This is a genomic window from Sphingobium sp. TomTYG72 (genome assembly GCF_055394715.1).
Genome location: NZ_AP027336.1, coordinates 2,615,914 through 2,673,584, shown reverse-complemented (window position 1 = coordinate 2,673,584; position 57,671 = coordinate 2,615,914). Strand labels below are relative to the sequence as shown.

The 57,671-nt window shown below is 61.7% G+C and carries 48 protein-coding genes (1 of these 48 running past the window's edge); 30 read left to right on the top strand and 18 right to left on the bottom strand.

Features of this window, described 5'->3' with window-relative positions:
• Positions 1–686, top strand: partial view of an O-antigen ligase family protein gene (locus ACZ5U1_RS13200; protein WP_464778794.1) — the 3' portion only. 655 nt of this gene lie to the left of the window's left edge; 686 of the gene's 1,341 nt are visible here — the last part of the coding sequence; its start codon lies beyond the left edge, outside the window; its stop codon occupies positions 684–686.
• A gap of 444 nt (positions 687–1,130) precedes the next feature.
• Here the strand turns inward: ACZ5U1_RS13200 and ACZ5U1_RS13195 are convergent, their stop codons facing one another.
• Positions 1,131–3,431 carry a GumC family protein gene (locus ACZ5U1_RS13195; protein WP_464778793.1) on the bottom strand — a complete coding sequence of 767 codons (2,301 nt, stop codon included), beginning with the start codon at positions 3,429–3,431 and terminating at the stop codon, positions 1,131–1,133.
• A gap of 324 nt (positions 3,432–3,755) precedes the next feature.
• Between ACZ5U1_RS13195 and ACZ5U1_RS13190 the strand changes: the two genes are divergently transcribed.
• The 6 genes from ACZ5U1_RS13190 to ACZ5U1_RS13165 are packed head-to-tail and all read left to right on the top strand — an operon-like array spanning position 3,756 to position 8,681.
• Positions 3,756–4,625 carry a cytochrome c oxidase subunit II gene (locus ACZ5U1_RS13190; RefSeq protein WP_464778792.1) on the top strand — a complete coding sequence of 290 codons (870 nt, stop codon included), beginning with the start codon at positions 3,756–3,758 and terminating at the stop codon, positions 4,623–4,625.
• A complete protein-coding gene (locus tag ACZ5U1_RS13185; RefSeq protein WP_464778791.1) occupies positions 4,625–6,343 on the top strand; it encodes a cytochrome c oxidase subunit I in 1,719 nt (572 codons plus the stop codon). The genes ACZ5U1_RS13190 and ACZ5U1_RS13185 overlap by 1 nt, the downstream gene beginning before the upstream one ends.
• Positions 6,340–6,939, top strand: a complete 600-nt coding sequence (locus ACZ5U1_RS13180; protein ID WP_464778790.1) for a cytochrome c oxidase subunit 3 — start codon at positions 6,340–6,342, stop codon at positions 6,937–6,939. Before ACZ5U1_RS13185 ends, ACZ5U1_RS13180 begins: the two co-directional genes overlap by 4 nt.
• Before the next feature lie 11 nt (positions 6,940–6,950).
• On the top strand, positions 6,951–7,643 hold the full coding sequence (locus ACZ5U1_RS13175) for a heme-copper oxidase subunit III family protein (protein WP_464778789.1): 693 nt from the start codon (positions 6,951–6,953) through the stop codon (positions 7,641–7,643).
• A gap of 5 nt (positions 7,644–7,648) precedes the next feature.
• Complete coding sequence (locus ACZ5U1_RS13170) at positions 7,649–8,002, top strand: cytochrome C oxidase subunit IV family protein (RefSeq protein WP_464778788.1); 354 nt, start codon at positions 7,649–7,651, stop codon at positions 8,000–8,002.
• Between the two features lie 4 nt (positions 8,003–8,006).
• A complete protein-coding gene (locus tag ACZ5U1_RS13165; protein WP_464778787.1) occupies positions 8,007–8,681 on the top strand; it encodes a c-type cytochrome in 675 nt (224 codons plus the stop codon).
• A 53-nt stretch (positions 8,682–8,734) separates the two neighbouring features.
• Here the strand turns inward: ACZ5U1_RS13165 and ACZ5U1_RS13160 are convergent, their stop codons facing one another.
• Entirely contained in the window at positions 8,735–9,535 is an 801-nt protein-coding gene (locus ACZ5U1_RS13160; protein WP_464778786.1) for a DUF2189 domain-containing protein, read from the bottom strand.
• 312 nt (positions 9,536–9,847) lie between these two features.
• Here ACZ5U1_RS13160 and katG point away from each other — a divergent pair, with 312 nt between their 5' ends.
• Complete coding sequence (gene katG / locus ACZ5U1_RS13155) at positions 9,848–12,094, top strand: catalase/peroxidase HPI (protein WP_464778785.1); 2,247 nt, start codon at positions 9,848–9,850, stop codon at positions 12,092–12,094.
• Between the two features lie 57 nt (positions 12,095–12,151).
• Here katG and ACZ5U1_RS13150 read toward each other — a convergent pair whose 3' ends face one another.
• Positions 12,152–12,769: a hypothetical protein gene (locus ACZ5U1_RS13150; RefSeq protein WP_464778784.1), complete on the bottom strand. Its 618-nt coding sequence runs from the start codon at positions 12,767–12,769 to the stop codon at positions 12,152–12,154.
• 169 nt (positions 12,770–12,938) lie between these two features.
• On the opposite strand from ACZ5U1_RS13150, the gene ACZ5U1_RS13145 reads away from it, so the two are divergent.
• From ACZ5U1_RS13145 to ACZ5U1_RS13125, 5 genes are all read left to right on the top strand, one after another.
• Complete coding sequence (locus tag ACZ5U1_RS13145; protein ID WP_464778783.1) at positions 12,939–13,757, top strand: alpha/beta fold hydrolase; 819 nt, start codon at positions 12,939–12,941, stop codon at positions 13,755–13,757.
• Positions 13,758–13,864: 107 nt separating this feature from the next.
• The gene (locus tag ACZ5U1_RS13140; protein WP_464778782.1) at positions 13,865–14,062 is read left to right on the top strand and encodes a hypothetical protein; all 198 of its coding nucleotides are present in this window, start codon (positions 13,865–13,867) and stop codon (positions 14,060–14,062) included.
• Positions 14,063–14,239: 177 nt separating this feature from the next.
• Entirely contained in the window at positions 14,240–15,136 is an 897-nt protein-coding gene (locus tag ACZ5U1_RS13135; RefSeq protein WP_464778781.1) for an iron-containing redox enzyme family protein, read from the top strand.
• Positions 15,136–15,447 carry a response regulator gene (locus ACZ5U1_RS13130; protein ID WP_464778780.1) on the top strand — a complete coding sequence of 104 codons (312 nt, stop codon included), beginning with the start codon at positions 15,136–15,138 and terminating at the stop codon, positions 15,445–15,447. Before ACZ5U1_RS13135 ends, ACZ5U1_RS13130 begins: the two co-directional genes overlap by 1 nt.
• A gap of 79 nt (positions 15,448–15,526) precedes the next feature.
• Positions 15,527–16,747 carry an MBL fold metallo-hydrolase gene (locus tag ACZ5U1_RS13125; RefSeq protein ID WP_464778779.1) on the top strand — a complete coding sequence of 407 codons (1,221 nt, stop codon included), beginning with the start codon at positions 15,527–15,529 and terminating at the stop codon, positions 16,745–16,747.
• Position 16,748: 1 nt separating this feature from the next.
• Here the strand turns inward: ACZ5U1_RS13125 and ACZ5U1_RS13120 are convergent, their stop codons facing one another.
• The 5 genes from ACZ5U1_RS13120 to ACZ5U1_RS13100 all read right to left on the bottom strand — a co-directional run bounded on the left by ACZ5U1_RS13120 (position 16,749) and on the right by ACZ5U1_RS13100 (position 19,661).
• On the bottom strand, positions 16,749–17,222 hold the full coding sequence (locus ACZ5U1_RS13120; protein WP_464778778.1) for a hypothetical protein: 474 nt from the start codon (positions 17,220–17,222) through the stop codon (positions 16,749–16,751).
• Positions 17,223–17,352: 130 nt separating this feature from the next.
• On the bottom strand, positions 17,353–17,853 hold the full coding sequence (locus tag ACZ5U1_RS13115) for a DUF3617 domain-containing protein (RefSeq protein ID WP_464778777.1): 501 nt from the start codon (positions 17,851–17,853) through the stop codon (positions 17,353–17,355).
• Between the two features lie 77 nt (positions 17,854–17,930).
• A complete protein-coding gene (locus ACZ5U1_RS13110; RefSeq protein WP_464780053.1) occupies positions 17,931–18,209 on the bottom strand; it encodes an HNH endonuclease in 279 nt (92 codons plus the stop codon).
• A gap of 4 nt (positions 18,210–18,213) precedes the next feature.
• A complete protein-coding gene (locus tag ACZ5U1_RS13105) occupies positions 18,214–18,750 on the bottom strand; it encodes a DUF3617 domain-containing protein (protein ID WP_464778776.1) in 537 nt (178 codons plus the stop codon).
• Positions 18,751–18,839: 89 nt separating this feature from the next.
• A complete protein-coding gene (locus tag ACZ5U1_RS13100) occupies positions 18,840–19,661 on the bottom strand; it encodes an acid phosphatase (protein WP_464778775.1) in 822 nt (273 codons plus the stop codon).
• Between the two features lie 76 nt (positions 19,662–19,737).
• Here ACZ5U1_RS13100 and uvrB point away from each other — a divergent pair, with 76 nt between their 5' ends.
• The 5 genes from uvrB (at position 19,738) to ACZ5U1_RS13075 (ending at position 24,068) form a co-directional block, all read left to right on the top strand.
• A complete protein-coding gene (gene uvrB, locus ACZ5U1_RS13095; protein ID WP_464778774.1) occupies positions 19,738–21,921 on the top strand; it encodes an excinuclease ABC subunit UvrB in 2,184 nt (727 codons plus the stop codon).
• Positions 21,922–21,968: 47 nt separating this feature from the next.
• Positions 21,969–22,454, top strand: a complete 486-nt coding sequence (locus ACZ5U1_RS13090; RefSeq protein ID WP_464778773.1) for a disulfide bond formation protein B — start codon at positions 21,969–21,971, stop codon at positions 22,452–22,454.
• On the top strand, positions 22,451–23,005 hold the full coding sequence (locus tag ACZ5U1_RS13085; protein ID WP_464778772.1) for a demethoxyubiquinone hydroxylase family protein: 555 nt from the start codon (positions 22,451–22,453) through the stop codon (positions 23,003–23,005). Before ACZ5U1_RS13090 ends, ACZ5U1_RS13085 begins: the two co-directional genes overlap by 4 nt.
• A 13-nt stretch (positions 23,006–23,018) precedes the next feature.
• Positions 23,019–23,585: a hypothetical protein gene (locus tag ACZ5U1_RS13080; RefSeq protein ID WP_464778771.1), complete on the top strand. Its 567-nt coding sequence runs from the start codon at positions 23,019–23,021 to the stop codon at positions 23,583–23,585.
• Between the two features lie 87 nt (positions 23,586–23,672).
• Positions 23,673–24,068, top strand: a complete 396-nt coding sequence (locus ACZ5U1_RS13075) for a hypothetical protein (RefSeq protein ID WP_464778770.1) — start codon at positions 23,673–23,675, stop codon at positions 24,066–24,068.
• 46 nt (positions 24,069–24,114) lie between these two features.
• Here ACZ5U1_RS13075 and pip read toward each other — a convergent pair whose 3' ends face one another.
• Positions 24,115–25,056: a prolyl aminopeptidase gene (gene pip / locus ACZ5U1_RS13070; protein ID WP_464778769.1), complete on the bottom strand. Its 942-nt coding sequence runs from the start codon at positions 25,054–25,056 to the stop codon at positions 24,115–24,117.
• Between the two features lie 196 nt (positions 25,057–25,252).
• Between pip and ACZ5U1_RS13065 the strand changes: the two genes are divergently transcribed.
• Entirely contained in the window at positions 25,253–27,757 is a 2,505-nt protein-coding gene (locus ACZ5U1_RS13065; RefSeq protein WP_464778768.1) for a TonB-dependent receptor, read from the top strand.
• Between the two features lie 65 nt (positions 27,758–27,822).
• On the top strand, positions 27,823–28,242 hold the full coding sequence (locus tag ACZ5U1_RS13060; RefSeq protein ID WP_449470863.1) for a response regulator: 420 nt from the start codon (positions 27,823–27,825) through the stop codon (positions 28,240–28,242).
• A gap of 87 nt (positions 28,243–28,329) precedes the next feature.
• Here the strand turns inward: ACZ5U1_RS13060 and ACZ5U1_RS13055 are convergent, their stop codons facing one another.
• Entirely contained in the window at positions 28,330–30,939 is a 2,610-nt protein-coding gene (locus tag ACZ5U1_RS13055; RefSeq protein WP_464778767.1) for an EAL domain-containing protein, read from the bottom strand.
• A 181-nt stretch (positions 30,940–31,120) separates the two neighbouring features.
• Positions 31,121–32,233 (bottom strand): DNA polymerase III subunit beta, encoded by a 1,113-nt coding sequence (dnaN, locus tag ACZ5U1_RS13050; RefSeq protein ID WP_464778766.1) that lies wholly within the window; start codon positions 32,231–32,233, stop codon positions 31,121–31,123.
• 150 nt (positions 32,234–32,383) lie between these two features.
• On the opposite strand from dnaN, the gene ACZ5U1_RS13045 reads away from it, so the two are divergent.
• From ACZ5U1_RS13045 to rlmN, 3 genes are all read left to right on the top strand, one after another.
• On the top strand, positions 32,384–32,872 hold the full coding sequence (locus ACZ5U1_RS13045) for a hypothetical protein (RefSeq protein ID WP_464780052.1): 489 nt from the start codon (positions 32,384–32,386) through the stop codon (positions 32,870–32,872).
• A gap of 132 nt (positions 32,873–33,004) precedes the next feature.
• Positions 33,005–33,724 (top strand): NYN domain-containing protein, encoded by a 720-nt coding sequence (locus ACZ5U1_RS13040; protein WP_464778765.1) that lies wholly within the window; start codon positions 33,005–33,007, stop codon positions 33,722–33,724.
• A complete protein-coding gene (gene rlmN / locus ACZ5U1_RS13035) occupies positions 33,721–34,962 on the top strand; it encodes a dual-specificity RNA methyltransferase RlmN (protein ID WP_464778764.1) in 1,242 nt (413 codons plus the stop codon). Before ACZ5U1_RS13040 ends, rlmN begins: the two co-directional genes overlap by 4 nt.
• 9 nt (positions 34,963–34,971) lie before the next feature.
• Here the strand turns inward: rlmN and ACZ5U1_RS13030 are convergent, their stop codons facing one another.
• From ACZ5U1_RS13030 to ACZ5U1_RS13020, 3 genes are read right to left on the bottom strand one after another with little or no spacing between them, the layout of a single operon-like run.
• Positions 34,972–35,439, bottom strand: a complete 468-nt coding sequence (locus ACZ5U1_RS13030; RefSeq protein WP_464778763.1) for an MgtC/SapB family protein — start codon at positions 35,437–35,439, stop codon at positions 34,972–34,974.
• Positions 35,440–35,484: 45 nt separating this feature from the next.
• Entirely contained in the window at positions 35,485–36,375 is an 891-nt protein-coding gene (locus tag ACZ5U1_RS13025; RefSeq protein ID WP_464778762.1) for an NAD(P)H-hydrate dehydratase, read from the bottom strand.
• Positions 36,372–37,139, bottom strand: a complete 768-nt coding sequence (locus ACZ5U1_RS13020) for a histidine phosphatase family protein (protein ID WP_464778761.1) — start codon at positions 37,137–37,139, stop codon at positions 36,372–36,374. Before ACZ5U1_RS13020 ends, ACZ5U1_RS13025 begins: the two co-directional genes overlap by 4 nt.
• A gap of 704 nt (positions 37,140–37,843) precedes the next feature.
• Between ACZ5U1_RS13020 and ACZ5U1_RS13015 the strand changes: the two genes are divergently transcribed.
• On the top strand, positions 37,844–39,109 hold the full coding sequence (locus ACZ5U1_RS13015; protein WP_464778760.1) for a hypothetical protein: 1,266 nt from the start codon (positions 37,844–37,846) through the stop codon (positions 39,107–39,109).
• A gap of 150 nt (positions 39,110–39,259) precedes the next feature.
• Here ACZ5U1_RS13015 and ACZ5U1_RS13010 read toward each other — a convergent pair whose 3' ends face one another.
• The 3 genes from ACZ5U1_RS13010 to ACZ5U1_RS13000 all read right to left on the bottom strand — a co-directional run bounded on the left by ACZ5U1_RS13010 (position 39,260) and on the right by ACZ5U1_RS13000 (position 41,655).
• The gene (locus ACZ5U1_RS13010; RefSeq protein ID WP_464778759.1) at positions 39,260–40,135 is read right to left on the bottom strand and encodes a 3'-5' exonuclease family protein; all 876 of its coding nucleotides are present in this window, start codon (positions 40,133–40,135) and stop codon (positions 39,260–39,262) included.
• 69 nt (positions 40,136–40,204) lie between these two features.
• On the bottom strand, positions 40,205–40,753 hold the full coding sequence (locus tag ACZ5U1_RS13005; protein WP_464778758.1) for a hypothetical protein: 549 nt from the start codon (positions 40,751–40,753) through the stop codon (positions 40,205–40,207).
• A gap of 122 nt (positions 40,754–40,875) precedes the next feature.
• On the bottom strand, positions 40,876–41,655 hold the full coding sequence (locus ACZ5U1_RS13000; RefSeq protein ID WP_464778757.1) for a 3'-5' exonuclease: 780 nt from the start codon (positions 41,653–41,655) through the stop codon (positions 40,876–40,878).
• Positions 41,656–42,784: 1,129 nt separating this feature from the next.
• Between ACZ5U1_RS13000 and ACZ5U1_RS12995 the strand changes: the two genes are divergently transcribed.
• From ACZ5U1_RS12995 to ACZ5U1_RS12970, 6 genes are all read left to right on the top strand, one after another.
• Positions 42,785–43,870, top strand: a complete 1,086-nt coding sequence (locus ACZ5U1_RS12995; protein WP_464778756.1) for a site-specific DNA-methyltransferase — start codon at positions 42,785–42,787, stop codon at positions 43,868–43,870.
• A gap of 66 nt (positions 43,871–43,936) precedes the next feature.
• A protein-coding gene (locus ACZ5U1_RS12990) for an IS5 family transposase (protein ID WP_464778755.1) occupies positions 43,937–44,697 on the top strand; the annotation gives its coding sequence in 2 pieces (ribosomal slippage) (positions 43,937–44,273 and positions 44,273–44,697; 762 coding nt in all).
• On the top strand, positions 44,697–45,452 hold the full coding sequence (locus tag ACZ5U1_RS12985; protein ID WP_464778754.1) for a DNA methyltransferase: 756 nt from the start codon (positions 44,697–44,699) through the stop codon (positions 45,450–45,452). Before ACZ5U1_RS12990 ends, ACZ5U1_RS12985 begins: the two co-directional genes overlap by 1 nt.
• Positions 45,449–48,001, top strand: a complete 2,553-nt coding sequence (locus ACZ5U1_RS12980; RefSeq protein WP_464778753.1) for a DEAD/DEAH box helicase — start codon at positions 45,449–45,451, stop codon at positions 47,999–48,001. The genes ACZ5U1_RS12985 and ACZ5U1_RS12980 overlap by 4 nt, the downstream gene beginning before the upstream one ends.
• Before the next feature lie 420 nt (positions 48,002–48,421).
• Positions 48,422–52,198: a hypothetical protein gene (locus tag ACZ5U1_RS12975; protein WP_464778752.1), complete on the top strand. Its 3,777-nt coding sequence runs from the start codon at positions 48,422–48,424 to the stop codon at positions 52,196–52,198.
• A gap of 43 nt (positions 52,199–52,241) precedes the next feature.
• On the top strand, positions 52,242–56,273 hold the full coding sequence (locus tag ACZ5U1_RS12970) for a helix-turn-helix domain-containing protein (RefSeq protein WP_464778751.1): 4,032 nt from the start codon (positions 52,242–52,244) through the stop codon (positions 56,271–56,273).
• A 709-nt stretch (positions 56,274–56,982) separates the two neighbouring features.
• Here ACZ5U1_RS12970 and ACZ5U1_RS12965 read toward each other — a convergent pair.
• The gene (locus ACZ5U1_RS12965; RefSeq protein WP_464778750.1) at positions 56,983–57,483 is read right to left on the bottom strand and encodes a FadR/GntR family transcriptional regulator; all 501 of its coding nucleotides are present in this window, start codon (positions 57,481–57,483) and stop codon (positions 56,983–56,985) included.
• Positions 57,484–57,671: the final 188 nt, after the last annotated feature.

The following is a 57,671-nucleotide window of genomic DNA, read 5'->3' as shown; positions in this document are numbered from 1 at the left end:
CGCTGCCCTGCCTCGCCATTCTTATCACGGGCGTGATCCTGACCAGTTCCAACACCGGACTTTACAGCATGATCGCCGCTGCCCTGATTTTCTTCGGCGGCAGACGGAATTTCAAGACCCTGATCATCGTCGCGTCGCTGGGCGCGACTGTGCTCGCATTCGGCCAGAATTATCTTCCCTCGACATTCCAGACCAGGGTCCTTTCCGCCCTGAACTCGGGCGATCTTTCGACTGCGGGGACGTTCGAGTCCCGGCAGGAACTGAACAGGGAGGCGTTGGAGATGGCCGATAAGAATCTCATCATCGGCCTTGGCGCGGATCAGTATCGGCAGGAAAGCCGCTATGGCCTTCCTGTCCATAACCTTTACCTGCTGCTGTTGAACGAAGGTGGCGGCCTGTCGTTGCTGGGCTATCTGGTGCTGATGACCGTTCCGATATTGGCGGGCATCGTCGGCTATCGAGCCCGATATGGGAAGCTGGTGCTACTGACGATCGTCACGACGCTCGTAACCTTCGCCAACGCGGTGATGGGAATGCCGCACGTCTATGGACGATGCTGGTTCCTGTTCGTCTTCCTCGCCGTCAGTCCCGCACTGATCGGGCCGGGCGTGATCAGCCCTCGCTTCTTGCCTTCGCCCTCACAACGCAGAGGCATGCGCGGTCATCTTCCCCCGCTGGAAAGCTGAAGGCTCTGCCCGGTTTTCAGTGACCGTTGCCCTTGCTCGCGCTACTAAGCACCATGGAATGGCGGGAGCTACATCTTCTGGATCATTCATCCCCCTTCCGTCTAGGGCCTTCGAAAGGCCAGACAGAAGGGTTAAGTGGGCGTGTCGATTTGGGGAGAATAGGCGGGCGCCATGGCATCAGCGGCGATTGCGATTTCGCGGGACATCTCTGCGCGCCTGGCTGTTAAGTCCATCGTTCCTCAGCAGCGTTCATGGCCCAAATTCGCGCATGAGATTGCACGAGGTTCGTTTCGGAAGAAAGGCGCTTCAGCCCCTTTCCCGCCGACAGCTTCTGATGAGCGTGCAACTTTGCAATCTGCTTGGGGAGAGCGCTTACCCTGGCCCGCACAGCGACAGGCCAATCCGCGAAAGGCTGCACGAAGGTATTGCGCAGCCTTCAGGCAGTCATGCCATATGGTCCGCACGGTCGCGCCAGCGCGATGGGGCCATCCGCTCATACCAGCGGCGAGGGGTCGGCATCTCGCCACTGAAATATTCCGCTGAATCCATGTAGAACTGGACCGGATCGCCATAACCGCGACGGGCGTGTTCCGCATAATCCACGCGATTGATGACGACACCGTCCACCGGCTTTTGCAGCACCTGCAACGCCGCGCGCACCTGTTCGATCGTGGTGCGGCCCCAGCGCACGACCAGCAGCGTATGATCGGCCGCATCCATCAGCATGCGTGAATCCCGCGTGGCAAGCGTGGGGGGTGCGTTAATAATCAGCAGATCATAATGCTCCCGCAGATGGTCCAGCAGGTCGTTGACCTTCCCCAGCCGCATGATCGCGGCCGGATTGCGCGCAGGTTCACGCGCGCTGAGGACAACGGGTTCATAGGTGGTGATTTCGGACGGCTGCTCCGCGCCTGGCCTCTGTGTCAGGGCGAGCGTTGGAAGCATATGTCGCGCATCGACCGCACCGCTGAGATAATCGATGAGATCCGGCTTCCCCCCCGCATCATCGGTGGGACGCAGAACGTCACTGGGACGGCGCAGATCGAGGTCGAGCACAATCGCTCGGCGGCCCATGGCGACGGCCGCAGCCAGCAAGGTGAGGGTGACGGTCGATTTGCCGTCTCCGGTGATGGGCGAGGTGATCAGAACGGTCTGCGCCCTTCCCGGCTGGGCCAGTTCGGCGACCTCGCTTCCCAGCCCACGAGCCACCTCGGCAAAGAGCGACTGGGGGTCCTGAAGCACCGGATTCGCCTTTGCCGACCTCAGGGCGTCGCCATCCAGTTCGGGCAGCAGGGCAAAGGTGCGCAGGCCGAACTGATGATAGATCTGCTCGGCATTCCAGAGGCGGTTGTCCGTCAGCTCGATGCCGAACACCACCAGCAGTCCCAGGATCAGCGACCCTACGAACGCGGCGAAGGTTGCGGATTTGGGCCGGGGCGAAATCGGCTCCTGCGGGACGGCGGCGGGCGACATCAGGCGCGAATGGATGCCGGATGCGGCGAGGCTGGCCTTCACCTGCTGCGCACGCGTGCTCATGGCGGTGAAGGCACTGCGCGCGGCTTCCGCATTGCGTTCGAGCGCGTTCAGCTCAACCGTCGCGGCGGTGTTCGCGAATGCCTTGCCCGTGATCGAACGGAGCGTTCCTTCCAGCTGGCCTGCGCGCGACGCGGCAGAGGCCGCCTCGCTCCTCGCGATGCCCGCTTCACGGGCGGCGGCGTTCTGAGCCTGGGTCGTGGCCGCAGCGATGACCCTGGCCTGTTCCTGCTGCATGCTGCCGGTGGTTTCCGCGATCTGCGCTTCCACACCGCGCATTTTGGGATGTTCGGACCCGTACATCATGGCGAGTTCGCTGCGCGTGCGGGTCAGGTCGTCCAGTTGCCGTCTTTGCTGGTCGAGTAGCGGGGATGTCGCGCCCGCCGTCGTGATGTTGCTCACTGCGCTCGCGATGCCAGCTGCCCGCGCGCTTTGCGCGGCACGCATGGCGGCGGCGGAAACAGCTTCGGCGGCGATCCGGTTGATCTGTTGATAATCCTCCGACCCGCCAGCGCCGGTAAGCATCTGATGCTGGCGGCGAAAATCGGCGACCGCCTGTTCCGCCTGATGCGCCTCGGTCGCAAGCCGTGCCCGCTCGTCATCCAGCTGGCTGACGATCTTGCCTTGCCGGTCATCGCGCATGACGGAGCGGTAGGCGGCGAGGCTGGCGGGATATTGATTGGCGATTTCCGACGCCAGGTCTGCCGACTCGGATCGCACGGTGATGTCGATGAAGTCGGAATCCTTGGAGCTTGAAATCGATATGCTGGATATCAGCCTGCCCGCGAGCCGGGACAGGCGGCGGTTGTCGACGACGGCGTTAGCGGGAAGCGGCGTTTCGACGAAGCGCGGATCGGACGCGAGCTTCAAATCCTGCACCACGCGTTCGGCAAGGGAACGGGACCGGTAGATGCCCGCTTCGTTGGCAACGCGCTGCTGGTTACGCGCGGCCATGTCGGGCGATCCGCTGTCGTCATTCAGTTCGACCTGCACCGTCGCCGTCGCCTGATAAATGGGCGTCGAGGTCAACTGCACCACCAGCACGATAAGGACCGCGAAGAACACGATCGCGCCGAGCAACAGTTCGTGCCGCCGGATGATCTTGATGACTTGGCGGGCCGACAGGCTGGAGGGCCGGGAGCCCCCCTCCATCGGCCGGTCAGACATTGCCTCGAGCAGGGGCGCGTTCAGCGTTCCCGATTGCGATAGCATGAATAGATCCTCCACAGCGGCATTCTGACCCCATTGGCCGCCGACCCTCCCGCTTTTGCCAGGTCCGATCAAACAATCTTCGGTCGCAGAGCGCAGGAATAATGATTAACCCCTTCGGGCATCGCGTGACGCAAGAGGCGCAGCCCTGCCCCCTTCCGCGCACCCGCGCGCGGCAGTCTTCAATCCGGGAAAGCGGTATCGCGGCTAACCACTTCCACCCGGTGCGATTTTTCTATAGATTACCAATGCGGTTATTTCCGGGGCGACTCAACAAAAGCCGGGTCAATGGCTGTGAGGCGCGCTCGCATTGATGGGAGAGAGCCTGTGCCGATTGCGATCGCCATCGCCTTGCTGGTGTTTGGTTCGGTCGCATTTCATTTGTTCAGCCCATGGTGGCGAACGCCGATCGCCTCAAATTGGGGCTCCATCGATTCCGCGCTGGACGTAACGCTCTGGATTTGCGCGGCCGCCTTCATCCTCCTCAACCTGTTCATGGCTTGGGTTCTGGTCCGCTACCGGCACCGCACCGGGCACCAGGCGCATTATGAGCCGGAAAACGCCTCATTGGAGAAAAGGCTGACGCTCTGGACGGCGATCGGCATCGCCGGGATGCTGGCGCCGGGTCTGGCCGCATGGGGCCGCTATGTTTCCGTGCCGCAGGACGCGACGGTCATCGAGGCGGTCGGTCAGCAATGGCAGTGGTCCTTCCGCTATCCCGGACCCGATGGGGTGCTGGGCGCGGCTGCGGTCAAATATGTGACGTCTGACAATACACTCGGCCTCGACCCCCTGGACCCGTTCGGGCGCGATGATGTGCTGATCGAGGCAGGCGATCTGCATCTGCCGCTGGGCAAGCCGGTCAAGATCGTGCTGCGTTCCAAGGACGTGCTGCACGATTTCTACGTGCCCGAATTCCGGGCGAAGATGGATCTGGTGCCCGGCATCGTCACCTATTTCTGGATGACCCCGACCAAGGCTGGCACGTTCGACATATTATGCGCCGAACTGTGCGGCACGGGCCACCATGAGATGCGTGGCAAGGTGATCGTGGAATCTCCAAAGGCCTTCGCGGCGTGGCAGGCCCAACAGACGAGCTTTGGCCAGATATTGGCCGAAACGCCGCCTGCCGCCATGTCCATCCTGCTGATCAAGGCCAATGCCTGCACCGTCCCTGCGTCCTGGAGCAAGAGTTGATGGCTACTACCCTGGCTGACGATCTGCGGCCGCTGCATCATCCCCACAGCTGGGTCACCAGATATGTCTGGAGCCAGGATCACAAGGTCATCGCCATCCAATATAGCGTGACGGCGATCGCGATCGGCCTGGTGGCGCTGTTTCTGTCCGCGCTGATGCGGTTGCAGCTTGGCTTTCCGGGCGTGTTCCCCGCGATCCAGCCGGACAATTACCTGCAATTCGTGTCGATGCACGGCATGATCATGGTTGTGTATCTGCTGACGGCGTTGCTGCTGGGCGGATTTGGCAATTATCTCATCCCGCTGATGATCGGCGCGCGGGACATGGTCTTTCCCTTCGTCAATATGCTGAGCTACTGGCTCTATCTGTTGTCGGTCATTGTGCTGGTAGCAGGCTTTTTCGTTCCAGGCGGCCCGACGGGCGCGGGCTGGACGCTCTATCCTCCGCAGGCGATCAGCGAGGGTACGCCCGGCCACCAATGGGGCATCGCGACGATGCTGGTGAGCCTTGCGATATTCGTGGCCGCTTTCACCATGGGCGGGCTCAACTATGTGACGACAGTGCTGCAAGCGCGCACAAAGGGCATGACGCTGATGCGGATGCCGCTATCGGTCTGGGGCATCTTCACCGCGTCGATCATGGGTCTGCTCGCCTTCCCGGCGTTGTTCGTCGCGGCGATCATGATGCTGTTCGATCATTTCGCGGGCACCAGCTTCTTCATGCCGACGATGCAGTCGATGGGCGCAATCACCCCAACGGAGGGAGGAAGCCCTCTCCTCTTCCAGCATCTCTTCTGGTTCTTTGGCCATCCGGAAGTCTACATCGTCGCCCTGCCGGCCTTTGGCATCGTGTCGGACCTGATCAGCGTCCACGCCCGGCGCAACATCTTCGGCTACCGCATGATGGTCTGGGCGATCGTCATCATCGGCGCCTTGAGCTTTCTCGTCTGGGCGCACCATATGTATGTGAGCGGGATGAACCCCTATTTCGGGTTCTTCTTTGCAACATCCACGCTGATCATTGCGATCCCTACCGCGATCAAGGTCTATAACTGGCTGCTGACCTTGTGGCGCGGCGACATCCATTTGCGCGTACCCATGCTGTTCGCGATCGCATTCATCTTCACCTTTATCCACGGCGGACTTTCAGGACTATTCCTGGGCAATGTCAGCGTGGACGTGCCCTTGTCCGACACCTTCTTCGTCGTCGCTCATTTCCACATGGTCATGGGCGTGTCGCCGGTGCTGGTGATTTTTGGTGCGATCTATCACTGGTATCCCAAGATCACGGGGCGGATGTGGAACGAGACCTTGGGCCAGCTCCACTTCTGGATCACCTTCCTGGGAGTCTATGCGATTTTCCTGCCGATGCACTATCTCGGCATATTGGGTGTGCCACGCCGTTATTATGCTTTGGGCGAAACGGGCTTCATCCCGGATTCGGTGCATCTGGCCAATGAATGGATCAGCATCGCGGCGCTGATCGTCTTTGCGGCGCAAGGACTGTTCTTCTTCAACATGATCTGGAGCCTGTTCCGGGGACCGCGCGCCGATCCCAATCCCTGGGGGGCGGCCAGTCTGGAATGGCTGACGCCGCAAACCCCGCCCGCGCACGGCAATTGGGGGCCAAAGCTGCCAATCGTCTATCGCTGGGCCTATGACTATAGCGTGCCGGGTGCGCCTCGCGACTTCATCACCCAGACGGAGCCGCGCACATGACGATCCTGGCGCGGCTTGCGGAAAGAAGTTGGGAACCGGCAAGCGACCGGGACCCTGCCGTACCATCCCGCCCTCGCCCGTCCGCTGGCGGCATAGGCCTCAGCGTCTATTTCGCCGTTGCTCTGGTCATGTTCTCGCTGCTGGGCGCGGCCTATTTCATGCGCATGGGCCTGCACGCCCCCATGGGTCATGCCGACGATTGGGTCGCCATGCCCGATCCGCCGCTGCTCTGGATCAACAGCGCCTTGTTGGTGGCAAGCAGCATCGCATGGGAGATTGCGCGCCGATCTGAGGCGGCGGGCCGGGCGGCGGGCGCTTCCCTCGCGGGTGCGGTGCTTGGTCTGGCATTTCTGATCGGCCAATGGATGCTTTGGCGTCACTATCTTGGCCAAGGCTATTATCTGTCGTCCAACCCGGCCAACGCCTTCTTCTATCTGCTGACGGCGCTGCATGGTGTTCACATCATCGGGGGCCTTGTAGCCGCCGCCTGGGTGCTGGCGGAGCGAAACCCCGCCCATGTCCGCCTGTGCGCTATCTATTGGCATTTCCTGCTCTTCATCTGGATTTTGATCGCCGCCCTGCTCGTATCGACATGAGGTCAATCGCCATGGCTCACACGGTGTCCGACGGTAGAGACAAGGAGATCATCACGCCCGCGCTGCGGGAGATCGTCGCTGACTGGTCGGCCGATCAGGAAGTCTTCCGCCATACCCATTGGGGCAAGGCGATGATGTGGATTTTCCTGCTGTCGGATACCTTCATCTTTTCCTGCTTCCTGACAGGTTACATGACGATGCGGGCATCGGCCGTGGAGCCCTGGCCTAATACAGCGGAAGTATTTGCCCTCACCATCGCAGGGCAGAATATTCCGCTGATCCTGATTGCGATCATGACATTCGTCCTTATCAGTTCAAGCGGGACGATGGCGATGGCGGTCAACTTTGGCTATCGCCGCGACAAGCGCAAGACCGCCATACTGATGCTGCTGACCGCCCTTTTCGGCGCGACCTTTGTCGGTATGCAGGCGTTTGAATGGACCAAGCTGATCCATGAAGGGGTGCGTCCCTGGAGCAATCCCATGGGCGCGCCGCAGTTCGGTGCCAGCTTTTTCATGATTACAGGCTTCCACGGCCTGCATGTCAGTTGCGGCGTCATCCTGCTGCTGATCATCGCATCCAAAGTCGCGCGCGGGCATTATGATCGTTCGGGCGACTATAGCGCGGTAGAGATCGCGGGGCTCTACTGGCACTTCGTCGACCTCGTCTGGGTCTTCATCTTCGCCTTCTTCTACCTGTGGTGATGTCCATGAAGCATGAGATAGCCAGCAGCGATAGCTCCATAGCCCATGAGGGGCAGCATCATCCCATCAGCCTTTACCTGAAGGTATGGGGCTATCTCTTCGTGCTGAGCGCCATGTCCTACATGGTGGACTATATGCATGTGCAGGGGATCGTCCGCTGGACGCTGATCATCCTGTTCATGCTGCTCAAGGCCGGGCTGATCCTGTCCATCTTCATGCATCTCGCTTGGGAAAGACTGTCGCTGATCTACGCGATCCTCGTGCCGCCGCTGCTGCTGCTGGTGCTGGTACGGATCATGACGATCGAGGCGGACTATGCCTATTGGACGCGGGCGATCTTCATGGGCGGGGGAGGATGAAGCCATGAACCGGATGCGCTGGTTGGTGACGGGACTGTGCGTCGCGGGGGCCGCAGGCGCGCTCTGGAGCTTCAACTGGTTTGCAGGGCAGCTGTATCCACATGCCAATGCAGGCTCCCTTGCTTACAAGCCCGCCGACGACATGCCGCCGCGCGTGGACATGGCGTCGGTGCAGCGAGACTGGCCATCCAGCCTGGGCGACCCGGGCGAGGGCAGACGGCTGATCGCCTATCATCGGGACATGCGGGGCAAGGCGCCTGTTCCATCCTCCGGCGGCGGTGCTGCTCCGGCGGCGGCGGCCGTCGATCTTGGCACATTGCTCGCCAGCGCGGACGCGAATGCTGGCAAGGCGAAGATGCAGCTTTGCGCGAGTTGCCACGACTTTGGCCAGGGCGGGCCGAACCGAATCGGGCCTAATCTGTGGGGTGTGGTAGGGCGGCCGGTCGGTAGCCATGCAGGCTTTGCCTATTCGCCTGCGATGAAAGCGCATGGGGGCAGTTGGACCTACGACCAGCTGTTTGCGTTCCTCGCCTCGCCAATGCGGGATGTGCCGGGAACGAAAATGAGCTTTGCAGGGCTCCGCCGTCCCGAAGATCGGGCGGCTGTCATCAAATATCTGGCGACGTTGGGAGGCGGAGCGCCACCGTTGCCGAAGCCGGGCGCGCAAGCCGGTCAATGACCCGGCCCAAACCTGCTCCCGATGAGCGGGAACAGGCGTAGCCCGAGCAGCCCTCAGCGCACCACCGCGCGCGTATAGAGATGCCAGGTCGAATATCCCAGCACCGGTAGCACGACGGCAAGCCCCACGAGCCCCGGCAATGCGCCCAGGATCAGCAGGACCACCACGATCAGTCCCCAGGTCGCTACAGTTACGGGACTGGTCCGGGTAACCCGAACCGACGTCCGCAGCGCATTGCCCCAACTGACCTTCTTGTCGACGATCATCGGGAAGGACACCACGCTGACCGCCAGCGTGATGATGGCGAAACACAGGCCGACAAGATTGCCGACGATGATCATCTGCCAACCTTCGGCGGTTCCGAACACCGCGTTCACAAAGGCCCCGAAGGATGAGACGACTTCCGGCCCGAACCTGCCGACGGTCGAATTAAAGATGAACCAGGCCGCTGCCAGCCATGCCAGGAACAGCAGGGCCGTGATGCTGGTCAGGTCGAATAGCGACGGCGCCGACGGCCCCCGAACCACGTCGAGGAAATGACGCCAGCGGGAATCCAGTCCATGTTCCCGGCGCCGGGCGAGTTCATAAAAGCCGCTGGCCAAGGCAGGGCTGAACAGGACAGAGCCCGCCAGCAAAGGAAATAGCAGTGGCAGGATCGACACGCGGCTGGCTATCAGAATAGCGAACAGCACGACCACGGGATAAATCAGCCCAATGAAGACCAGATCGCCACGCTTGGCCTGGAAATCTTCCCAGCCCTGCCGCAGCGAGATACGCAGATCATCGAAGCCGATCTTGCGGATTTCATAATCGTCCCGACTGGAATCCAGATCAGCTGGATGCGTAATCGCCATGGTCGCTCTCCCTTCGCGAAGTCACCATGACGGACGCTAAGTTTCAATCCTCAGTCGGGACAGGTGACGGGGGCGGCCTTTTAGCCCGCGCAGCGCATCGTCTCGGCATGAGGAACGCCCCATGGCCAACAGCGGCAGATTACACCAAAGCGTAATGGAGCGGAACCAAAAAGCAGCTTGTCCTGCGCCAAGGCCGTGCAGACAAGCCGTCGGTGATCGCTTTTATCGATCATCATGACCGATCTTAATCGCTTACCTGGCGCGCCCATCGGGACTAGCCTGCTGATCTGCATTCAATAGGAGAGCCAAATCATGGACGCGAAAACTGGTGAAAGCCCGCTGAGCTGCCCTGCGAAGGAGCCAGCCGCGCTGCGGTCATTGCTGGGGCGCACCAACCGTGACTGGTGGCCCAATCAATTGTCGCTCGAAATCCTTCATCAAAATGGCGCACACGCGAACCCGATGGGCGAGTCCTTCGACTATGCGAAGGAATTTGCATCGCTCGACCTGGAAGCGGTCAAGAACGACCTTCATGCCCTGATGACCGACAGCCAGCCATGGTGGCCCGCTGATTATGGGCATTATGGCCCCTTCTTCATCCGCATGGCCTGGCACAGCGCGGGTACGTACCGCACCGGCGACGGGCGCGGCGGTGCTTCGTCGGGCGGACAGCGTTTCGCGCCGCTCAACAGCTGGCCGGACAATGCCAATCTGGACAAGGCACGCCGCCTGCTGTGGCCGATCAAGCAGAAATATGGCCGCCAACTGTCCTGGGCGGACCTGATGATCCTGACCGGCAATGTCGCCATTGAGTCGATGGGCGGCCCCGTGTTCGGCTTTGGCGGCGGGCGCGAAGATGTGTGGGAACCGGAGAAGGACATCTACTGGGGCACGGAAGAACAGTGGGTCGGCAATCCCGACAACCAGACCCGCATTCAGCCCGACAAGGAAATGGCGCTGGAAGAACCACTCGCGGCGATCCAGATGGGCCTCATCTACGTCAATCCGGAAGGTCCCGGCGGCAATCCCGATCCGTTGCTGTCCGCGCGGGATATTCGCGAGACATTCGCTCGCATGGGCATGAATGATGAAGAGACGCTGGCGCTCACCGCTGGCGGCCACACTTTCGGCAAGGCACATGGCGCGGGCGATGCGTCGAAGATCGGCGCAGAACCCGAGGGCGCGGACATCGCGCAGCAGGGCCTTGGCTGGCAGAGCGGACATGAAAGCGGGGTCGGCGATCACACGATCACCAGCGGCATCGAGGGCGCATGGACGCCCACCCCGATCACATGGGACATGAGCTTCTTCCACATGCTGCTCGATTACGATTATGAGCTGGTGAAGAGCCCGGCGGGCGCGCATCAGTGGCAGCCCATCAACCAGAAGCCGGAGGACATGGCGCCCGGCGCGCACAGCCCCGACAGGCGGCTGCCGACGATGATGACCACGGCGGACATGGCGTTCAAGATGGACCCCGAATATCGCAAGATCGCCGATCGCTTCCGCAATGACCCGGACGCGTTCGCCGATGCCTTCGCGCGCGCTTGGTTCAAGCTGTGCCATCGCGACATGGGTCCCAAGAGTCGCTATCTAGGGAGCGATGTTCCTGCCGAGGATCTGATCTGGCAGGACCCGATCCCGGCGGCGGACTATGCCCAGATCGAGGAAGCCGACATCGCCGCGCTGAAGCAGGAGATCGCGTCGTCCGGGCTGACCGTATCGGAACTGGTGCAGACGGCGTGGGCTTCGGCATCCACCTTTCGCGGGTCAGACAAGCGTGGTGGCGCCAATGGCGGGCGCATCCGCCTTGCGCCGCAGAAGGACTGGGACGTGAACCAGCCCGGCCAGCTGGCCCGCGTGCTTGGCGTGCTGGAAGACATCAAGGCGAAGTTCGACGGGGCTTCGGATGGCAGGAAGGTGAGCATGGCGGACCTCATCGTGCTGGGCGGCTCTGTCGGTATCGAAAAGGCGGCGAAGGATGCGGGGCATGATGTGACCGTGCCGTTCACGCCGGGCCGCACCGACGCATCGCAGGAGCAGACCGATGTCGATGGCTTTGCCGTGCTGGAGCCGAAGGTGGACGGCTTCCGCAACTATCTGCCGGTCAGCTATCGCGTGCCAGTGGAGGAATTGCTGATCGACCGCGCCAACCTGCTGAGGCTCAGCGCGCCTCAGATGACGGTGCTGGTGGGCGGCCTGCGGGTGCTGGGCGGCAACCACGGCGGATCGAAGCATGGCGTGTTCACCGACCGTCCCGGCCAGCTCACTAACGACTTCTTCGTCAACCTGCTCGACATGGGTACGGCGTGGAAGGCGGAAAGCGATAAGGGCGACGTGTTCGTCGGCAGCTGCCGCGATTCCGGCGAGCAGAAGTGGACGGGCACGCGCGTCGATCTGGTCTTTGGATCGAACTCGCAGCTTCGCGCTTTGTCGGAAGTCTATGCCTCGGCCGATGCAGGGCGCAAGTTCGTTGACGACTTCGTCGCTGCGTGGGTCAAAGTAATGGACGCCGACCGGTTCGACCTTCAACGATCGGCACTAACCGCCAGCGCCTGAACACAAAGGCCGCCGCAGCTTTCATGAGGAAGCTGCGGCAGCCAATTTAATCTAACCTCAATGAAGGTCCCGGCGGCCATAATCCGTGTCGCCGAAACGACTAGGCCTCGTCATGTGGGACATGCCGTCAGGTTCGCCCGGCTCGTGCACCAGGTCTTCAAACAGCGCGCGATAATGGATCATCGCCTGACGCAAATCCTCCGTATCGGCTTCGCCACGCGCATGGCGTATGGCGATGTCATGGGCTGATCGGTAATTCTGAACCACTTCCGGGTGATAGACGGACAAGTCGGCGGAACGCCTGTCGAAATCGACGATGGGATAGCCGCGCGCCTCCATTACTTCGGTCAGCAGCACGTCAGCGCGCGACACCGCACCTTGAGGATCATCAACGAACTGGTTCTGGACCTTCATCCAGCCATCGGTGAACATGTCGGTCTGCTGCGGGGAAAGGCGGCGCAGCGAAAAGCTGGCCACACGCCTTTCCCGTTCTTGCAATTCTGCCTCCGCCTTCCGGGAGCTGCCCGCCTCCTCGACAGTGCGGTCATATTCAGACCCGAATTTCGATCGCAGATTGGCATGCTGCCGGTTGCGCATGATCAGCACGGCTAAGCCGGCCACCAGAACAAGGACGACCAGCCCAAGGCCGATCTCCAGCGGAGTGAGCGTCACCATGACATCTCCTTGGCCCGTTTTTAAGGCCGCTTATGACGCCCGCCGCCAGATGTTGTTAACCGGAGTGAATGGGCTTTGTTCCCGCAAGACGAAGACGAGGAAATAGAAGCGGAGGGAACGATGCGCCGCGCCACCGGTTGCCCTCACTCCCCTATCAGGAGCGGCTCCCATGCATATCGAAACCCGCGAAGGTCATGTCATCCATGTGAAGGACATGGGGTCGGGCCACCCGGTGATCCTGATCCACGGCTGGCCCCTGACCGGCGACATGTGGGAATATCAGACGCTTGCGCTGCTGGAGTCGGGCTATCGCGTGATCACCTACGATCGTCGCGGTTTCGGGCAATCGGGTCATCCCTCCAATGGCTATAATTATGACATGTTCGCGGATGATCTCGCGGCCGTCATTGATAGGGTGGGGGCGCCCAAAGTCTCCCTCGTCGGATTTTCCATGGGAGGCGGCGAAATCGCCCGATACTTGTCGCGCTATGGTTCGGCGAAGGTGGACAGGGTAGCGCTGATCGGCTCTATCGTGCCGTATCTTCTGAAGGATGACAGCAATCCCGACGGTGTCGATGAATCAGCACTGGACCAGATGCAGGCGCAGGTACGCGAAGACCGGTTCGCTTTCCTGCAAACCTTCGCCAAGACCTTCTACGGCATCGGCCTTGTTTCCAAACCTGTCAGCAGCGCCTTGCTCGACTGGACATTCATGCTGGCGATCATGGCGAGCCCCAAGGCGACGATCGATTGCATCCACGCCTTTGGCCGAACCGATTTCCGGCCCGACCTGCGCGCGTTCACCATACCGACGCTGATCATCCACGGGACGAGCGATAAGACAGTGCCGATCGATCCGACCGGGCGAGCGGCGGCCGCTGCGATACCGGGGGCGCAACTGATCGAATATGATGGCGAACCGCATGGCCTGTTTGCGACCGCGCCGGATCGGTTGAACGCCGATCTGCTGAGCTTCCTTGCTCAATAACTAAAGCGTCCCGTCATGCAGAAAACGAACTCGTTCGGCCTTTTCATGGACAGCGGCAATTGGGGCTGGAAGCCTGGACGGTGATCGGCCTCAGGATACCCAGGCTGTTGGCAGGGAACCCAGCCGCAGCGCTGGAAGCGCATCTCACGATCGCGGAAAAGATCGAAGCGATAGGCGTGCTGCAATGGAGGGCGATGACCGGCGATCTGGGGACCAGCCCAGATGCCGCGATGCGCGGTTCGATCGCCCATTATCGCAAAGCCGTTCGCCGCAATCGGCGACGTCTCGCCCGGCGGAGAAAATGACGCAGCCCCCGACACCGGCTCGCAGCGTTTCCTATCGGCGAGATGTGCAGGAGGACCCCATATCGACCCGCTCTCGTTCAAGTAAACACCCTGATACTGATCCCTGTTAGGCATTTTTGAGGGAACGCCGCGCCCTCCCCCCGAATTGAACAGGGGTACAATCAGGAGAGTATTTCCGTGGCTACCCGTTTCGTCGCACCCGAGTGCGCATCGCAATTTCTTCAACAAGGCTTTCAGGAACGCCTCAGTCATTGGAACCGTCAACGTCTCGCCCCATCCTATCCGGAGGATTGGGAAAGCCGGTTCCGCCAGGATGAAGCCATGCTGCGGCTGGAGCATGGCTTTATGGAAGAACTGCGCGCCATGGTGCGCGACCGCGCGGCGCAGGCGCCAACCGATCCCGAAGGCTTCATCCAATGGTTCGAGGCGCTGGAGCAGACTGGCCCCGGCCAGCATGACGCGCTGTTTCCCTGGCTCGCCGACCATGCGTCGCGCGACGAAATCCGCTGGTTCCTGACGCAGGAAGCGGCGGGCGAAGCTGGCTTTGACGATCTCGTCGCCCTGACACAGGTCAAGCTGCCCGATTCTGCGAAGCTGGAACTTGCCCGCAACTATTGGGACGAGATGGGGCGCGGGCAGGAAAAGGGCATGCACGGCCCCATGCTGGCGCAGCTTGTCAGGACGTTGGAGTTGACGCCGACGATCGAGACCACGGCCTGGGAAAGCCTGGCGCTCGCCAACGCCATGACTGCAATGGCGACGCAGCGCTGCTATGCGTGGCACAGCGTCGGCGCGCTGGGCGCGATCGAGCTGACCGCGCCGGGTCGATCAGCGCACACCGCCCGCGCCTTGCGACGCATCGGGCTCAGCCAGTCGGAGCGACGATATTTCGATCTGCATGCGGTGTTGGACGTAAAACATAGCCGCGACTGGAACGAACTGGCGATCAAGCCGCTGGTCGCCGAAGACCCGCGCCGGGCCGCCGCTATCGCCGAAGGCGCGTTGATCCGCCTCAGTTGCGGCGAACGCTGCTTCAACCGCTACCGCAGCCATTTCGGGCTGGAGCAAGAGTGATGGCGCGATCCAATGGCCGCATCCTGATTGTCGAGGATGACCCGCTGCTGGCAGGCATGATGGTCGATCTGCTGCTGGCGGAGGATTACGAAGTAGACGGCCCCCACGCCAGCATCAGCGACGGGATGGCCGCGCTAGCCACGCATATGCCCGATGGCGCGGTGGTTGATCTGCATCATCCCAGCCGGAGCGTAAGCCTGTTGAAGGACGATCTTGAGACCTATGCCATCCCTTTGCTGGAAGGAGAGGATAGCGACGTGCGGGACCTTCAGCGACGCTTGCTACCTTGGCTTCGACACATGCGGCATTGAGGACGCGAGGGATAAGCAACTCTTGTCCCGCGCCATATCGCGGCTATGACCCTGCATCGTGATCGAAGCAGGAGACGGCATGGGCCGCATCATCGGGAAAGTCTTTCGCGGAGCGGGCATCGGGCTGCTGTTCCTGATAATCGCGCTGTGCCTTGCGATCACGATCATCCCCCCCTTTCTCGACCGCGCCTATTATGACGGGCCGGTCAGCCGCCATTATGACGGCGAGCACTTCTTCAATCCCGATGGCGAGATCGAGTTTTCAAGTCCCCCAGGAACGAATCGACGCGGATTTCTCCTTCGCTGGCTGACGGGGCAGGATGAACGCCCTGCATGGCCCACAACGGTCGCAGTGAAGCCCACCCGCCCGCCAGCCTTCGCAGCGCCGAAAGGCATGGTAGCGACATGGGTCGGTCATGCCACGGTGCTGGTGCAGGCTGCGGGGATCAACATCCTGACCGACCCCATCTGGTCCGACTATGCGAGCCCCCTGCCACCGCTGGGTCCCAAACGGGTAGCCGAGCCTGGCATCCGGTTCGACGACTTGCCGAAGATCGACCTCATCATCGTCAGCCACAATCATTATGACCATATGGATATCCCCACGCTCAAGAAGCTGTGGGAACGAGATCGGCCCAAGATCATCGTCAGCCTGGGCAATGAGCGCATCCTGAAGGACAATGGCATTCCGGCGATCGCGCTGGATTGGGGCCAGTCGGTGACGGGCGCCGCCCTCAATAATCTGGGGACGCAAACAGTCATCCAGTGCGAAAATTACGAACATTGCCCCGACTATCGCGTCCATGTGCTGCGCAATCATCATTGGAGCAGTCGGTGGGGCACTGACCGCAACCGGGCCTTATGGTCGAGCTTCCTCATCGAAACGCGCGCGGGCAACATCTTCTTCGCGGGCGACACGGGGGCTGGCGACATGGCATGGCCCGCTGAGGCGGCGCGGTTCGGCCCGATCCGGCTCGCGATGATCCCGATCGGTGCTTTCCGCTTCTGGCCGGGGCAGATGGAGGCGGACTCCCACATCGGGCCGCAGCGCGCGGTCGAGGTGTTCGAAAAGCTCAAGGCATCGACCGCCATCCCCATCCATTGGGGCACGTTCCGGCTGTCTTATGAAAAATGGGACACACCGCCCCGCATGCTGGAGCTTTTCCTGAAATGCGAAGGCATAGAGCGGCAGCGTTTTGCGCCGTTGCGGATCGGCCAGTCCATCCAGGTGCCTGCCTATTCCGCCGTGCCGCATAGTCCAAAACGATGCGACCAACGCGCCATCCGGGCATTGCAATAGGTCAGGCGGGAGGGCCTGCTTCCAACATCGCGCGCCAGTTGTCCGCCGTCATCGCCGCGAGATATTCGGCCTGCATCTCGGCGGTCAGCATCTCCATCATCTGCCGTCCTTCGATCCACAATTCGATCACGCCAAAAGCGCCGCCACGCTTGCGATATTTGGCGGGCCAGCCCTCCCGCTCCGCGATCGCCATGATTTCCTCGCGCGACAGCGGCGTTGCCAGCGCGGCATGGGTGGCGGTGTAGCGGGTTTCGCCGGTTCGTTCCCCGAAACTATCGGCGTCGCCTTCTTCTTCACGCAGGACAGTGTCGATCGGATAGACCTCTATGGCGGTGCCCCGGTCATCCCCAGCGAGCGCGATCCAGCTGCCCGGCGTCACCGGCGGGAAATAGAGCGCCTCGCCGCGCCACATTTCAGCGATGACCTCCGCAACATGCTTTGGATCATGCGCGGCAATCGAAAGATGAAAGAGCATGTCTCGACTCTCCGACATTCTGATGGATGCCGGGCGCGACAATGGCACAGAATCCCGCCGCCAGCATTGGCGATTTCGGACAGGAAGCCGTCCGCTGGCGGGCGGCGGAGGGTCTCTCAGGACAGGCTGTTCAGGCCTTGCCGCACTCTCCGGTGCGTTTGCCAGTCACGTCATGGGTGGTGCGCAATACCGGGCTGCCCCCGGCGGTCTTCGTCATGGTGCTGCCCAGCGTCAACGTATCGGCGGTGTAGTTGCCCTCCAGCACGATTTCCGATGTCGCTCCACCGGACTTGCAGGACAGGGTCGCGATCAACCGCCCCTTGCGCAGCAGCTTGTCCTTATAGGTGCAATCCTTGCCCTCATCCCCTGCCAGAGCATCGGCATCAGGTGTCCCCTTGGCATCGACGGCAATGCACAGCTTTTCCTCATCAACCTGTTTCAGCGCGACCTGATATTGTTCGGGCGTGACAGTTGGCGTGTTGTAGCCGGTAGTCTTGCGGGTGATCGTCCATTCGCCCCCCTTCATCACGATCGGCGCTTCAACGGCTTCGGGTGCAGGCGTCTCATTGCCGCATCCCGCCAAGCCAAGCGTCATCGCAAGCGGCAACGCCGCTATTATCGTCTTTCGCATATCCTCTTCCCCTGTTCTCTTACGGAACGGGCGGAGGCTCGCTTGCCAAGCGCCCAAGCGCAAGAGGAAAAGTGACGCTAGCGTTTCCTGTAGGTGGGCGCGTGAAAGTCGGGCGGCTTGGCCGCGACCCAGCCGAGAAAGCGGGCGATACCGGGATGCGTGCGGAGGGCAGCGGCATCACCCTGCGTGCGGGCAAGCTCGACATTGCTCATCTGCGCATGGATGGCCCGATGACAGATTGGATGGACGGGCACCGTGTCGCGTCCGCCCCGGCTTTTCGGCACCGGATGATGCCATTCGACCCGTTTGCCTAAGGCGCGCGCGCAGAGCCAGCAAAAGCCCTCCGCGCTCTCCATCATATCAGGATGCGACGCACTCCGCGCCCACCCATTTGCCCGACGTCTTCGCCTTCATGCTCATGTTCATGCCGCCCGGCGCGCCGCTCATCTTCATGTCCATGTGCATTTCATAGCTTTCCGGCGCGTAGTCGCCGGACATGACGGCATTCATCGTGCCATTTTCCGACTTGCAGGCGATCTCGCCCTTCACCGACCCGCCGCTGACGTCGAAGCCCTTGTAGGTACAATCCTTGTTTTCCTGACCCGAGAACATCTTGCCGCTGGGGTTCGCCGCTTCTTCGGGAGAGACGCAATATTTGATCGAGGTGCGGCTCATCATCTTCTTCATCTGCTCTTTCATCTGATCGCCACCGCCCGGCATGTTCGGCATGTCGATATCCTCGAGCGTATAGGCGCCTTCCCACTGGCCGGGCTTCAGCTGTACCTTTTCGACTTGCGCTTTCACTTCCTCGCGGGTCTGCGGTTCGCCGGAAGGCTTGTCGCCGCAGCTGGCGAGCAACAACGTGGCAGGAGCAATGACGGCAAAGGCTTTAAGCATGATCTTCCCCCGTTGATGCCGGAATGACCCGGCCTGTCTAACCATCAGCATATATCAGGACAGGCATAGGATGAAAAATGATCCTGCGCCTATTGGGCCAGGGCCGCAGCTTCCTGCGCGCAATCAGGTGCGGTTTCGGCGGGTTTGCTGCGCAACGCAGCGACTTCCTTGCGCGCAGCGGCAAGATCGGCAGCGAAGGCGGGATCGGCATTGAGGCGCATCACGGTGGCAGAGGCAATGACCCGTCCTTCCTCGATATCGCTCAGCCAGTGCACATTGCAGATGCGGCGGCTGTCGCCGAAGGCACGGCCGCGCGCCACCAGCCTTGCCGCGCGGTCAGGCATTAATTCCGCAAGGATGAGGCCATAGCCATAACCGATGGCACTGTGGCCCGAGGGATAGGAGCCGTCGCGGCGCAGGAACTTCTCCCAATCCGGCGTGCAGCTGGGCTTGTCATTTTCCATGAACGGACGCTGCCGCATATAGCGTTTCTTTACGTCGGCAGTTGATAGGCCGAGATCTCCCATCGTGCGGGTCAGAAGGCGGGTCAGCGCGGGCGCATGGGCCTGATCGATCGGGAAGCCCGCCGTGCAGGAGAACGCGGCGGCAGCGTGGGCGGGGCGTAGGTCGGCATCGGCCTTGGCGAGATCCCAGCGTGCGCTACCCTGCATCGCGACGGCAGCGACCGCCCCTTCCCTGTCGCGCGCCTCGGCCACCGATCCTGCCGCTGGGGGCGGCGGAGAGAGTAACAGGCTGTCAGGAAGCGCACCGCCGCCAAGATAACCGCCGCCCAGCGGGTTCTTTCCCTGCATGGCCGATGGCGGCGTCTGCGCCGATCGGGTTTCTGCCGTCGTCGTGGCGCATGCCTGCAACATGGCCAAGGACGCGAGCAGAAAAATAGCTTTGCGCATACAGTCCCTTCCTCCCGTTCGTGGGATATTCGCTCCCACATTGCTGTGGTGCGGGACCATGCCCATATTGGCCCGCATGTCCATTCAGATTCGCACCACGCTGGACGAGCCCGAGACCGGCGAAGGCTTCGTCCCCCACCGTCCCGCGCGCCCGGAAAAGAGCGAGGGCGGCAGGCCGTTCAAGCTGGTTTCCGACTATGAACCGTCTGGCGACCAGCCGACCGCCATCGCCGAACTGGTCGAACAGGCAAAGGCGGGTGAGAAGGATCAGGTGCTGCTGGGCGTCACCGGATCGGGCAAGACCTTCACCATGGCCAAGGTGATCGAGGCGTTGCAGCGCCCGGCGCTGATCCTCGCGCCCAACAAGATTCTCGCCGCACAGCTGTACGGCGAGTTCAAGAGCTTCTTCCCCGAAAACGCCGTCGAATATTTCGTCAGCTATTACGACTATTATCAGCCCGAAGCCTATGTGGCGCGGTCGGACACCTATATCGAGAAGGAAAGCTCGGTAAACGAGGCGATCGACCGGATGCGCCACTCAGCCACCCGCGCGCTGCTGGAGCGGGATGATGTCATCATCGTCGCGTCGGTATCCTGTCTTTACGGCATCGGTTCGGTCGAAACCTATTCGGCCATGACCTTTTCGATGAAGAAGGGCGGCATTGAGGACCAGCGGGAGATCATCCGCAAACTGGTGGCGCTCCAGTACAAGCGCAACGATGCAGCCTTTGCGCGCGGCAATTTCCGGGTGAAGGGGGACAATCTGGAGATTTTCCCGTCCCACTATGAGGACACCGCCTGGCGCGTTTCCTTCTTCGGCAATGAGATCGAGGAGATTGTCGAGTTCGATCCGCTGACGGGGAAGAAGATCGCCACTCTCGAATATGTGAAGGTCTTTCCCAACAGCCACCACGTCACGCCGGGACCAACGCTCAAGCAGGCGATGGAAGCGATCCGCTTTGAACTGACCGAACGGCTGAAGGAATTGCAGGCAGAGGGCAAGCTGCTGGAGGCGCAGCGGCTGGAACAGCGCACGAACTTCGATCTGGAGATGATTGCGGCGACGGGATCATGCGCGGGAATCGAGAATTATTCGCGCTTCCTGACCGGCCGCCTGCCGGGCGAGCCGCCGCCAACCTTGTTCGAATATCTCCCGGAGAACGCGCTGCTGTTCGTGGACGAAAGCCACCAGACCGTGCCGCAGATCGGCGCGATGGCGCGGGGCGACCACCGGCGCAAGATCACGCTCGCCGAATATGGCTTCCGCCTGCCGAGCTGCATCGACAACCGGCCGCTGCGCTTCAACGAGTGGGACGCGATGCGCCCGCAGACGGTCAGCGTGTCCGCGACGCCGGGACCATGGGAGATGGAGCAGACCGGCGGCGTCTTCTCCGAACAGGTCATCCGCCCCACCGGCCTCATCGACCCGCCAGTCGAGATCAAGCCGGTGGAGGATCAGGTGGACGACCTGATCAACGAATGCCGCAAGGTCGCGGCGCAGGGCTATCGCACCCTCGTCACCACGCTCACCAAGCGCATGGCGGAGGACCTGACCGAATTCATGCATGAAGCGGGGATCAAGGTCCGCTACATGCACAGCGACGTCGAGACGCTGGAACGTATCGAATTGATCCGCGACCTGCGGCTGGGTGTCTATGACGTGCTGATCGGCATCAACCTGCTGCGCGAAGGTCTCGACATTCCGGAATGTGGCTTGGTCGCGATCCTCGATGCGGACAAGGAAGGCTTCCTGCGATCGGAAACATCGCTGATCCAGACCATCGGCCGTGCGGCGCGCAATGTGGAAGGACGGGTCATCCTCTATGCCGATCGCATCACCGGCAGCATGGAGCGGGCGCTCAACGAGACCAGCCGCCGCCGCGAGAAACAGCAGGCCTATAATCTGGAACATGGCATCACGCCGACGACGATCAAGCGCAACATCGGCGACATCATCGCCCATGTCGCGAGCAAGGATCAGGTCACGGTCGATACCGGGCTGGACGACCGCCCGCACCTCGTTGGCCATAATTTGCGTGTCTATATCGAGGATCTCGAAAAGAAGATGCGCGCCGCCGCCGCCGACCTGGAATTCGAGGAAGCAGGCCGCATCCGCGACGAAATCCGCAAGCTGGAGGCGGAGGAGCTGGGCCTGCCCGCCAACGAGCAGGTCGCCGCGCCGCGCGGGCGGGCGACCGAAGGCAAGCCGGGCACGCGCAAGCTGCGCTACGGCAAGACCCAGCGGAAGTTCGGGCGTTGACGCAAGTTCAGCATGACGAAAGGTTCGGGGCCGTTTAAGCGAGCATCATGAAGAACTTGCCTCTCGCCCGCGCAATCGCCCTTGTCATGCCGCTATTGCTGCTGGGCGGCGCCTACGCTTCGCAATATGTAGGCGGTCTGCATCCGTGCGAGATGTGCTGGTGGCAACGCTATCCGCATATGGCGGCGATTCCGCTCGCGCTGATCGCCTATGCGGCGAAAAAGCGGCCCTGCATCAGTGCGCTGTTCGCGGGATTGGCGGGCTTGGCGATTGGCATCAGCGGCGCGATCGGCCTGTTCCATGCAGGCGTCGAATATGGCTGGTGGCAGGGACTGACGGCCTGCTCCACCTCTACGGCAGGGGGCAACCCGGCCGACATATTGAACCAGATCATGGCGACCCCGATCACCCGCTGCGATGTCGCGCCCTGGACGCTGCTCGGCATTTCGCTCGCAGGCTTCAACGGGCTCTTGTCCGGAGCGAGCGCGCTCGCCATCTTGGCCTTGCTGATCAAGTCGAGGAAACAGGCATGAACGCGCCCAGGGAGTTCCCCCGCCCCGGCCGGAAGGTGACGGCCGATGATCGCGCGGCGATGCTGCGCGTGGATCAGGCGGGCGAATTCGGCGCGACGCGCATCTATACCGGGCAGCTTGCCGTGCTTGGCGATCGCCACCCCGACGCCCGCGTCATCGCAGGCATGGCGGCGCAGGAAGAGCGGCACCGCAAGATATTCGACGCGATGATCACCCGGCGCGGTGTAAGACCGACCGCGCTTCGGCCGATCTGGAACGTCGCGGGCTTTGCGCTGGGCGCAGTAACCGCCGCGATCGGCCCGCGCGCCGCCATGGCCTGCACCGCCGCGATCGAGACGGAGATCGACCGTCATTATGGCCAGCAGTTGGCGGAATTGGCAGGCGACGACCCGGAACTCGCCGCCACCATCACGGATTTTCAGGCGGAAGAAGTCGAACATCGCGAAACCGCGATCGCCCATGGAGCAGAGCAGGCACCCGCCTATCCGCTGCTTTCGGGCGTCATTCGATTGGGGTGCCGGGCTGCAATCGCGCTGTCGAAGCGGATCTGAGGAGATAAGGACGATGATGAAGACCGCGACAGCCGCCATATTGCTGATGGCCGCGAGCGCCCTGCCCGCCATGGCGCAGCAGCAGGCCGGACCCGTGCAGGAGCAGGCCCCGACCGCCGCTGCCGGAACTACGGGATCGGAGCGCGTCAATCTGGTCATCGTCTATGGCGATGACGCCTGCCCGCAAAGCGCTGGCACCGACATCGTCGTTTGCGCGCGCAAGGGTGAGGAAGAACGCTTCCGCATCCCTGAACCGCTGCGTGGTGATCCCAACAAGCCGAGCAATCAGGCATGGGGCGAGCGCGTGCGGTCGATGGAATATGTCGGCCGGACCGGCACGGAAAGCTGTTCGGCCACTGGCCCGGGCGGCTTCACGGGCTGCTTCAACCAGCTAGCCAGGCTTGCCAAGGCGGAACGGCAGGCGGCGGACAATGCCAGCTGGAAGGATTTGGTCGAAGCCGAGCGGGCACGGCGGCTTTCCACCATCGACGCGGATAGCAAGGCGATCGAGGCACGAGCCGTGGCGGAGGAGAAGGCGCAGGCCAGCCAACCGCAGCAGACTGCACCCACGCAGCCCTGACGGTTGCTCCGGGCGCTTGGCGTCTGGGTAAGGCTGGCGGAATTGGGCACTCCGCCGGTGGACAGGGGCGAAAAGAGGATAAAACCCATGCGCTTCCCGGTTCATGCCCTCCTCGCAATGGCGGCGCTTGCACCCATAGCCTTACTCGCCCCAGCCAGGGCCGAGCCGCCACAGCGCGTGTTCAACCTGATCGTCTATGGGAACGACCCCTGTCCCAAGGGCGAAGGCGACGAGATCGTCGTTTGCGCGCGCAAGCCTGAGTCCGAACGCTACCGCATCCCCAAGAAATTGCGCGAAAAGCCCGCCCCGTCCGGTGGGCCGGGCTGGGGTAGCCAAGTGGCGACGATGGAAGAAGTACAGCGCCAGAATCTTCCCGGCAGCTGCTCGGCGATCGGGAGCAACGGCTTTACCGGCTGCACCGCCAAGATGCTGGAACAATGGTTTGCCGAACGGCGGATGCAGGAGTCCAAGGGAGAGCCTTGAGCTTTTGATGCTCGACGGTCGCCCATCCCCCTTCACCATCTGAATTTCAGACTGCGAAACTATCCGTAGCGCGGATCAGGGCGTCGAGGATGCCGGGTTCATTATAGGCGTGCCCAGCGCCCTCGATCATCTCGAACCGTGCTTCAGGCCATCCCTTGTGCAGCGCCCAGGCGGTCTCGGCGGGACAGGCCATGTCGTAGCGACCCTGAACGATCACGCCGGGAATGTCGCGGAGCTTGCCCGCATCACGGATGAGCTGGCCTTCCTCCAGCCAGCCGCGATGCACGAAATAATGATTTTCGATCCGCGCGAAGGCGAGGGCAAAGGCATCATCCTCATGCGTGGCTGACAGGGCAGCGTCTGGCAGCAAACGGATGGTTTCGCCTTCCCATACGCTCCACGCCTTGGCCGCCGCGACTTGCGCCGCACGATCTTCGCCCGTCAGGATGCGGTGATAGGCATGAAGCAAGTCGCCCCGATCCTTCTCCGCTATGGGAGCAAGGAAACGTTCCCACTTATCTGGATAGATGCGGCTGGCACCTTCCTGATAATACCAGTCGACCTCCTGCTGGCGCAGCGTGAAGATGCCGCGCAGAATCAATTCGCTGACATGGGATGGATGGCTTTGTGCATAGGCAAGCGCCAGCGCCGATCCCCAGCTGCCCCCGAAGACAAGCCATTGATCAACGCCCATCAATTCCCGCAAGCGCTCGATGTCCGCTACAAGATGCCAGGTCGTATTCGCTTCCAGCGAGGCATGCGGCGTCGAACGGCCGCAACCGCGCTGGTCGAAGAGTAAAATGTCGTAGCGATCCGGATCGAACAGGCGGCGGTGATCAGGCGAGATGCCGCCGCCCGGCCCGCCGTGGAGGAAGACCGCAGGCTTTGCCCCCGGCGTGCCGACGCGCTCCCAATAGACGGAATGGCCATCGCCAACATCAAGATGGCCGACAGCGTAGGGATCGATTGCAGGGTATAGGGTGCGCATAACGGAAGCCTAAGCGAGCCAATGGGCAAAGGGAACAAGCGAGAAGAGCAGCCTATCTATGGATTGGATGACGGTATCCGCAGTGCGTAGGGCGTCTGCTACAATTTGCGACAAATTCGCCTTGGCCTTGCCAAGATTTTGAGACAGTTCGCCCCTAGTGACGGACCATCAAGGGTTCGCTTTTTCCAAAAGGGGTATGTTCGTGCGCCGACCGGCTTCGCTGATGCTGTTTTTCATGATGGGCGCATCGCCCGCTGCGCTGATGGCGCAGACTTCAGCCCAGGAGCCGCCTGCGCAGATGGACGAAGGCGACGAAATCATCGTCACCGGCCAGCCGCAGCGGGGCGCTGTGCTGGGCAATATCAAGCCCGAACAACAGCTTTCCTCCGCCGACATTCGCGCTCTGGGCGTCTCCTCCATATCGGAAATGGTCACCGAATTGTCGGTGCAGACGAACGGGACCCCGGTCGTGCTGCTGAACGGCAAGCGCATTTCCAGCTTTTCCGAAATCCAGGACATCCCGTCCGAGGCCGTGGCGCGGGTCGACATCCTGCCGGAACAGGTCGCCCTATCCTATGGCTATGCACCAACGCAGAAGGTGGCGAACATCGTCCTGCGCCAGCGTTTCCGGGCGGAGCTGGCCGATCTACGGGCGGCCACGACGACCGATGGCGGACGGGAAACCGGGTCGGCCGAGGCAGGCCTGCTGCGCATCCGGGGTGACAATCGCTTTACGTTGAACGTCAAATATAATGCCGCCGCTTCACTACTGGAAAGCGAACGCGGGATCGATCGGACGGCGAGCAGTCCGGCGTTGATCGACATCACCCGTTTCCGCACGTTGAGCCCGGCGACCGAGAGCGTGTCCGCGAACGCCACCTATGCACGTGCGCTCGGCGGCGTGTCGATGACCGTCAACGGCCGGGTGGAACTGTCGGACAATGACTCGCTTCAGGGGCTGTCTGCCGCCGCACTTGCCGCACCGGTCGGCAACGGGCCGCTCTATGCCGAATTTCTGCGCGACAACCGGCTTGACCAGCAGATTCGCGGAACGACCGGCCATCTCGGCCTGACCTTTAACGGGCTGCTCGGCAAGGGGTGGCAATGGTCCTTCACCGGCAATGGCGACCTGTCGGACACCCGCACGCGAACCGACCGATCGGCATCGACCGACCGGGCGAGCGCGCGGTCGCAGGCCGTGACGGGCGACCTGCTGCTGTCAGGCCCTGTGTTCGAGTTGCCTGCGGGCTCCGTCACAAGCTCCGTCCGGGTGGGGGCGTCGACCAATGGATTTGAGGGCTGGTCGATCCGCAACGGGTTCGAGCAGGACATCGACTATGATCGGCAGATCGCCAGCGGGCAGGTCACGCTCGACTTGCCAATCACCAGCAAGGCGAGAGGCGTGCTGGACGCGGTCGGCGATATCGGCATCAATGTGAATGCGGCAGCGCAGGAGCTTTCGGACTTCGGCACGCTCTCCACCCTTGGTTATGGCCTGCGCTGGCGGCCGATCCCTGCGGTGCAACTGCTGGTGTCCGCGAACCAGGACCGGGCCGCGCCGACGGGAAACCAATTAAGCGATCCCGAAGTCAGGACGGAGAATGTACCCGTCTTTGATTATCAAAGCGGCCAGACCGTCTTCGTCACGCGGGTGACGGGGGGCAACGCGCAGTTGAAGGAAAGCGTGCGCGACCAGTTCCGGCTGAGCGCAACGGTGAAGCCTTTCGACAAGCCCAACCTGACCCTGACCGCGACCTACCTCAACAGCCGGACCAGCAATCCAATCGCGGCATTTCCCGAGCCGACCCCCGCAATCGAGGACGCTTTTGATGGCCGCTTCACCCGCGTCGGCGGCTTGCTGACCGAAATCGATGCAACGCCGATCAATTATCTGCGCTCGCAAAGCGAACAGCTGCGTTGGGGCTTCGACCTCTCCTTCCCGCTGAAGTCGCGCATCCAGAAGTTGGCAGAGGCTTGGCGCGCCGCTGGTGCAAAGCCTGAGGATCGGCCCAAGAAATTACAGGATATGCGCGCGCTTTTCGGCAATCGCGGCGGGCAGCGTGGCGCGCAAGGAGGCCAGGATGGCACGCCGCCGCCCCACGGACAGGAGGGCAGCGATCGACCGCACGGCGAGGGCGGCTTTGGCGGCCCCGGAGGCGGCGAACGGCCGGGCGGCGGGTTTGGCAGGCCGGGCAGCTTTGGCGGTGGACGTGGAGGCGGGCGCCTCAGCTTCAGCCTCTACCACACATGGCATTTTACCGAGAGCATCCTGATCGCGCCGGGCGTGCCGGAACTCGATCTGTTGAATGGCGATGCGACGGGATCATCAGGCGGCCAGCCACGGCATGAGGTGGAGGCGCGCGTCGGCTACACCAACAATGGCCTTGGCGCACGGCTCAGCGTCAATTGGGAAAGCGGCACCCATGTCGATGGAGCACTGGGCGGCACTTCGCGGCTCGATTTCGGAAGTCTGGCGACCGCTAACCTGCGACTATTCGCCAATCTGGGGCAGATGCCTTCGCTTGTGAAGAATCATCCCTTTCTGCGGGGATCGCGGGTATCGATCGGGATCAACAACATCTTCAACACGCGACGCGATGTGACGGACGCGACCGGAGGAACCCCGCTGCGCTACCAGCAGGGCTATCTCGATCCGCTGGGCCGCACGATCAGCATTTCCTTCCGCAAGCTGTTCTTCTGACTCTTGCCTAAAACTCTCCTTTTTCCGTCCGTTATGACCTTTGAAAACAAGGGTCGGAGGAATGCATGGCAAAGCCGATACGGATCGTGGTGGTCGATGATTCGCTGACCATTCGCGCCATGATCGAAACGCTGCTGGAACGCGATTGCCGGTTCGACGTCGTGGGCATCGCCCGCAATGGCGAAGAAGCGATCGACCTCATCCGCATGGAAAAGCCCGATGTGGTGACGATGGACGTTGCCATGCCGGGGCGCGACGGTTTGAGTATCCTGGACGAGATTATGGACATCGATCCCTGCCCGGTCATCATGCTGTCCAGCCTGATGCGCGACGGAGCGCCGATCATGGCCGAAGCGCTGGACCGGGGTGCTGCTGCCTGCTTCAACAAGGCGATGATCGCACGGGAAGCCGGACGTTTCATCGCATTGGTCAAGGATGTCGCGCGCGGACTTGTTCAGGCCGAACAGGTAGCGATCGCCGCCTGAAACATCCGGCACGTCCAACAAAAGGAGCTGCCATTGGCAGCTCCTTTTTTATGCGCTTGCGGGCGTCGCCGCGCAGACCTGCTCAGTTCAGGATGCCAATGAGCGAGGCAGGGCGCAGGCAGCGGCGATATCGATGGCGCTGGTAAATTCCACACCTATCCGATCCTCGCGCGACCAGCGAACCACAGCGCTTACGCTCTGGCTGTCACTGAACTCGATCGACAACTGGGTGCCTTGGGGCACATGCCACAGCCCCTCGATCAGCGCGCCGGTCGAGGAGATGTTACGGATGCGCCCGGTATAGGCGTGACCATCGGCACGCACCGCGATCGTCCGCAGCATCGTCTTGCGTTCCGGGCGGCTGGACTGGAAACCCTCCACCAGCGCCACCGTGCCATGCGCGCGATGCCGGGCCAGCACGTCGCTGGCAACAAGCGGGCGCCCATAGACATAGCCCTGTATATGGCTGCACCCCAGGTCACGGATCAGCGCCAGTTCGTCCTGCGTCTCCGCACCTTCCGCCGTGGTGTCCATGCCCAGCGCCTCGGCCAGGCTGACGATCGCCTTGATGATCGCGCTATTGCGGCTGCCGGTCATCACCGCGCCGCGCACAAAGCTCTGGTCGATCTTGATCTTGTCGAACGGCGCCTTCTTCAAATAGCCGAGCGAGGAGTATCCGGTACCGAAATCGTCAAGCGCCAGACGGACGCCAATCCCTTTAAGCCGGGCGAACATCGCATCCGTTCCATCACTGTCATTCAGGAACACGCTTTCGGTGATCTCCAACTCCAGCCGCTGGGGCGCGAGTTGGGAGGCGGCAAGCGCGCTCAAGACCGTGGCCGGCAATCCTGGATTGGCGAACTGGATCGGCGAGACATTCACGGCGACGCGAATATCGTCGCCCCACTCCGAAGCATCGCGGCAGGCAGTCCGGAGTACCCAGTCACCTATCGGGCCGATAAGCGCTGTTTCCTCGGCGATGGGCACGAAAATGGATGGCGAAATCTCACCACGTACGGGATGGGTCCAGCGAAGCAGCGCCTCATAGCCAGTGACTCTCTCCGTCTTGGAAGACACGACCGGCTGATAGACAAGGTGCAGCCCGTCCGAAGCCAGCGCGTGGCGAAGATCCTCCTCCAACTGCCGACGCCCCTCTGCATCGGCGTGCATTTCGGACGAATAGAAACGATGGACGCCACGCCCGTCGCCCTTTGCAGCATAGAGCGCGAGATCAGCGTTGCGGATCAGCGCATCCGCCGTTTCGCCATCATGTGGGCAACAGGAAATCCCGATGGACACGCCGATGACGACCGCCTTCCCCTCGACCATGTAGGGTTGCGAAAGCGTGTTGATGATCATCGTCGCCAGTTGGGACAGCAGCGCACGATCATGCCTGCCGGGCAGCAGCACCTTGAATTCGTCGCCGCCCTGCCGCCCTACAAGCCCACGATCGCCCGCGACACGCTGAAGACGCTGGCTCACCTGCCGCAGCAGCGCGTCCCCGGCCGGGTGGCCAAGTGTATCGTTGACGGTCTTGAAGCGATCCAGATCCAGCATCAGCAGAGCGCAATCGCCAGACTTTCCGGGCGCACCGGCCACAGCATCTTCCAGCGACCGCAGCATCTGGACGCGATTGGCGAGCCCGGTGAGCGAATCGAACTGGGCAAGGCGCTTTACCTCGGCCTGGCTCCGGCGCATTTCGGTAAGGTCGGTGCCACTCCCGCGAAAGCCGTGGAACTGGCCAAATTCGTTGAAAACCGGCTGGCCGGATATCGACCACCAGCGCTCGTCACGCGTTGCGGCCGCGCGAACATGAATGTCCGAAAAGCCGGTGCGCGTCGAGAAATGGAAGCCGAGGGTGCGCTCACCCCCGCCATTTTGATGATCACCCGCCGAGACAATGTCGGAGATAGGGCGCCCGACAAGTTCGTCCTCGGCGATATCCAGGGTCCGCGCGAGCGTTTCGGATAGGTAGGTGAGGCAGCCCTGGCGGTCGGTTTCCCAGAACCAGCCCTGCCCCGACTGCTCATATTCCTGCAACAGGCGGTCGGATCGTTGCGCGCGAAGGTCCTGTTGATGTTGCGCGATGGCCCGTTCGAAATCAGACGTTGCCTGGCGCACTGCGGCAATCATCATGACCGCGATGCAACTCACCAACAGACCCAGTTGCGCAACACCGGCTTCCTGAAACGCCGAAACGATCAACGTGCCCAGAAAATAGCTGACGCCCAGCAACCGCCGGTCGCCGAATATCGACACGGCGATCAACGCCATCGCGACTTCTGCCGCGAGAGAAATCGACAATGGCCCTGCAAATTGCGCCGGACCCAGCAACATGCTGAAACTCATGCTCGACAGCAGCGCCATCGGCAACATCAGCCATTTCTGCACATGCGGCCGTAGACTCTGGAATCGTTCGGCACGTGGAGCGGCGATCAGCATGCCATCTATCAGCAACATCGCCAGGAATGTGATGAAGTGGAGAATGTTGCCAAAGGTGAACAGTGGCACATGGAGCAGCGTGATGGTGCACAGCTTGCCCAGCAGCACCAGCGGCCAGAGGCGAGCGATATGGGCGAACGCTCCGGATATCCAGAAGGCTGACGCCTGCGTCCCACCCTCGGCCAGACCCAGCGCGACCGCGAGATCGGCAGGTCGATATGATGTATCGCTTAGCTTGGTGCGCGACGGGGCCATATGCCGTGCGTAACGCACAGATGTTGAAAGAAACTTACCCGACCGGCTGGCAAGGTATGACGGGAGAGGGAACGCCCCTCTCGCGACGCCAATACTGCCTCAGCGTCCGCTCAACAGAGGCCAAAACAGGCTGAGCAGGATGAAGCAAGCGGTCCCGCACGACCGCTTACCCCGTTTCCGACTATACGCGCATCGGCATCAGGACATAGAGCGCAGGGCTGCGATCATTTTCCCGAATGAGCGTCGGCGCTGCCGCGTCGGCGAGGTGCAGTTCGACCGTCTCGCTGTCGATCTGGCCCAGAATGTCGAGCAGGTAGCGGGCGTTGAAGCCGATATCAAAGCCCTCGCCCTGGAACGCACCCGGCACTTCTTCGGCCGCCGTGCCGTTTTCAGGGCTGGTCACTGACAGGGTGATCTTGTCGCGATCGAGCGTCATCTTGACCGCCCGAGTCTTTTCCGTCGCGATCGTGGCGACGCGGTCCACGCCTTCCTCGAAGCTGCGCGGGTCGATCTTGAGCAGCTTGTCGTTCGCGGTAGGAATGACGCGGCTGTAATCGGGGAAAGTGCCGTCGATCAGCTTGCTGGTGAGGATCGCGCTGCCCAAACCGAAACGGATCTTGCTCGCCGACAGGGTGATCTGGACCGAACCTTCGACTTCGTCGAGCAGCTTGCGCAGTTCGCCGATGCACTTGCGGGGAATGATGATGCCCGGCATGCCCTCGGCGCCATCGGGGCGCGGCACCGTGACGCGAGCAAGGCGGTGCCCGTCGGTCGCCGCTGCCTTCAATACCGGCTGGCCATCATCCGACACGTGGAAATAAATGCCGTTCAGATAATAGCGCGTTTCTTCGGTCGAGATGGCGAAGCGCGTCTTGTCGATGATCTGCTTGAGCGTCTCTGCGGGCAGTTCGAAGCTGGTCGGCAGGTCGCCTTCCGCGATCACCGGGAAGTCGTCGCGCGGCAGGGTCGACAGATTGAAGCGAGCGCGGCCCGCCTGGATCAGCATCTTGCCTTCCGCCGCCTGGAGCGACACCTGCGACCCTTCGGGCAGCTTGCGAGCGATGTCGAACAGAGTGTGCGCCGAAATGGTCGTCGCGCCGGGCTGCTCCACCTGCGCAGAGATACTTTCGACAATCTGGAGGTCGAGGTCGGTCGCCATCAGCTTGATCGCGCCATCCGCAGATGCTTCGATCAGCACGTTGGACAGGATCGGAATCGTATTGCGCCGCTCAACCACCGACTGGACGTGGCTGAGGCTCTTGAGGAGCGTGGCGCGTTCGATGGTGGCCTTCATGTCCCTGTTTGTCCGTTTCTTTTCTGCGCAAAGCCCGGATGCGGTCGAATCCGGGCGACAATGATGGATGATCCTTCATAACCACTGTTGCGGCGGCGGCAAGCACCTGCTGATCGTTTCGTGAAGGCAAGGGTTGCAAAAGAGGACATGATGGGCTTTGCCAGCGTCATGAAGCGCGCCTGGTTCCTGCTCCTGCTGATCGCAAAGCCGGCATTCGCACGTGATTCTCTGGGGATGTTCGAGGCTTGGGGGGCGTTCCGTGACCCGGCGGCACCGCGTTGCTATGCCATCTCCCAACCCGTGAGCCGCGCTGGCAATGGTTTCGCCGCAGTGGGGAATTGGCCTCGCCAGCGCGTGCGCGGACAGGTGCATTTCCGATTGAGCCGGGTGCGGGCGGATGGTTCTCCCGTTATCCTGAATGTTGGGGAGAGGCGCTTCACGCTGGTCGCGGGACAGGCTGATGCGTGGGCGCCCGACCCGCGCGCGGATGCGGCCATCATTGCCGCCATGCGATCGGCAGGCAGTATGAGCGTGCAGACGCAGGGCGCAAATGGGCGCGGTTTCGCGGACACCTACACGCTGCGCGGCGCGGCGACAGCGATCGACGCGGCGGCATTGGGGTGCGCGCGGCTGCGGTAAATCTTGACTTTTTAGCTTGGGACAGCTATCTGCGCGCTATCCCGTCCCCGGTTTGCCGTCTTGAGGCGCTCGCAAGAGCAGATATCAACTCAAGGCCGCTCCCGGGGACAATTTTTTAGAGCTTCATTCATAATGGCTACCGCGATTCTGATCGATGGCGCTTTCTTTTTGCGCCGCTTCAAACACGCTTTCCCCGATCATGATCGCAAGGACCCGGCCAGTGTAGCCCATGGGCTTGGGATGCTTGCTTATTGGCATCTCGTCCAGAGAATCGGCCCCTTGAATGTCCAGGACCAGATTGCTCGCAATGAGCTTCTGGCCGAGTCACGCGAGTTTTACCGGCTCTTCTTTTATGATTGCCCGCCTCTGACCAAACGGATGCATACGCCTCTGGTCAAGAAGTCCGTGGATTTCAGCAAGTCCGAAGACGCAAAATTTCGCCTCGCCTTGCACCATGAGGTCGGGAAGTTGAGGAAAGTAGCGATCCGCTTAGGTCGACTGAATGACACTTCTCATTGGCGCCTTAGCGAAAAGGCAACCGTCCGCCTGATTGCTGACCCTCAGAATTTCGTGCCGACCGATGATGATTTCGAGATCGACACCAAGCAGAAGGGCGTTGACATGCGTCTGGGGCTCGACGTCGCATCCCTTGCCTTCAAGGGGCAGGTAGACCAGATCGTGATCGTAGCAGCGGATGCCGATTTCGTTCCCGCAGCGAAGCTAGCGCGGCGCGAAGGGATAGATGTCATCCTTGATCGCATGGGCGACCATCGCGCCGCTCAGGATTTGATCGCACATGTTGACGGCATTCGGGATTGCCACCTTCCCAAACCAAAAGGACCCGGCATATGACCATGCCTATCCCCGGCATCATTGACCCTGTGCCCGTCCCGCGCGCGGTGACGCCCCGTGAAGATGGGCGCACCGACCTGATGGGCCTGTCGCGCCCGCAGATCAAAAGCGCGCTGGAGGAAGCAGGCCTCGACGCCAAGCAGGCAAAGCTGCGGTCGAAGCAGCTGTTCCACTGGCTCTATCATCGCGGTGAAACCGATTTCGACGCCATGACCGACCTTGCCAAGCCGATGCGCGGCTGGATGGCGGAGCGTTTCATCGTGGGGCGTCCCGAGGTTGTCGAAGCGCAAGTGTCGAGCGACGGCACCCGCAAATGGCTGCTCCGGTCGGACGATGGGCAGGATTATGAGATGGTGTTCATCCCGGACGCCGATCGCGGAACGCTCTGCGTATCGAGCCAGGTCGGCTGCACGCTCAACTGCCGTTTCTGCCACACGGGCACGATGCGCCTTGTGCGCAACCTGACGCCGGGCGAGATCGTCGGTCAGGTCATGCTGGCACGCGATGCGCTGGGCGAATGGCCCAAGGGCAGCATGGCGTCCGCCAATGATGACGAAGCGGACGACAGCTCGCAATATAGCCCCGACGGCCGCATGCTGACCAACATCGTGATGATGGGCATGGGCGAGCCGCTCTATAATTTCGACCATGTGCGCGACGCGCTGAAGGTTGTCATGGACGGCGATGGCCTCGCTCTGTCAAAGCGGCGGATCACGCTCTCCACCTCCGGCGTGGTGCCAATGATGGCGCGCGCGGGGGAAGAGATTGGCGTCAACCTTGCCGTGTCGCTCCATGGCGTGACCAAGGACGTGCGTGACGAACTGGTGCCGCTCAACAAGAAATTCGGCATCGAACAACTGCTGCAAGCCTGCGCCGACTATCCGAACGCGAATAATGCGCGCCGCATCACGTTCGAATATGTGATGATCAAGGACAAGAATGACAGCGATGAGGACGCGCGCGAACTGGTTCGCCTGCTGCGTCACTACAAGCTGCCTGCCAAGGTCAACCTGATCCCCTTCAACCCATGGCCGGGCACCGACTATGAATGCTCGACGCCCGAGCGGATCAAGCGCTTTTCCGAGATCGTGTTCGAAGGCGGCATCTCCGCCCCGGTACGCACGCCGCGCGGACGGGACATCATGGCCGCCTGCGGACAGCTCAAGTCGGCGAGCGAGAAGAAGAGCCGGGCGGAACTGGACCGGCTGGCGGCGGAAAAGCAGGCAGCGCTGGGGTAAGCAGCGCCATCAGCGCGGCGTTTCTGGCTCACTGATCTTCTCTTCGTCGCCCCGTTCATTCTCGGCGGGCTTCAATGGCGCCATGACCCAGAAGGTCAGCAGGGTAAGGCTGGTAAGCACCACCGCGACATCATATTTGGCAAGCCCGGCTGCAAGCCCGATCGCACCCGTGATCCAAAGGCTGGCTGCCGTCGCGGTGCCTCTGACCGAATGTTTCTGTTGCAGGATCGCTCCACCGCCAAGAAACCCGATGCCCGCGATCACGCCTTCCAGCACGCGGGCCAGCGCCTCCACCTCTTGCGCCATCATCCCTTCCACCGTTTGCACAAAGCCGCAGCTCGCGACGGCGACCAGAGGAAAGGTGCGCAGGCCAGCGCTGCGTTCCGCTCGCTCCCGGTTCCAGCCGATAGGCAGAGCCAGGCAGTAGGCGATGACGATAGGGACCAGATGCGGCAGCACCGAAAAATTGTCGCTCATCCACTCGAAACGCACAAAGATGAATTCGGATGCGGAACGACGCAGTTAACCGTTGCCGGGCTCTTCCAGCAGACCGGGAATCAGCGGCAGCAACTCGCGCGCCAGAAATCCGACAGGCCCCATGGTGCAGGCGAGTTCGCGCCCTGCCCGGCCGTGCAGCCAGCTGCCCCAGGCGGCCGCCCGCAACGGGTCCGCGCCACGCGCCGCCAAACCGCCGACGATCCCGGCCAGCACATCGCCCGAACCGCCAGTGGCCAGGCCAACACAGCCCCCTTCATGCACAAGGCACGTTCCGTCCGGGTCCGCCACCACGCTGCGGTCGCCCTTCAGGATGACCACCGCCTGAAATTCCCGCGCCACTTGCAGCGCGATCTTCGCGGGATCGGCCGACACGGCCTCGACGCTTTGCCGGGTCAGGATAGCCATCTCGCCATGATGAGGTGTCAGGATGATATGCCCCTCATGCCCGGCGACGGTGGATCGCAGCTCGCGCGCGGAGGTCAGCGCCGCCGCGTCGAGGACGATGGTGACCGGCGGATCGGTCGCGGCCAAAATGGCAGCGACCAGTTCATCCGTCTGGGAACTCACGCTCATGCCCGGCCCCAGAACCAGCGCGTCACAGCGGGCGAGCTGCGGCGCCAGACGCTCAGCCGCTCCAGCGGCGATCTCGCCATTTTCCTCCGCAGGCAGCGCCGTCATCGCGGCTTCGGGAACCAGCACGCCCAGCGACATGGCGGCAGAACGGACAGTCGCCATCTGCAACTTGCCAGCACCTGCCCGCAATGCCGCCTCGCCCGTCAGACGCAACGCGCCCGGCACGAATTCCGCGCCACCAACCACCAGCACGCGGCCCCGCCCATTCTTGTCGGAGTCATGATCGGGCATCGGCAGGGGGTGCGCGCGCAACCATTCGTTATCGAGAATCTCTGGCGTCATCCCCGTGCTCCGGCAATGGCGTCGGGTTCGCGTGTAACAGGCGTCGCCTCTTCCTCCATCGGCGCGGTCACATTGTAACGGCGCAGCACCAGCCCGCCATTGCGCCCGTGGGAAGGGTCATAAACATAATCGCTAATCGCGCAGTTCGCGACATCGCCAGCCCAGTCGATCGCCAGTATTTCCGCTTCATTCAATCCTTCGATGATATAGCGAAGGCACAGCACCACGACCTGATGCGTGAAAATCATTACCCGCCGTCCGGCATAATGCAGCGATATGGTGTCCATTACCGACCGGAGCCGCAGGATGATGTCGCACCAGCTCTCTCCGCCCGGCGGCCGGTGATAGAATTTTCCGAGCATCTGGCGAAATTCATACTGGTCGGCCTCCAGATTGCGGATGCCCGTCGTCGTCAGCCCGTCCAAAATGCCGAATTCCTTTTCGCGCAGCCGTTCATCGAAGCAGATCGGTTCCTCGGGAGCGGCCCCGCCCACCTCGCGGAAAATCTGCGCGGTCTGAAATGCGCGTAAATAGGGGGACGACAACAGCACCTCGGGCCTCTGATCTTCCGCCTCGCTGGCGAACCAATGGCCTAGCGCCTGCGCCTGCTCCCGGCCCAATCCACTTAAGGGAACGTCGGCATCACGCACGGACAAGGCTATGCGATCGGACTGGGCTTCAGTTGCGGCGTCGCGCGCCACATTTCCGGCGCTCTGGCCATGACGCACGATGATAAGCTGGCTCGGCCAATGAAGTGACGCCACGAGTCCTGCTGCCTTCCATGCCAGTTGCTAAGACATGAAGAACGGCCGCGTCGCCGCTTTGATCCCCGGCGGAACGCGGCTCATGATGAAGGCTGTGCTTGGAAAATGGTGACCCCTACGGGAGGGGTCCACGCGGCGAAAAAACGGCGGAAATCCGTCATTTCACCTCTCGCAGAGCGTTGCCTCTGTACACATCTTTTGTACCCATCGGTCAACGATTTGACCGATTTGCAAGGTGCATTTTCAGGGCGTAAGATTTCGCCGTCAAGCTAAATTCAATGGTCCTTGAGACGACCGCTTCTCATGCCCGCTAGATAATGTCCGGCGCTGTCTACCTTTGAAAACCCCGACGCGTATGGCTTAGCTCATCGACTTTGAAATAACCCAATAAATTTGCGCGCTCGGATGCTGAGTACATAAGGCGAAGCTGACGCGCGGATCGGCAGCCAGATAGCGTTGCAAGCGGACATCTGCTGTCATTGATGGACCAGTTATCTAAAGAACTTCCGTTGGCAGAATTTATTTTAGTATCGTTTAAGGTGTTAGACTGAACACCTGCATCGCATTTAAAACAAACTTTTTTGTATTATAGTCGCTTGGAGTTTCGCGCTTACGATCCTAAGACAGCATACTCAATAGCATAAGCAGTTAATCAATGCTGCTGATGGCAATGATTTTATCGACATTGAAGGAGTCTGACCAATATGGACCGGAGTAACGAAAAGCAGACGACAAAACGTGCGGCAACCCGAAGAGGACGAGGACGGCCAACAAAACGTGAAGAAACTTTAGCAAATATGGCGATCGTATTGGACCCGTCTGCTCATGGGAAAATAGTTTTTGGCAACAGCGCCACGGCCGAGGCTCTCATTCAAGCCCCTGGAGTGAAAGCAAAGCTCAATGAACTTTCCCGAATAATCGCAGAGCGGCTCGAACGGGTTCGGAAAGATGCTGAGTCCCTAGCCGCAACGGAACGGGCCGCAGGCGGCTCCATCGCATCCCTCCGGAGCTGGGCGGATGATGAGACCCCGGGAAAGGTTATTCATCAGTGTGAACTGCAGTCTTATGCCAACGACCGCGTGATTGCGGCGCTTCAGGCTCACCTGGTCGAGCATGTGGTGATCGGCGAGGAGCTTCGCTCCATAGCTCATGCCGCGCGCCGACGTGCTGCGGACAAATTGCGTCACTTATCGTGCGGAATGGAAGAATGGGCTATTCGTCTAGGCGCTGGCGGGGTTGTCGACGAAGATGTCAGAAAGATGTCAAAGAAGAAATTTGCGGCTGTGATTTCATTGATTAAAGATTCGACCGAAGCTGATGCGATGGAAGCACTCGCTGATGTGCCAATGGACCCCCTCCCGTTTCCCGAATTTGACGTTTCATCGTTGAATGGCGACAGCGTTGGAGACGAAGGGCAGCCTGATGAGGTTATATCAGCAGCTTCGTCTTTCGATCACACGGCCGAGCATGACCACGGTGCACGTGGGGCCGGATACGGTAGGATTCCTGCTATTGATGCGCCCAACTCGCATCCCAAAAACCGGTGGGACGACCTGGATCTGACAGCGTTGGGTTACCGGATTGAGGAGGCCGATCCCTCTACAGGCGCGGACATGGAGGCATTGCAGATGAGGCTGCCTGAAGTTTCAACAATCAGGGAACTCGCCATGCCAAGAAGCCCGGAGATGATGATGGTTGACGGGATCGAAGGCCAAAAGGACCGCATCATTTTCGATAAATTTGTTCGGCGTTATTGTGATCGGAACGGTTTGCTGATTTCCGAAATGGAAAAGCGCGCGTTGGGGTTGCTGCTGGTTGACCTACCGTCGCCGGGCCCAGACCGAAATTTGGGAAGGAATGGCTGGTATCACGGCATTGTCTTGCCAGGCGTGTCTGGATCGAACCGGGTCCGCCGGGTGTTGTCCATCGATCAGTCACCAGAGGCGCTGAATGAGGCCTTCTCACTCTGAGAGTTTAGAAGATAATCGTCTCCCGGTATTACATGGCCAGCCTGACTTCTTCCTCTCGACCCGTTGGCAACGTAGGTCGAAAGCGCCAAGGGGTGGAGCGAATTTGCCCACCCCTCTTTGCTAGCCCGCTCAAGGCACCTAACACCATGGTCATGCGGCGTCCCTTAACCAAGGAGCCATGACAGTCATGCTCGCCTCTGCTTCCTTCTGCTGCGCCTTGAACAGTCGCGCCCGGTAGGCGCTCAGTTCTGGCAGATAGAGCGCGCCCGGCCGCATCTCCTCAACCCGGCGCAGGATGCGGTCTTTGACGACATGCAGTTCCGTCCGCGGATCATGAAGCTTACGCCAGTGGGCCAGCAGCAGGGCGGTGCTGATCACGTCATTCTCCACCACGCTTCGCACAAGATCCCACCGCTTCTGATTGATCAGCGGCGCAACCGCGAAGGCGGGAACCGTGATCTTGGCCGGGATGTCGAGCGACGCGAGAACTTCGGCGAGATGGATCGGCTTCATCTTGAAGCCGCCTGTCGTGGTGCGAGCCAAATCAAGGTGCCGGACAGGATCGTTGCCGCCAAAGCCAAGCCAGCGCCAACCTGCGGGATAAGTCAGACCGTGGCGCTTGCAGGCCATGGACATCAACGGAACGTCATGGAGCATGCCTGCCCATGAACATAGTTCCGCTCCGTCCGGCGCTGCAGCCAATGCGTCGATGATACCGCTCATGACGCCTTTTTCGTCCAACTCAGGCGCGCTCAGGGTGGTGAAGCTGGCGACGTCAACATTGCCATCATCATGTTCGACCAGGATCATAATGGCGGCAGCCACGATGGTCTGAAAGGGCCAACGGGGCGTCTGAAGCGGATCCGCGCTCCGTTCGTAATTGCGCCGCGACGGCTTGCCGGGCGACGGCACCCAGCGTTCCATTGCCATATAACGGCGATGACCGCTTTCATCCGTAACAGCGCTTTCGATGTCGATGATCACCCAGCTGCGGGGTTTGGGCTGGAGGGCATGTGTATTGTGCATGGAAATTGCTCCTGAAATATCTTGATTTGGGAGAGGCAGCCGACGGCGGCAGGGCCGTCGGCCCGAAGGTCAGCTGAACTGGATCACCACCGTCTCGGACGGTTCGGCATAGGTGGGCATATACTCGCCACCGCGCGGCATGATGCCGCCGCCGTCGAGCATCTCATCGAGACGGGCATGCGGGCAGTGGATGATCCGCTCCTCCGCACGGCGCTTGCCAAGTTCCAGTCGGCGTCCCGGCATCCCTGACCGGCGTTCAAGAAAAAGCCGGTCGTTCAGCACATAATGCTCGTCCCGCGCCTCGCACATCAGGATGAGCGGAGCTGTCTCGCTGGCGGCATAGAAGCTGCAATTGCGGATGATGTCGACAATGTGGGGCTGCCGCAGAGCCAGCACATACTCGCTCGGCCGCTCATGCTCGAGCGCATGCCAGGCACCGTAGATCACGTCGCGGCTCCTGATCTGGGCAAGCCGGGCGAGGTCCATGCCGACCTGGATATCTACAGCCCCTCCCGACGACCATGACAGGGTGTGGCAAGCCGGAGCAGTGAGGGGGTAGCCCATCTCCGCCCGGATCGAGAGCATATGGTTCTGCAATGTAACGTTGGTGATAGTCATTTCATTTCCTTTGAAGGTTCAGTCTGGGGCTGGAGCCATTTTTCCACTCTGCCGTGGGGCTCATTCTTCTTTTCATCTGTTGGGGATTGAGCGTGCCGCGGAGGCCGCACGCTCCTCAGCATTCAGCGGTGACGCTGATGCCATGTAATGGGGCGGATGCGTGGATAGGGGCCAAAGGGCGTGATCTCACGCTGCAGCCAGTGGCGCTCTTCGTCCAGATCGCCATAGGTCACCTCGATCCACCAGACCTTGGCGACAACATCCCAGCGATAGCCGCGCGCCTTCAGCAAGGATCGCTTGCCGAAGCCTGCGCCGGTCGCCTCCAGCCGCACGGTCTCCCGTTCGGCGTTGGCCAGTAACGCGCCCATCACAGTCTGATCACTTGGCAGACGCCAGGCCAGCAGATGGATGAGGCTGATCACATCGTTGAGCGCGCGGTGCCCGTCGTTGAAGAAGCCGATCTGCATCAGCAGATGGCCCAAGGCCCGGCCGTCCAGGCCGGCATCCTTGAGCCAATCAAAGTCGCGCAAGCTGCACGCCCAGGCGGCGTCCTTGGTAGAAGGCAGAAGCTGCCGCAGGAAGCCCGCGTCAAACGCACAATTTTGGGCAATGAACACGTCTACGGTCGCAAAAATCTGCTGGAGCGCATCCAGATCGATCGCTGTGCCTTTGACATGCTCGTCGGTAAGGCCTGTTAGCATGGTGATGCGGGGCGGGATCGGCATGCCAGGGTCGCAGAGCGACTGGCCCTTACGCACTATTTCGACAATCTCACCGCGGGCATCGACCGCCAGCACGACATAGGCGATGTCGATGACCTGGTGGAGCAGCGGATCAATACCGGTGGTCTCAACGTCCACCACCGCCACCTGACGGATCGGTTCGACCGGATCCTTGGCCAAAGAAAGATCCTCAAGCCTTCCGACCCGGCGCAGGATCCTGATGTCCCAGTCCCCGCCTGGTGGCGAAGGTTCAGGTCCAGCAGCACTGCCGCCTGCAACATTCATTTTTGTCATGGTCGATATCTCCTGTTCGTATCGACCGAGCCGAAGAGAAACCTTTTCCTCTTCATCAACTCGATCACAGGAAGCGCCATCGGTGCGATTTTCCATGCATGCTGCATGGCAATGGGTGTTGAGGTTGACTGGCGAAGACAGGCGACCTCTGCTACAGGCACGAAAGTCGTGCCGCTTCACTTCAGCGGATTGAGCGCCGACCGAAGGAATGGCGCAACCCAAGGTTCGTTGCACGAACCGCCCTGAGCCGAGAAGTCGGCGACGGCTGCTGGTGAATCAGCAGCCGCATTTGCCATCGCCGCGTGACGCGAGCTGCGATGGCAAAGCTAAGGTTACGAAACGCGTAACCTTAGCGGTATTGCGCCTAAAAGCTAACGGGTGTGCTTAGCCACACGTTAGCGGTATTGCGCCTGTATTTTTAGCTGTGTTCCACGCAACAGTGGTGGAAACGGGCTTTTCCATCGTCCCGATAAATAAAAATGCCTTTTTAAATGGAGCGCCAGTCATCACTTGGACGATGAAGCCTATTTATTTGGGCGCTTTCTTCCACCCTTCCCGAAAAACAAATTTTAAGAGCGAGTCAATCGATGAATGGAATTAATACATTGATTTCATTGAATTCGCAGCTTAGTTGAAAAAAATTTTTGTTCTGGTCCATCAAATTAGCGGGCCAATCTGATCGAGGACAACTTAGGAATCCCGGAAAACCAACGATGATCGGCAACGATGCTGTTGAATGCCTAAAATGGTGTTCATCTAGCGCTCCCCGCCGAACAGAGCGAATTTCGCCACATCTGGATGAAAAGGATTTATCGGGAGACCGCGAGGCCATGAAATATGAATGATAACGATTAATGAGGAAACACGGCTTTCGAACTACAAATCGGCGACTTGAGATAGCTCCGCATGCGGAGAGCGCGGGAATACGGTCGGTCGCACCAGACATTGGCACCTTGCCGGGCGGGGGCCATCGCCGCTAGACGTTCAGCCCATATTGTCATGGGGGTAAGGTCAGTTGACCGATCATTACGAAACGCTTTCTAAAGCCCAACTGATAAGCCTGCTGCGCAAGAAGGACGCTGAAAAGAAGCTGGGGTTGGTGTGGGAACGCGATGAGGTCGAAGCGGATGCGGCCATCGATGCCAATTTTATCGCCTGCACCATCGATCCAACGCTCTCCGACGGGGCCGAGCCATGGCGCAATTTGGTGATCGAGGGGGACAATTTTGACGCGCTGCGCTGGCTGCGCATGACCTATGCGAACCGGGTGAAGTGCATCTACATCGATCCGCCCTACAACACCGGCAACAAGGATTGGGTCTATAACGATCACTATATCGACCCGAATGACCGCTATCGCCACTCCACCTGGCTTGAATTTCTTTATAGCCGCCTGACGCTGGCGCGTGATCTGCTGGCCAATGATGGCGTGATCCTGGTTTCAATCAACGACGACAACCGCGCCAAGCTGGAACTGCTGATGGATGAAGCCTTGCCGGGCATGCGGCTGGGCACCTTTGTTTGGCGGACTCGCGTGGGCGGGAACGATACCAAGGGCGCTTTTCTCTCCGACAATCACGAACACATATTGGTTTATGGGAAATCGGAATTTCGGTTTGGCGGGACTGAGAAGTCTTTCGAGCTTTACCGTCATTGGGATGAAAAAAAGTCTGATTGGTTTCGCACGGGCGGCGACCTAACTCAGCCGAAAAATATGTCCGAACGCAGTAATTCCTATTACCCGCTTTGCGATCCAGATTCAGAAGTTTGGTTCCCATGTAATCCTGATTCGGTCTGGAGATATGCGTCCAGATATGGCCCTAAGTCGAAGATAAAGACCCGGTTCATGGAGGATTTCATTGCCGATGGTTATATCTACTTTCCGACGGATCATCGGGTAAAGGTGTGGAACACACGAGAGGAGCTGGACGAGGCAATCGCCGCAAAGGATGTTCCCGGCAGCGGCAATGCTCCATTCTTGCGCCCCGATTTGCCGGACCTGAACTTCTGGGTTGGGAAAAAGGTTGGATTCGGCACGCCGTCACTCAAACGTTACAAGCGGGAGTTGAAAACGCCTACTCAACCCTTGTCTAGGTCGTAAACTCATAAAATGGCTTGAGGATTGGCCATTTGCATGATTCAGGGGCCTCCAGATTTGGAGGGTTTGATGGCACGGCGGCGGTATGAACTGACAGATCGGGAATGGGCGATTATCGAGCCCTTGCTTCCCAACAAGTCGCGCGGCGTGGCCCGGGTGGATGACCGTCGAGTTATCAACGGGATCATGTGGCGCTTTCGCTCGGGAGCGACGTGGGCCGAAGTGCCCGAGCGCTATGGGCCTTCGACAACCTGCTACAATCGGTTCGTCCGCTGGCGCAAAGCCGGGGTGTGGGACCGGCTGCTGGCAGCGGTTTCTGCCGGATATAATGGCGAACTGGTGATGATCGATTCCACCTGCATGCGCGTCCACCAGAATGGTGCGACGGGCAAAAAGGGGGAGGCTGCGATCGTGGCATGGGACGTTCCCGGGGCGGCCTTACCAGCAAACTCCATGCTCTTGTCGATGCTGACGGACGCCCTGTCAGCCTGAGACTGACAGGCGGGCAGGTCCACGACGCCTGTGAAGCCGAGGCGCTGATCGAGGCCATCCCCGAAGGCGCAACCCTGCTGGGCGACAAGGGATATGACAGCAATGCCATCCGTGAGGCCGCTGCCGCCAGGAACGTTTGGGCCAACATTCCCAATCGATCCAACCGCACGCAACGCTTCGCTTTCTCGCCATGGCTCTACAAACAGCGAAACCTCGTCGAGCGCTTCTTCAATCGCATCAAACAGTACCGCGGCATCGCGACCCGCTACGACAAAGACCCGGCCAACTTCCTCGCCGCCATCAAGCTCATCTGCGTTCGCCTCTGGTGCAACGCGTAATGAGTCTACGCGCTAGTTGGATAACTCCGAACTTTGAACAGGATACCATCCCGGACCCTGAGGGCAACGAGATCATTGCGGGGACCAACATTGAAGCGGCCAAAGCCATCAAGGACGTGTTTGGGGGAAAGGCGTTCAACTATGCCAAGCCTGTTTCACTGATCCGCGAACTGGTGCGCCAATCGACCAGTGAAAGCGACCTCGTGTTGGATTTCTTCGCCGGGTCTGCCACCACGGCGCAGGCTGTCATGGAAGTGAACGCCAGCGATGCGGGCGGGCGCCGTTTCATCATGGTATCGTCCACCGAAGCGACCGCCAGCGAGCCGGACAAAAACCTGTGCCGCGATGTGACCGCCGAACGCATCCGGCGGCTGAACGCGGCGGGCAGCGGCAAATATGTCGACTTGTCCGCCGATTTTGCCTATCTGCGGACGCGGGAGATCGATTTCGATGCACTGAATGCCGAACTGGACCCGGCAGACGCTTGGACCGCGCTGGAAGCCATGCATGGTCTACCACTCAGCCGCTATGACGCCAGCCGCACATGGAACGAGCATACGGACGACAACGTGACGCTGATACTGGCAGACCGCACCGACGACGCCCTGATTGCCCGGTTGCATGCCCTTGCCGCCGCCCGCGCCAACGCCTTTGTCTATAGCTGGACGCCGGGCCAATTAAAGACCGCGCTGGGGCCGGTCGACTTCGAAATTCGCCCGGTTCGCGAAACGCTGGTGAAAAGGTTCCAGCAGTGACCGGCTCGGGAGCCCTGCACAGTCTGGCGGATTTTCAGGACGAAGCCGTCAATGCCCTTGGCGCAACGATCAGCCGGGTGGCAGACCATATTGATACGCGCCCAGGGCATCGCCGCGAGATCGCCCTGAAAAGCGGCGCAATGCTGCTGCAAGCCCCCACCGGATCAGGCAAGACGCTGATGCTTGGCCGCACCATCGAAGGCATGATCGGCAAGCTGCCGATGAAATGCGTGTGGTTCTGGTTCGCCCCTTATTCCGGGCTTGTCACCCAAACCCTCGACAGCCTTGCCGAACAATGTCCCGGAATCCGCCTGCGCGATCTGGCTGCTGATCGTTCGGCGAAAGGCGTGCGAGACGGCGACGTGTTCGTCCAAACATGGGGCGCGGTTGCCGCCAACAACAAGGACGCCAAGCGCGTTCGCCGGACGCGCGAAGATTCACTTTCGCTGGATGACATGCTGGCAACGCTTCGCGCCGAAGGCGTGGCCATTGGCGTGGTGATCGACGAAGCGCACCTCAACTTCGGCGTATCCGCCGGGGCGGCGGCTTCGTTCTATCTCAACGTGTTGCAGCCAGATTTCACGCTGCTGGCCACGGCCACCCCAAATGACGAAAAGCTGGTGGCCTTCGAAAAGGCTGCGGGCGTGGAGGTCCAAAGCCGAGTGGTGATCGACCGCGACCGCGTTGTCCGGGCGGGCCTCAACAAATGGGGCCTGATGCTTGGCTATCTGCGGATGAACCCGGGCGACGAGGCACTGATCGATTTCGAACAGGCCACGCTGATCGCTGGCTGGACCCAGCACCGACAAATTTGCACACGTCTGGAAGAGAAGGACATTGGCGTCGTCCCTCTGATGCTGGTGCAGGTGGAAGATCAGGCCGTCGGTGGAGAAGACCCGGTGGCCCGCGTGAAGGCCAAGCTGCTGGAAATTCAGGGTGTGCGGGAAGACCTGATCGCCGTGCACACGTCGGGCCAGCCGGACGCTGATTTCCACATGATGGCCTATGACCATTCCAAGCAGATCCTGATTTTCAAGGTTGCGGTCGCCACCGGCTTCGATGCGCCGCGCGCATGGACGCTGGTTTCTGTCCGGCCCAACCGCGGTACCGGCTTCGGCTTGCAGATTGTGGGGCGCATCATGCGCGTGCACCCGCTCGTGCGCCCGCTGCATGGGCAAGACGCCGTGCTGGACAAGGGCTATGTCTTCCTGAGCGACCCAGATATGCAGGCCGGGCTGAGTTCCGCAGTCGATGAGTTGAAGGCTGTTCGCCAAAGTCTGATTGTGCTGTCCGATCAGCTCGACGTGGTGGAATATGGCGCGGCCCCGCCCGCGCAGCCCTTGCTGCTGTCCGATGCGCACCGGTTGACAGCCTATGTTCCGCCGCCGCCCGTTGATGACGCTGAGCGGCAGAGCCGACTGGACGTGTTGATCGACGAAGGGGTGGTCGATGCACACGTCCGGGATATGACGCCGGACGTGGTGGACCGCGCCATCGTTGCCGGAGAGACGGCGCGGCTGGCCAGCCAGACCCCTTTGTTCGGCAACCTGCCCGAACATGCCGGACCCAGTGCACCACCCAAGCCGACAAAGCAGACCGCCTATCGGCTGAACCGCGATCTAGGATTGCCCGCAGCGCTGTGGCAAGAACACCCGCTGGATTATCGCCAACTGAGCGACCCGGTTTTCCTTCGCGATGTTGCCAATGCATTCTGCGACCAATCGGCCCTGGTCGGCAAGCTGGGCCAGACCCTGAGCCGCGCTTCGATGAGCCTGCGCGACCTGTTCATCGACGGCGAAGAACGGGAAGTATCACTCAGCCTTAAAATATCGAACGCGCGCGTTGCAGAACGCGCCCAGGCGGCTTTCCAATTGAACGATTCCATCGATCCACGTCACCTTGAACGGGCGTTGATCGCTGCGCTGCGCACCCGCGCCGAGGACGGTGGCTATTCGTTCACCGATCAGGATTTACGTCGCACGATCCAGCTTGCCGTCATGCGTGAGCCAGATGCGCTGATGGCTGCGATCAAGATCGAACAGGGCAAGCGTGCACGGTTGGACGACACGATCCCTATTCCCGACACGATCTTCGATTACGCCGACCTGACCGTTGCGCGGAAAGGAGCGCATGGCGTGTTCCCCAGCAGGATGAACAAGCCTGAGCGTGCCTTTGCCGAAATGCTGGATGCCGATACATCTGGCACAGTGCAGTGGTGGCTGCGCAATCCCGAGAACGAACTTTGGGCGACGCGCATGATGTTGCCAACCGGCGCGCGATTCTTTCCCGACTTCGCCGTTGGCATAAAGGGCAGGACAAGCCGCGATGGTATCGCCTTGGTGGAGATCAAGGACGATGGCGAAGATGGTCGTCTGCATAGCGACAAGAACCGGCTGAAGATTCAGGTGCAGCATCGCGAGTACCGAAATGTGTTCTGGTCCTGCGACAGTGACCGGGGGCTGGTTCAGTTAGGCTTTAATGAAGCGCTGAATTTGATCCAACCCCTTCGACCATTCGAGATCAGCCGAATGGTGTTCTTACACAACTAAGTGTTTCTTTGCTTGAACGGCGGGGCTTAGCTGATGACCGCGCCGGTTGGTCCCGAGAGTCAGCAGTGCGTCGCAAGGCCGGTGATTTCACGGCTTGTATTCAGGCTGCATAACAGCCGCTGATCGGCTCGACTTGGGACAAACCCGTCGTTCCGATCCCGCAGGTTGAGCGTCAGCTCTTGTCGGAAGCTGACGTTAAGCGCTTGTCCGCGCGGCGTGGCGTTACGACTGAAGCGGGGCGGATTGCGGACTGACAGCTAATGGGTGGCGCCGCGCTAATCTGGCCACTAGCTCCAAACGTCTACCAGCTCGCAAGCACACGAGTCACCCGCGCGAAGACTATGCAATTTCGAGCGTCTCGCTTCTCTCTGGCCTCCAGTAAACTATATCTGTAGCCATCGCGTCTTCGGGGTCGTGTCAATGTTCGAAATAGCTGAATGTCACATCGGAATGCTGACCGACGCCGACTTGCGGACACTTGTCGCGCGGTTGGCGATCGCCGAACTGCGCGGTCAGGGTTGCCCGATATCGGCGGTGACGGCTGGTGGTGACCAGGATGCGCCAGATGGCGGCGTCGACGTACGGGTGGACGTGCCGGTCGAGCCTCAAGTCGTTGACTTCGTGCCGCGCCGTCAGACGGGCTTTCAAGTCAAGAAGCCGGATATGGGGCCGGCCGCGATCGCTAAGGAGATGCGGCCCAAGGGCGCGCTACGTCCGGTCATCGCCGAGCTCGCCAAGGCTGGCGGCGCATACGTCATCGTCAGCGCCAAGGGATCGGTCGCGGATGGGGCGCTGACGGCGCGCAAGCAGGCGATGCGCGCCGCGGTCGCGGAAGCAGAGAATGCCGATGCGCTCCATCTCGATTTCTATGATCGCGTGCGGCTCGCGACCTGGGTCAATGAACATCCTGGCGTCGTCGCTTGGCTGCGTGACCGCGTCGGCCAGCCGCTCGCCGGTTGGCGCAGCATCGGTGACTGGACCGATACCGGCGTCGTCGAAGAGACCGCCTACTTCATGGGCGACAAGACCTGCCTGATCGACGAGCGCTCGAAGGAGCGCGAAAAACTGCCGATGGCCGAAGGCATCGCACGTCTGCGCGGGGCGCTTCGCGAGCCGGGCCAGTGCCTACGGCTGATCGGACTGTCGGGGCTGGGCAAGACCCGTCTCGTCCAGGCCTTGTTCGAGAGTTCGGTCGGCGAGGCGCCGCTCGATCCCGGTCTGGCTGTCTATACGGATTACTCGGAAGAGACCGATCCGACCGCGCGCGACATGGCGCGGGCGCTCGTTGCCGACGCCAGGCGAGCGATCCTGATCGTCGACAATTGCAATCCCGCGACGCATGCCGAGCTCGCGAGGATCTGTTCGGCCAGCGGCAGCCCGGTCAGCCTGATCACGGTCGAATATGATGTGCGCGACGACGAGCCCGAGCGGACCGAAGTCTTTCGTCTTGAACCGACTTCGCCCGAACTGGTGGCGAGCTGGCTGAAGCCGACATTTCCCGGCGTGTCGCAAGTCGATCGAGAACGGATCGCAGAGTTCAGCGACGGGAACTTCCGTGTCGCACGTGCGCTCGCCGAGACCCTGGGCAAGGGCGAGTCGCTCGGCCAGCTCAAGAACCGCGACCTGTTCGCGCGCATCTTCGACCAGCGCAACACGCCCAACGCCGGGCTGCTCGAGGCGGCCGAGGATCTGGCGCTTCTCTACTCTTATGACGGCGAAGACACGACGCCGGACGGCGAGCTTTCGGCGCTAGCGCGCCTGTCGAGTACAACCCCAGCCAAACTCTTCGCCGCGACCGCAGAGCTCCGGCGGCGCGGGATCGTCCAGTCGCGTGGACGCTGGCGCGCGATCCTGCCCCATGCCATCGCCAATCCATTGGCGGCCTATGCGCTGGAGCGCATCCCGCCGTCGGATTTCGATGCCTTTTGCGCGGCGCTGTCGCCGCGGATGCTAAAGTCGCTGTCGCGCCGGCTCGGATATCTGCATGACAGTGCCGAAGCCAAGGCGGCGGTCGCTCGCTGGCTCAAGCCAGACGGTCCGCTCGGGGACCTTCTCGCGGTCGGGCAGCAGGCGATGGACATCCTCGCCAATGTCGCGCCGGTCGCGCCCGAAATCGTCCTCGCCAAGCTCGAAGCGGAACTCGACGGCCCGAACGGGGCGGCGATCGTGGCGTCCGACATGCCGCAGCGCGGCCAGTGGATCGGCCTGGTCAAGGCGCTCGCCTACGAACCCGACATGTTCGAATCCGCCGCGATGATGCTCGCGTGCTTCCTCGCGGGTGAGGAGCAGGCCCAGAACTACAACACCGCCGAATCGGCCTTCACCGAGCTTTTCCATCTCTATCTGTCGGGCACACGTGCAACCCCCGCGCAGCGCCGCGACATCGCCTCGCGGCTTGCCAGGTCCGGCGATGCCGCGCTTCGCCGCTGCGGGGCAATCGCCTTGGGTGCGCTCCTAGAGGCCTCGCGTTTCACGTCGACCAGCACGTTCGATTTCGGTGCACGGCCGCGGGACTGGGGATGGCACCCGGCGATCTACAGAGATGTCTGGGACTGGCACGACGCAGCGATCGAGCTTGCCGTCGAGCTTGCCCCGGTCATGCCCGAAGCGCGCGGCATCCTCGGGCGCGAGCTTCGTGACCTGTGGCATCATGGGGCGTGTCACGATGCGATCGAGGCGGCCGCGACGGAATTGCTTAAAACCGGTCCCTGGATCGAAGGTTGGCTCGGCTTGCGCGCAGCGCACAAATACGGTTCCAAGGGCATGCCGGCGAAGGTACGCGAGCGGCTCGAAAAGCTGATCGATCGCCTGAAGCCGGTCGATCTCGTCGATCAGGCTCGCGCTGCCATCCTCAGCCGAATGAACGGCGGTCACGATATCGTCGATGGCGAGGCCGATGACGGCGACGCCATGCACGGCTGGGACAAGGCCGCCGCTTATGCCCGCGACATCGGCAAGGCGATGGCCACCGAGCCGCAGGCACGGCGCTTTTTCGTTCCCGAAGTGCTGGCGGAGCACAACGCGCCGCGGGCTGCCGAGTTCGGGCAGGGACTCGCCGATGGGGCCGAGGATCTCGCGGCCCTATGGCAGGAGCTGGTGGCGCTGGTCAGGCCGATCGCGGCGAACGAGCACGACACGACGGTGTTCGGCGGCTTTCTCTATCAGGCGAATATCCGCGACCCGGATTTCTGCGGCCCGGTGCTCGACGCTGTCGTGTCCGATCCCGATCTGTCGCGCCATCTTCCCTATTTCCAGGCGCGCGTCGACCTCGATGTGGCGGGGCTTGCGCGTCTGCGCCGCGCCATTGGTCTCGGGACGGTCGAGGCGATCAACTTCCACGCAATCGCCAATGGGTTGATCGGCGCCGCCCCGGCGGGCGATCTCGCCGATCTGCTTGACGACATTGCCGGCCTGGAAGGTGGCGTCGAGCGCGCGCTGGATATCCTGCACATGTATTTCTACCGGGAGCGCGAAGAAAAGCGCGAGCACGATCCCCGGCTCGTCGCCAAAGGACGCGAGCTGCTCGCGCGAGCGGACTTCACCAAACAAGGCATGCTGCGCGACTACGGCCTCAAGGGCGTCATCCGCATCTCGCTCGCCGGCGAGGCGGGGCGCGATACGGCGCGGACCGTATGCCGATCGATCCGCGGCGCACTCGATAAGGTGCGGATCTCCTCGCAGGACCTTCAATATGTGCTGAAGGGCCTGTTTCAGGTGCACCCAGACATCGCGCTCGACGAATTCCTTCTGCCGACGCCGCTGCGACGTAACCGCTTCGTGGTCGAGCGCGCTTATGGTCTTGAAGGCCCGATCGCTGGCCTGGACAGCGAAATTCTCGCCGCTTGGGCCGATCATGATCCGGACGTGCGCTATCCGCTGCTCGGGGGTGGCCTCAATCTTTTCCTCGGCGGGCATGACGAGGATGCGGGGGAGTTGTCGCCGGTCTTTCTCGCTTTGCTCGACCGCGCATCCGATAAGCGCGCATTCCTCGGCAATTTCTGGGATCGTCTGCATCCGCACGGCTGGAGCGGCTCGCTTGCCAACGTGCTGCTTCGCCGCCGCGCGCGCATCAAGCCGCTCGAGAATCATCCCAGCGCCGACGTCCACCAATGGGTCGCGGACATGGATAATGATTTCGACCGATGGATCGAGAGCGAGCGCGCGCGTGACCGGCAACAGGAGGAGAGCTTCGAATAGCATTGGATTGAAAAACCGAGGTCAGTGCTTTAATATGACATAGATGCCTGACCCTGCCTTTCCCGCCCCCAAACATATTCGCGCCGCGCGCGCGTTACTCGCATGGTCGCAGTCCGACCTCGCAGGCGCCGCGAGCGTCGCCACGTCCACCGTCGCCGATTTCGAACGCGGCGTGCGAACGCCCGTCGCCAACAACGCCCAGGCGATGAAGGATGCCATCGAAGCGCAGGGCATCATCTTCCTGCCCGGTGGCGCGGTCGTTGCTGCGAAGATGCCCGCACCCGCGATCCCGAAGCCCGGAAAGCCCATGCGCTGGATCGAGGCGCAACACCTCGTGCAATGGGCGGGCACGCGCGACGGGCAGGCGAAGATGCCCGAACTGATCAGCCGCCTGTTGCTCGCGACTCACGGCCCGGCAGCGGCGTTGCGGTTCCCCTCGGACGACAGCATCCAGCACCCGGGCTGGGACGGCACGTGCGACGCCCCCACCGCCTCGACCTACGTCCCCGCCGGCGTCTCGGCGTGGGAGATCGGCGTTCAGCGGCGCAACGTGCCGGGAAAGGCCGAGGATGACTATGTCAAGCGGACGACCGATCCGCTGGAAATCGATCCGGCCCAATCCTGTTTCATCTTCGTAACGCCGCAGCGCTGGCCGCAAAAGGATGTCTGGGCCGCCGAAAAGAAGCAGGAGGGAGTGTGGCGCGACGTTCGTGTCATTGACGGCGACATGCTCGTCCATTGGCTTGAGCTCTATCCCGGCATAGCCGAGTGGCTCGCCGTGCGCATTCAGCGCCGACCCGATGGCTTGCGCGGGCTCGACTCGATCTGGCGTGAATGGTCGCTGGCGACCGTCACGCCGCTGTCGAGCAATCTCATCGTGGTCGATCGCGACGATCAGGCGACGAAAGTGCTTGCCTGGCTTTACGGTCCTCCAGCAGCGATTTCGCTGCAGGCGGAAGCATCGGGCGAAGCGATGGCATTCGTCGCGGGCGCGCTCGCGGCGCTGCCGGAGTCCTACCGCGTGTACTGGACGAGCCGCCTCCTGGCCGCGCAATCCGAAGATGTCGCCCGCCAACTGGTCGGGCTCGGGCCCAAGCTTGCGGTGGTCCTCGATGGGGGCGATCCCGGTCTGGCGGCGGCGCTGGTCGCCGATGGTCATCACGTCCTGCTCGCGCTGGGATCCGATGTCGGTGCGCCCCACGATGTCATCCGTCTCGCGCGGCCATGGCGGCATCACGTCGAGCGCGAGCTCGAGGCGATGGGCCTCGAGCGTGAGGAAGCTCACCGGCTAGCGCTACAGAGCGGCCGCAGCCTTGTGGTCCTGCGGCGTCTGATGGCCGCAAGCCCCGCCGGCCGCCCCGGTTGGGCATCGTCGCCGATCGACCCGGCCTTGCTGGCGGCGATGCTCGCCGGGGGCTGGCGCGATGATTATCCCGTCGACCGCGAGGTGCTCGAGCGCCTATCGGGGCTGAGCTATGAGGCGCTCGTCGCCGCGCTGGCACCCTATTCCGCGGCGTTCGACGGCCCCGTGCGTCGCTCCGGCACCGCATGGCGCATCGCCTCGTTGCGGGATGCTTGGTTTCAACTCGCACCTTTCCTGACCGATGCGCATCTCGATCGCCTGAGCGCGGCATTCCTTGCCGTCATGGGCGAGCGTGATCCGGCGTTCGACGCCAAACCGGAGGATCGCTGGAAGATCGATCGCGAGCCCCCCAAGATCGCATCCCCCGATCTGCGTCACGGGCTCGGCGAAGCGATGGTCGCGCTCGGCGTGTTTCCCGAGCGTGCGAGCGCAGCATCGACCGCGACGTTCGCGGCACATCGGAATGTGTCCGCCTTGCTGAAAAAGGCCGACGACCGCTTGTGGTGGTCGTTGTCGGACAATTTCCGCTTGCTGTCCGAGGCAGCGCCGCAGGCGTTTTTCGACAGCATCGATGCCGCGCTCGACCGTGACCCGAGCCCGATGGCCGCGCTGTTTCGCAGCGACGAGGGATTCATCCATCCGCAGGAATATCTCTCCGACCTGCTCTGGTCGCTCGAACTGCACGCTTGGAGTCCGGGCCATCTCGCGACCGTGAGCCTGATCCTGGCTCGGCTTGCCGATCGTGATCCCGGTGGACGGGTGGGGAATCGGCCGAAGCCGACGCTGCAACGAATATTCCTCCCCTGGGTGCCCCAGACCTATGCGACCGCCGAGCAACGCTTGCAGGTGATCGATCTCGTTCTGAAGCGTTACAATCGTGTGGGTTGGGAGCTGCTACTCGGGATCGCGCCGAGCATGCACGGCTTCTCGACGCCATCGGCGAGCCCCCGGTGGCGGGACTATACGGTCGATTCGGCCGAGCCCATCACCCGGCTCGGCGTTGCGCGGGCCTATGACGCGATCGGTGAACGGGTCCTCGCGCATGTCGGGAAAGACACCGTGCGTTGGGGCGAGCTGCTTGACCATTGGGCAAATTTCAGCCCCGTATGGCGAGAGACGGCGGCCGCCCAACTCGCCGCCGTCGCGCCGGCGTTCGACCCTGACGGCGTGGGCGCTTTTCGCGAGAAGCTGCGCGGCCTGATCGCCAAGCACGAACAGTTCGCCGGGGCCGCTTGGGCGATGGACGCGGCGGCGCTGGCGCCGTTGAAGGTCGTGTTCGCCTCGCTCGAACCAAGCGATTCGGCTTCGCGCCATGCCTGGCTGTTCACGCGTGGCAATCACCATTTCCGTCGCGACCTGTCGTGGGAGGAGGCGAACAAGCGGCTCGCTGACGAACAACGCATCGCAGCTGCCGAGCTGGTCGGTTCCTTGTCGGTCGATGCGCTGGTCGATTATGCGCTGACCTTGCAGATGCCCGACGCGCTGGGCGCGGGAATAGTCGCCGCCGCCGATGTTGCGGAGGACCGCAAGGACGCGATCCTCAATGCGGCGCTGGCGCGCGGCCAGACACGGTCGACCGACATGGCGCTGCGGATGACGTTCGCGCTTGCCGAAGCGCGCGGTGTCGGGTGGCTGTGGGACCGGTTCGATGCCGCGGTCCGGGCTGGCCGGCCGCCCGGCGAAATCGTGCCGCTGATGATGGCGTTGCCGGTCGAGCCGGCCACCTGGGACCGCGTGGCAGCGGCAGGAACGGCGATCGACTTCGCTTATTGGCGAGCGATCGGTACGTTCCGCGTGCCAGAAGGGTCGGCGATGCATATCGCGGTAGAAAAGCTCCTGGCCGAGGGTCGTGGCCGCTCGGCGCTCGAAATGCTGATCGGACCGACCGATCGCGAAGGGGACGCGACCGACCTGTTGGCCGTGCTTCGTCATCCCTCCACGGTCAACGAAGAGGCCGCAGGGGACGACTGCCATGACGTGACGATGTTCACCTATTATGTCGGCAAGGCGTTCGAGCGCCTCGATGCCGACGATGCCGTCGACGAGGATGAGATCCTCAAGCTCGAATGGATCTATTTCCACCCGCTTCAGCACTCCGAGCGCCCGGCGCGGACGTTGCACAAGGCGCTGGCGACGAATCCTGCCTTCTTCGTCGAGCTTCTTCATGCGGTGTTCGGCAAGATCGAACTCGAACCCGATGATGCCGGTGCGCGCGAACGTGCACGGACGATCGCCAGTCAGGCTTATCACGTTCTCGAGGACTGGTCGCTCGTGCCCGGCACGTGCGAAGACGGGTCGATCGACGGCGCCGAGCTCGAACAGTGGGTTAAGGTGGCGCGTAAGCTCTGCGCCGAAGCGGATCTTGCCGATATCGGTGACTCGCGGATCGGACAGATCCTGTCGGCGCCGCCGCTTGTAGCAGGTGCGGTTTGGCCGCCCGAGCCTATCCGCGAGGTGATCGAGTTGTGCCGCAGCCGCGACCTCGAAGATGGCCTTGCGGTCGGCGTCTCGAACCGCCGGGGCGTGACGGTCCGGCTGCCGACCGATGGTGGCGAGCAAGAGCGCGATCTTGCGGCGCGCTATCGCGCCGATGCGCTCGCGTGTGCGCTCACCTGGCCGCGCACCCGTGCGGTGCTCGAACGGATCGCGGAGAGTTACGACGCGCATGCGAAGTGGGAAGACGAGCACGCCGAACAAAGGGACTGGGCCTAACCGGCCATTTCAGTCCGATAGCCGACGCTAGACAGCCAGATTGTCGAAGGGCAGCTTTTAGAGTTATTGTCGGCTTCCCTGAACGACCGACTTAGGGCACAAAGCCGACCGGCTGGTTTGCGCGACACGAATGGCGGGTTTCAGCAAGAGCCGCCGCTCACATCAACGACGCTGTATGTCTTGAGCTGGTCGGAAGCTGCCGATTCTGCGGGTCAACGCGGCCGGTCGGCATTGCGCCATTTGCAGTCATTAAGAAGCGTATGCAACTGCGTGAAGCGGCTGTTGCCTCTCAGCAAAAGCAACATTCGTGACCATTCTCCGACTGGTCAATCTGACCTTTTGCTGTCTTGCCTTCCCAATGGGTGATCAACTTGCTGTTCCACATGCGGGAGTTAGCACCGCTGGACCAGTGTTCCTCACCGCCTTGGCCTGTGGGGGATCACTACTGATGGCTTCTCACGATAGTTCGGGATCGTAGCCCCATTTTATCGAGGCAGCTCAAGCTGTCTTTGTCGCGGCCAACCCCGATTTAGTCGATCTGACGTAGGGGAGATGCCGCCACCGCCTGCACTCCAGAAAGCCCGACCGGCGCTTAGAATGCGCTGACGGGAGCACTCCATATGGCGAACTGCTGCCGCGCGGGCATGTTCGGGATCATCAGCGGCGATCGCATCGCGAATTGCGCCATGCTCTTCATCCACCACGCGGACTAGCTCGCCCCGAGCGCTTCGTTCGACCGTGTAACTCTGATCGCCACTTCGATGGGCCGGGCGAGCAACTGAACGACTTTCCGCCAGTAATCATTGCTGCACGCGGCGATGCTGGCATGAAATGCGTGGTCTTCGACGACGCCGGGCGCTCCGGCGGTTTGCGCGCGGCGCAGCCGGTCCAGCGCCCGATCGATCGCCGCCATGGAGTCGCGCGTCCTCTCCACCGCTGCGATCGCGGCGATCTCGCTCTCGACCACGCGTCGCACGCCGATAAGGTCGATCAGCGATTGCACCGACGATCGGGTTAGCGCGTCCAGTTCCTGCCCACCGGTATCGGGCAGGCGAACGAAAGCGCCGCTGCCCTGAACCGTCTCGACGCGGTGCATGGCAATCGCCTCGCGGACGATCGATTGGCTCATGCTGAAGCGCTGGGCAAGGGCATTTTTAGGTGGCAATTTGGCACCGGAAACAAGATCGTGGCTTTCGATGCGTTGGGCCATCAGCCGCTCTATCCTTTGCGAGCGCCGTACGCTGTGCTGGCCGGAACCTGCATTGGATCGGTGGATATCGCGGTCCGATTTACGCATCATCGGCTGACCGGAGACGACCTACCGTCACGCAATCATCTCGATCCGGACCGCGCGTTGGCCGAAGACTGCGATCCGGCGAACACAGCGGCTGCGGCGAT

What these genes read in the sequence shown, in the direction of transcription:
- ACZ5U1_RS13195 (WP_464778793.1), bottom strand. Translation starts at nt 3,431, where the DNA reads ATGCTATCGCAATCGGGAACGCTGAACGCGCCCCTGCTCGAGGCAATG.
- ACZ5U1_RS13185 (WP_464778791.1), top strand. Translation starts at nt 4,625, where the DNA reads ATGGCTACTACCCTGGCTGACGATCTGCGGCCGCTGCATCATCCCCAC.
- ACZ5U1_RS13180 (WP_464778790.1), top strand. Translation starts at nt 6,340, where the DNA reads ATGACGATCCTGGCGCGGCTTGCGGAAAGAAGTTGGGAACCGGCAAGC.
- ACZ5U1_RS13175 (WP_464778789.1), top strand. Translation starts at nt 6,951, where the DNA reads ATGGCTCACACGGTGTCCGACGGTAGAGACAAGGAGATCATCACGCCC.
- ACZ5U1_RS13170 (WP_464778788.1), top strand. Translation starts at nt 7,649, where the DNA reads ATGAAGCATGAGATAGCCAGCAGCGATAGCTCCATAGCCCATGAGGGG.
- ACZ5U1_RS13165 (WP_464778787.1), top strand. Translation starts at nt 8,007, where the DNA reads ATGAACCGGATGCGCTGGTTGGTGACGGGACTGTGCGTCGCGGGGGCC.
- ACZ5U1_RS13160 (WP_464778786.1), bottom strand. Translation starts at nt 9,535, where the DNA reads ATGGCGATTACGCATCCAGCTGATCTGGATTCCAGTCGGGACGATTAT.
- katG (WP_464778785.1), top strand. Translation starts at nt 9,848, where the DNA reads ATGGACGCGAAAACTGGTGAAAGCCCGCTGAGCTGCCCTGCGAAGGAG.
- ACZ5U1_RS13150 (WP_464778784.1), bottom strand. Translation starts at nt 12,769, where the DNA reads ATGGTGACGCTCACTCCGCTGGAGATCGGCCTTGGGCTGGTCGTCCTT.
- ACZ5U1_RS13145 (WP_464778783.1), top strand. Translation starts at nt 12,939, where the DNA reads ATGCATATCGAAACCCGCGAAGGTCATGTCATCCATGTGAAGGACATG.
- ACZ5U1_RS13130 (WP_464778780.1), top strand. Translation starts at nt 15,136, where the DNA reads ATGGCGCGATCCAATGGCCGCATCCTGATTGTCGAGGATGACCCGCTG.
- ACZ5U1_RS13125 (WP_464778779.1), top strand. Translation starts at nt 15,527, where the DNA reads ATGGGCCGCATCATCGGGAAAGTCTTTCGCGGAGCGGGCATCGGGCTG.
- ACZ5U1_RS13120 (WP_464778778.1), bottom strand. Translation starts at nt 17,222, where the DNA reads ATGCTCTTTCATCTTTCGATTGCCGCGCATGATCCAAAGCATGTTGCG.
- ACZ5U1_RS13115 (WP_464778777.1), bottom strand. Translation starts at nt 17,853, where the DNA reads ATGCGAAAGACGATAATAGCGGCGTTGCCGCTTGCGATGACGCTTGGC.
- ACZ5U1_RS13110 (WP_464780053.1), bottom strand. Translation starts at nt 18,209, where the DNA reads ATGGAGAGCGCGGAGGGCTTTTGCTGGCTCTGCGCGCGCGCCTTAGGC.
- ACZ5U1_RS13105 (WP_464778776.1), bottom strand. Translation starts at nt 18,750, where the DNA reads ATGCTTAAAGCCTTTGCCGTCATTGCTCCTGCCACGTTGTTGCTCGCC.
- ACZ5U1_RS13100 (WP_464778775.1), bottom strand. Translation starts at nt 19,661, where the DNA reads ATGCGCAAAGCTATTTTTCTGCTCGCGTCCTTGGCCATGTTGCAGGCA.
- uvrB (WP_464778774.1), top strand. Translation starts at nt 19,738, where the DNA reads ATGTCCATTCAGATTCGCACCACGCTGGACGAGCCCGAGACCGGCGAA.
- ACZ5U1_RS13090 (WP_464778773.1), top strand. Translation starts at nt 21,969, where the DNA reads ATGAAGAACTTGCCTCTCGCCCGCGCAATCGCCCTTGTCATGCCGCTA.
- ACZ5U1_RS13085 (WP_464778772.1), top strand. Translation starts at nt 22,451, where the DNA reads ATGAACGCGCCCAGGGAGTTCCCCCGCCCCGGCCGGAAGGTGACGGCC.
- ACZ5U1_RS13080 (WP_464778771.1), top strand. Translation starts at nt 23,019, where the DNA reads ATGATGAAGACCGCGACAGCCGCCATATTGCTGATGGCCGCGAGCGCC.
- ACZ5U1_RS13075 (WP_464778770.1), top strand. Translation starts at nt 23,673, where the DNA reads ATGCGCTTCCCGGTTCATGCCCTCCTCGCAATGGCGGCGCTTGCACCC.
- pip (WP_464778769.1), bottom strand. Translation starts at nt 25,056, where the DNA reads ATGCGCACCCTATACCCTGCAATCGATCCCTACGCTGTCGGCCATCTT.
- ACZ5U1_RS13065 (WP_464778768.1), top strand. Translation starts at nt 25,253, where the DNA reads ATGTTCGTGCGCCGACCGGCTTCGCTGATGCTGTTTTTCATGATGGGC.
- ACZ5U1_RS13060 (WP_449470863.1), top strand. Translation starts at nt 27,823, where the DNA reads ATGGCAAAGCCGATACGGATCGTGGTGGTCGATGATTCGCTGACCATT.
- ACZ5U1_RS13055 (WP_464778767.1), bottom strand. Translation starts at nt 30,939, where the DNA reads ATGGCCCCGTCGCGCACCAAGCTAAGCGATACATCATATCGACCTGCC.
- dnaN (WP_464778766.1), bottom strand. Translation starts at nt 32,233, where the DNA reads ATGAAGGCCACCATCGAACGCGCCACGCTCCTCAAGAGCCTCAGCCAC.
- ACZ5U1_RS13045 (WP_464780052.1), top strand. Translation starts at nt 32,384, where the DNA reads ATGGGCTTTGCCAGCGTCATGAAGCGCGCCTGGTTCCTGCTCCTGCTG.
- ACZ5U1_RS13040 (WP_464778765.1), top strand. Translation starts at nt 33,005, where the DNA reads ATGGCTACCGCGATTCTGATCGATGGCGCTTTCTTTTTGCGCCGCTTC.
- rlmN (WP_464778764.1), top strand. Translation starts at nt 33,721, where the DNA reads ATGACCATGCCTATCCCCGGCATCATTGACCCTGTGCCCGTCCCGCGC.
- ACZ5U1_RS13030 (WP_464778763.1), bottom strand. Translation starts at nt 35,439, where the DNA reads ATGAGCGACAATTTTTCGGTGCTGCCGCATCTGGTCCCTATCGTCATC.
- ACZ5U1_RS13025 (WP_464778762.1), bottom strand. Translation starts at nt 36,375, where the DNA reads ATGACGCCAGAGATTCTCGATAACGAATGGTTGCGCGCGCACCCCCTG.
- ACZ5U1_RS13015 (WP_464778760.1), top strand. Translation starts at nt 37,844, where the DNA reads ATGGACCGGAGTAACGAAAAGCAGACGACAAAACGTGCGGCAACCCGA.
- ACZ5U1_RS13010 (WP_464778759.1), bottom strand. Translation starts at nt 40,135, where the DNA reads ATGCACAATACACATGCCCTCCAGCCCAAACCCCGCAGCTGGGTGATC.
- ACZ5U1_RS13005 (WP_464778758.1), bottom strand. Translation starts at nt 40,753, where the DNA reads ATGACTATCACCAACGTTACATTGCAGAACCATATGCTCTCGATCCGG.
- ACZ5U1_RS12985 (WP_464778754.1), top strand. Translation starts at nt 44,697, where the DNA reads ATGAGTCTACGCGCTAGTTGGATAACTCCGAACTTTGAACAGGATACC.
- ACZ5U1_RS12975 (WP_464778752.1), top strand. Translation starts at nt 48,422, where the DNA reads ATGTTCGAAATAGCTGAATGTCACATCGGAATGCTGACCGACGCCGAC.
- ACZ5U1_RS12970 (WP_464778751.1), top strand. Translation starts at nt 52,242, where the DNA reads ATGCCTGACCCTGCCTTTCCCGCCCCCAAACATATTCGCGCCGCGCGC.
- ACZ5U1_RS12965 (WP_464778750.1), bottom strand. Translation starts at nt 57,483, where the DNA reads ATGGCCCAACGCATCGAAAGCCACGATCTTGTTTCCGGTGCCAAATTG.